At 67.3% G+C, this 57,671-nt stretch carries 49 protein-coding genes and 2 pseudogenes (1 of these 51 cut by a window edge); 38 read left to right on the top strand and 13 right to left on the bottom strand.

All coding sequences use genetic code 11. From position 1 onward, the window contains the following. On the bottom strand, positions 1 to 1,983 hold the 5' portion of the coding sequence (gene lptD, locus ACVWWW_RS13120) for an LPS assembly protein LptD (RefSeq protein WP_155914123.1). 459 nt of this gene lie to the left of the window's left edge; only the first 1,983 of its 2,442 coding nucleotides appear in the window; its start codon is at positions 1,981 to 1,983; its stop codon lies beyond the left edge, outside the window. A 109-nt stretch (positions 1,984 to 2,092) separates the two neighbouring features. On the opposite strand from lptD, the gene msrB reads away from it, so the two are divergent. Together msrB and crcB are read left to right on the top strand one after the other, a co-directional pair. Beyond that, entirely contained in the window at positions 2,093 to 2,518 is a 426-nt protein-coding gene (gene msrB, locus ACVWWW_RS13115; RefSeq protein ID WP_027082014.1) for a peptide-methionine (R)-S-oxide reductase MsrB, read from the top strand. A 1-nt stretch (position 2,519) separates the two neighbouring features. After that, complete coding sequence (gene crcB / locus ACVWWW_RS13110) at positions 2,520 to 2,900, top strand: fluoride efflux transporter CrcB (RefSeq protein WP_027082015.1); 381 nt, start codon at positions 2,520 to 2,522, stop codon at positions 2,898 to 2,900. Here crcB and pepQ read toward each other — a convergent pair whose 3' ends face one another. Further along, the gene (gene pepQ / locus ACVWWW_RS13105) at positions 2,901 to 4,226 is read right to left on the bottom strand and encodes a Xaa-Pro dipeptidase (protein ID WP_027082016.1); all 1,326 of its coding nucleotides are present in this window, start codon (positions 4,224 to 4,226) and stop codon (positions 2,901 to 2,903) included. A gap of 25 nt (positions 4,227 to 4,251) precedes the next feature. Between pepQ and ACVWWW_RS13100 the strand changes: the two genes are divergently transcribed. Then, positions 4,252 to 6,891, top strand: a complete 2,640-nt coding sequence (locus ACVWWW_RS13100) for a bifunctional diguanylate cyclase/phosphodiesterase (protein ID WP_456998711.1) — start codon at positions 4,252 to 4,254, stop codon at positions 6,889 to 6,891. Here the strand turns inward: ACVWWW_RS13100 and ACVWWW_RS13095 are convergent. The 6 genes from ACVWWW_RS13095 to rph all read right to left on the bottom strand — a co-directional run bounded on the left by ACVWWW_RS13095 (position 6,882) and on the right by rph (position 12,646). Then, a complete protein-coding gene (locus ACVWWW_RS13095) occupies positions 6,882 to 7,241 on the bottom strand; it encodes a PilZ domain-containing protein (RefSeq protein WP_027082018.1) in 360 nt (119 codons plus the stop codon). The genes ACVWWW_RS13100 and ACVWWW_RS13095 overlap by 10 nt on opposite strands. Beyond that, positions 7,238 to 9,478, bottom strand: coding sequence for a DUF1631 family protein (locus ACVWWW_RS13090; protein WP_456998710.1), 2,241 nt, complete (start codon positions 9,476 to 9,478; stop codon positions 7,238 to 7,240). The genes ACVWWW_RS13095 and ACVWWW_RS13090 overlap by 4 nt, the downstream gene beginning before the upstream one ends. A gap of 112 nt (positions 9,479 to 9,590) precedes the next feature. Next, positions 9,591 to 10,772 (bottom strand): radical SAM family heme chaperone HemW, encoded by a 1,182-nt coding sequence (gene hemW, locus ACVWWW_RS13085; RefSeq protein WP_027082020.1) that lies wholly within the window; start codon positions 10,770 to 10,772, stop codon positions 9,591 to 9,593. Further along, a complete protein-coding gene (locus tag ACVWWW_RS13080) occupies positions 10,769 to 11,272 on the bottom strand; it encodes a hypothetical protein (RefSeq protein WP_155914125.1) in 504 nt (167 codons plus the stop codon). Before ACVWWW_RS13080 ends, hemW begins: the two co-directional genes overlap by 4 nt. Beyond that, positions 11,269 to 11,868, bottom strand: a complete 600-nt coding sequence (gene rdgB, locus ACVWWW_RS13075) for an RdgB/HAM1 family non-canonical purine NTP pyrophosphatase (RefSeq protein WP_027082022.1) — start codon at positions 11,866 to 11,868, stop codon at positions 11,269 to 11,271. The genes ACVWWW_RS13080 and rdgB overlap by 4 nt, the downstream gene beginning before the upstream one ends. 40 nt (positions 11,869 to 11,908) lie before the next feature. After that, positions 11,909 to 12,646: a ribonuclease PH gene (gene rph / locus ACVWWW_RS13070; RefSeq protein WP_027082023.1), complete on the bottom strand. Its 738-nt coding sequence runs from the start codon at positions 12,644 to 12,646 to the stop codon at positions 11,909 to 11,911. An 84-nt stretch (positions 12,647 to 12,730) separates the two neighbouring features. On the opposite strand from rph, the gene ACVWWW_RS13065 reads away from it, so the two are divergent. The 11 genes from ACVWWW_RS13065 to ACVWWW_RS13015 all read left to right on the top strand — a co-directional run bounded on the left by ACVWWW_RS13065 (position 12,731) and on the right by ACVWWW_RS13015 (position 23,013). Further along, the gene (locus tag ACVWWW_RS13065; protein WP_027082024.1) at positions 12,731 to 13,579 is read left to right on the top strand and encodes a YicC/YloC family endoribonuclease; all 849 of its coding nucleotides are present in this window, start codon (positions 12,731 to 12,733) and stop codon (positions 13,577 to 13,579) included. A gap of 86 nt (positions 13,580 to 13,665) precedes the next feature. Beyond that, on the top strand, positions 13,666 to 14,289 hold the full coding sequence (gene gmk / locus ACVWWW_RS13060; RefSeq protein ID WP_027082025.1) for a guanylate kinase: 624 nt from the start codon (positions 13,666 to 13,668) through the stop codon (positions 14,287 to 14,289). A gap of 122 nt (positions 14,290 to 14,411) precedes the next feature. Next, the gene (gene rpoZ / locus ACVWWW_RS13055; RefSeq protein ID WP_027082026.1) at positions 14,412 to 14,708 is read left to right on the top strand and encodes a DNA-directed RNA polymerase subunit omega; all 297 of its coding nucleotides are present in this window, start codon (positions 14,412 to 14,414) and stop codon (positions 14,706 to 14,708) included. Between the two features lie 153 nt (positions 14,709 to 14,861). Next, positions 14,862 to 17,051, top strand: a complete 2,190-nt coding sequence (locus ACVWWW_RS13050) for a RelA/SpoT family protein (RefSeq protein ID WP_036141032.1) — start codon at positions 14,862 to 14,864, stop codon at positions 17,049 to 17,051. 1 nt (position 17,052) lies between these two features. Next, positions 17,053 to 17,316, top strand: coding sequence for a hypothetical protein (locus tag ACVWWW_RS13045; RefSeq protein WP_027082028.1), 264 nt, complete (start codon positions 17,053 to 17,055; stop codon positions 17,314 to 17,316). Positions 17,317 to 17,368: 52 nt separating this feature from the next. Further along, complete coding sequence (locus tag ACVWWW_RS13040; protein WP_027082029.1) at positions 17,369 to 17,572, top strand: hypothetical protein; 204 nt, start codon at positions 17,369 to 17,371, stop codon at positions 17,570 to 17,572. 103 nt (positions 17,573 to 17,675) lie between these two features. Beyond that, on the top strand, positions 17,676 to 18,056 hold the full coding sequence (locus ACVWWW_RS13035) for a RidA family protein (protein ID WP_027082030.1): 381 nt from the start codon (positions 17,676 to 17,678) through the stop codon (positions 18,054 to 18,056). Between the two features lie 3 nt (positions 18,057 to 18,059). Further along, a complete protein-coding gene (gene recG, locus ACVWWW_RS13030) occupies positions 18,060 to 20,165 on the top strand; it encodes an ATP-dependent DNA helicase RecG (RefSeq protein WP_027082031.1) in 2,106 nt (701 codons plus the stop codon). Positions 20,166 to 20,195: 30 nt separating this feature from the next. After that, positions 20,196 to 21,128 carry a nucleoside hydrolase gene (locus ACVWWW_RS13025; protein WP_027082032.1) on the top strand — a complete coding sequence of 311 codons (933 nt, stop codon included), beginning with the start codon at positions 20,196 to 20,198 and terminating at the stop codon, positions 21,126 to 21,128. A 93-nt stretch (positions 21,129 to 21,221) separates the two neighbouring features. Further along, the gene (locus ACVWWW_RS13020) at positions 21,222 to 21,467 is read left to right on the top strand and encodes a type B 50S ribosomal protein L31 (RefSeq protein WP_027082033.1); all 246 of its coding nucleotides are present in this window, start codon (positions 21,222 to 21,224) and stop codon (positions 21,465 to 21,467) included. A 244-nt stretch (positions 21,468 to 21,711) separates the two neighbouring features. Beyond that, complete coding sequence (locus tag ACVWWW_RS13015) at positions 21,712 to 23,013, top strand: citrate synthase (RefSeq protein WP_027082034.1); 1,302 nt, start codon at positions 21,712 to 21,714, stop codon at positions 23,011 to 23,013. A gap of 89 nt (positions 23,014 to 23,102) precedes the next feature. On the opposite strand, the gene ACVWWW_RS13010 is transcribed toward ACVWWW_RS13015, so the two are convergent. Together ACVWWW_RS13010 and ACVWWW_RS13005 are read right to left on the bottom strand one after the other, a co-directional pair. Then, complete coding sequence (locus ACVWWW_RS13010; RefSeq protein WP_027082035.1) at positions 23,103 to 23,762, bottom strand: hypothetical protein; 660 nt, start codon at positions 23,760 to 23,762, stop codon at positions 23,103 to 23,105. A 116-nt stretch (positions 23,763 to 23,878) separates the two neighbouring features. Beyond that, positions 23,879 to 26,402, bottom strand: a pseudogene (locus ACVWWW_RS13005) (penicillin-binding protein 1A). Between the two features lie 241 nt (positions 26,403 to 26,643). Between ACVWWW_RS13005 and ACVWWW_RS13000 the strand changes: the two are divergent. The 14 genes and pseudogenes from ACVWWW_RS13000 (at position 26,644) to tkt (ending at position 42,023) form a co-directional block, all read left to right on the top strand. Continuing rightward, positions 26,644 to 27,702, top strand: coding sequence for a pilus assembly protein PilM (locus ACVWWW_RS13000; protein ID WP_027082037.1), 1,059 nt, complete (start codon positions 26,644 to 26,646; stop codon positions 27,700 to 27,702). Continuing rightward, positions 27,702 to 28,430 carry a PilN domain-containing protein gene (locus tag ACVWWW_RS12995; protein ID WP_027082038.1) on the top strand — a complete coding sequence of 243 codons (729 nt, stop codon included), beginning with the start codon at positions 27,702 to 27,704 and terminating at the stop codon, positions 28,428 to 28,430. Before ACVWWW_RS13000 ends, ACVWWW_RS12995 begins: the two co-directional genes overlap by 1 nt. Then, positions 28,427 to 29,122 (top strand): type 4a pilus biogenesis protein PilO, encoded by a 696-nt coding sequence (locus ACVWWW_RS12990; RefSeq protein WP_027082039.1) that lies wholly within the window; start codon positions 28,427 to 28,429, stop codon positions 29,120 to 29,122. Before ACVWWW_RS12995 ends, ACVWWW_RS12990 begins: the two co-directional genes overlap by 4 nt. Before the next feature lie 10 nt (positions 29,123 to 29,132). Next, a complete protein-coding gene (locus tag ACVWWW_RS12985; RefSeq protein ID WP_036141297.1) occupies positions 29,133 to 29,660 on the top strand; it encodes a pilus assembly protein PilP in 528 nt (175 codons plus the stop codon). Positions 29,661 to 29,757: 97 nt separating this feature from the next. Continuing rightward, a complete protein-coding gene (locus ACVWWW_RS12980) occupies positions 29,758 to 31,623 on the top strand; it encodes a type IV pilus secretin PilQ family protein (RefSeq protein ID WP_155914144.1) in 1,866 nt (621 codons plus the stop codon). A gap of 121 nt (positions 31,624 to 31,744) precedes the next feature. Beyond that, complete coding sequence (locus ACVWWW_RS12975) at positions 31,745 to 32,767, top strand: AAA family ATPase (RefSeq protein WP_027082042.1); 1,023 nt, start codon at positions 31,745 to 31,747, stop codon at positions 32,765 to 32,767. 10 nt (positions 32,768 to 32,777) lie between these two features. Beyond that, a complete protein-coding gene (locus ACVWWW_RS12970) occupies positions 32,778 to 33,698 on the top strand; it encodes a DUF58 domain-containing protein (RefSeq protein WP_027082043.1) in 921 nt (306 codons plus the stop codon). After that, positions 33,698 to 34,147 carry a DUF4381 family protein gene (locus tag ACVWWW_RS12965; RefSeq protein ID WP_036141036.1) on the top strand — a complete coding sequence of 150 codons (450 nt, stop codon included), beginning with the start codon at positions 33,698 to 33,700 and terminating at the stop codon, positions 34,145 to 34,147. Before ACVWWW_RS12970 ends, ACVWWW_RS12965 begins: the two co-directional genes overlap by 1 nt. Continuing rightward, positions 34,144 to 35,145, top strand: coding sequence for a vWA domain-containing protein (locus tag ACVWWW_RS12960; protein WP_036141038.1), 1,002 nt, complete (start codon positions 34,144 to 34,146; stop codon positions 35,143 to 35,145). Before ACVWWW_RS12965 ends, ACVWWW_RS12960 begins: the two co-directional genes overlap by 4 nt. After that, positions 35,142 to 36,842, top strand: coding sequence for a VWA domain-containing protein (locus tag ACVWWW_RS12955; RefSeq protein ID WP_027082046.1), 1,701 nt, complete (start codon positions 35,142 to 35,144; stop codon positions 36,840 to 36,842). Before ACVWWW_RS12960 ends, ACVWWW_RS12955 begins: the two co-directional genes overlap by 4 nt. Then, positions 36,842 to 37,123, top strand: a pseudogene (locus tag ACVWWW_RS12950) (BatD family protein); the annotation flags it as partial. The gene ACVWWW_RS12955 and the pseudogene ACVWWW_RS12950, both read left to right, overlap by 1 nt. Positions 37,124 to 37,592: 469 nt before the next feature. Continuing rightward, complete coding sequence (locus tag ACVWWW_RS12945; RefSeq protein ID WP_456998762.1) at positions 37,593 to 38,567, top strand: hypothetical protein; 975 nt, start codon at positions 37,593 to 37,595, stop codon at positions 38,565 to 38,567. Between the two features lie 65 nt (positions 38,568 to 38,632). Continuing rightward, positions 38,633 to 39,961 (top strand): dicarboxylate/amino acid:cation symporter, encoded by a 1,329-nt coding sequence (locus ACVWWW_RS12940; protein ID WP_036141043.1) that lies wholly within the window; start codon positions 38,633 to 38,635, stop codon positions 39,959 to 39,961. A gap of 70 nt (positions 39,962 to 40,031) precedes the next feature. Beyond that, positions 40,032 to 42,023 (top strand): transketolase, encoded by a 1,992-nt coding sequence (tkt, locus tag ACVWWW_RS12935; RefSeq protein ID WP_027082047.1) that lies wholly within the window; start codon positions 40,032 to 40,034, stop codon positions 42,021 to 42,023. Positions 42,024 to 42,094: 71 nt separating this feature from the next. On the opposite strand, the gene ACVWWW_RS12930 is transcribed toward tkt, so the two are convergent. The 3 genes from ACVWWW_RS12930 to ACVWWW_RS12920 all read right to left on the bottom strand — a co-directional run bounded on the left by ACVWWW_RS12930 (position 42,095) and on the right by ACVWWW_RS12920 (position 45,536). Further along, positions 42,095 to 43,321, bottom strand: coding sequence for a bifunctional diguanylate cyclase/phosphodiesterase (locus ACVWWW_RS12930; RefSeq protein WP_027082048.1), 1,227 nt, complete (start codon positions 43,319 to 43,321; stop codon positions 42,095 to 42,097). Continuing rightward, complete coding sequence (locus ACVWWW_RS12925) at positions 43,318 to 44,574, bottom strand: HD-GYP domain-containing protein (RefSeq protein ID WP_027082049.1); 1,257 nt, start codon at positions 44,572 to 44,574, stop codon at positions 43,318 to 43,320. The genes ACVWWW_RS12930 and ACVWWW_RS12925 overlap by 4 nt, the downstream gene beginning before the upstream one ends. 146 nt (positions 44,575 to 44,720) lie before the next feature. Beyond that, positions 44,721 to 45,536 (bottom strand): S1/P1 nuclease, encoded by an 816-nt coding sequence (locus tag ACVWWW_RS12920; protein WP_027082050.1) that lies wholly within the window; start codon positions 45,534 to 45,536, stop codon positions 44,721 to 44,723. Between the two features lie 114 nt (positions 45,537 to 45,650). On the opposite strand from ACVWWW_RS12920, the gene gap reads away from it, so the two are divergent. The 10 genes from gap to ACVWWW_RS12870 all read left to right on the top strand — a co-directional run bounded on the left by gap (position 45,651) and on the right by ACVWWW_RS12870 (position 57,517). After that, the gene (gap, locus tag ACVWWW_RS12915) at positions 45,651 to 46,655 is read left to right on the top strand and encodes a type I glyceraldehyde-3-phosphate dehydrogenase (RefSeq protein WP_027082051.1); all 1,005 of its coding nucleotides are present in this window, start codon (positions 45,651 to 45,653) and stop codon (positions 46,653 to 46,655) included. Positions 46,656 to 46,816: 161 nt separating this feature from the next. Further along, positions 46,817 to 47,245, top strand: a complete 429-nt coding sequence (locus ACVWWW_RS12910) for a hypothetical protein (RefSeq protein WP_027082052.1) — start codon at positions 46,817 to 46,819, stop codon at positions 47,243 to 47,245. A gap of 310 nt (positions 47,246 to 47,555) precedes the next feature. Continuing rightward, a complete protein-coding gene (locus tag ACVWWW_RS12905) occupies positions 47,556 to 50,261 on the top strand; it encodes a DUF2339 domain-containing protein (protein ID WP_027082053.1) in 2,706 nt (901 codons plus the stop codon). After that, on the top strand, positions 50,258 to 51,553 hold the full coding sequence (locus tag ACVWWW_RS12900; protein WP_027082054.1) for a DUF3999 family protein: 1,296 nt from the start codon (positions 50,258 to 50,260) through the stop codon (positions 51,551 to 51,553). Before ACVWWW_RS12905 ends, ACVWWW_RS12900 begins: the two co-directional genes overlap by 4 nt. Positions 51,554 to 51,646: 93 nt before the next feature. Beyond that, on the top strand, positions 51,647 to 52,822 hold the full coding sequence (locus ACVWWW_RS12895) for a phosphoglycerate kinase (protein ID WP_027082055.1): 1,176 nt from the start codon (positions 51,647 to 51,649) through the stop codon (positions 52,820 to 52,822). Beyond that, positions 52,822 to 53,457: an HAD hydrolase-like protein gene (locus ACVWWW_RS12890; protein ID WP_036141046.1), complete on the top strand. Its 636-nt coding sequence runs from the start codon at positions 52,822 to 52,824 to the stop codon at positions 53,455 to 53,457. Before ACVWWW_RS12895 ends, ACVWWW_RS12890 begins: the two co-directional genes overlap by 1 nt. Before the next feature lie 69 nt (positions 53,458 to 53,526). Then, positions 53,527 to 54,993 (top strand): pyruvate kinase, encoded by a 1,467-nt coding sequence (gene pyk, locus ACVWWW_RS12885; protein ID WP_027082057.1) that lies wholly within the window; start codon positions 53,527 to 53,529, stop codon positions 54,991 to 54,993. 72 nt (positions 54,994 to 55,065) lie between these two features. Further along, positions 55,066 to 55,707 carry an energy transducer TonB gene (locus ACVWWW_RS12880; protein WP_027082058.1) on the top strand — a complete coding sequence of 214 codons (642 nt, stop codon included), beginning with the start codon at positions 55,066 to 55,068 and terminating at the stop codon, positions 55,705 to 55,707. Further along, positions 55,647 to 56,393, top strand: coding sequence for an energy transducer TonB (locus tag ACVWWW_RS12875; protein WP_155914127.1), 747 nt, complete (start codon positions 55,647 to 55,649; stop codon positions 56,391 to 56,393). Before ACVWWW_RS12880 ends, ACVWWW_RS12875 begins: the two co-directional genes overlap by 61 nt. Positions 56,394 to 56,506: 113 nt before the next feature. Next, complete coding sequence (locus ACVWWW_RS12870; RefSeq protein ID WP_027082060.1) at positions 56,507 to 57,517, top strand: class I fructose-bisphosphate aldolase; 1,011 nt, start codon at positions 56,507 to 56,509, stop codon at positions 57,515 to 57,517. The last annotated feature ends 154 nt before the right edge of the window (positions 57,518 to 57,671 follow it).

Below are 57,671 nucleotides of genomic sequence, written 5' to 3'. Positions count from 1 at the left end.
CAAGTAGCGTGCGCGCAAGCTCGCGAGGTCCTGACCGCGGATTTTCGGATCCCACTGGTACGCGCCGTTGATCAGCCAGCGATCGCTCGGCGCGAAGCTGGACTCGACCACCCACGCGGACTTGCCCTGTGACACCGGCGTCTCGGCGCCATCGATGAACACCTGGCTGTCTTCGAAGTAGCGGATCTGGCCGAGGCTGACCGAAAGACGCTCGCGGCCGTCGTTCTCGCTGATGAAGCGAGTCGTCGCTGCGATCGTGAGCTGGTTCGCGTCGGTCTGGCGGTCAGGACCGGTGTAGCGGTTGTCGCGGAACAGCTGGCCCCAGCTGAACGTCATCGGCGCGGTGTCGAACAGCGGGATGCCGTTCTGGTCGCGGTACGGGACGTTCAGATAGAACAGGCGCGGCTCGAAGGTCTGCAGATAGCGCGTGCCGAACACCGTGGTGTCACGGTCGAAGTACATGCCGGCGTCGACCGACGAGATCGGCAGGCTGCGCGACGGCGACAGGTCCGTCAGGTGCGCCGGCGAGCGCGTCTGCCACTCGTTGTCGAGCTGCCAGTCGGTGTACCGCCATGCCAGCTTCGGATGGATGAACCAGCTCGCGCCGTCGAAGTTCGCGGCGACATATGGTTTGACGTCCAGGCGCGAGCCGTCGAACTGACCGAGCTGGTTGTCGTAGGTCGCGTGCTGGAAGCGCACGAGCTCAGCGTCGACGCCCGTTTCCAGCCAGCGCCCGAACGGCTGCGCCCAGTGGCCGTACATGCGCGGTAGGCGGTCGTACGGAAGGTTAGCGTCGCTCAGCGTGTAGTCGGCGAGCTGGTAGTGGTCGGCGGTGATGCCGGCATTCCAGTAACGGCCGCGACCGGACACACCGGTCTCGCTGCGCACGAAGTAGCTTGAGACGCCGTACAGGCTGTTGCTGAAATCTTCTAGGTAATGCGTGTCACTGACCCAGCCGAGGTTGGCACTGGCGTACCAGTTTCCGCCGAGGTTATGGATCGCGCCGAGGCCGAACTGGCCGCGGTTGCGATCAGGCAGCGTCGCGCCCGGAATCGGATTGCCGTTGAGGTCTTCCAGGTAGCGCTCAGGGCGACGATCGGGCAGGTCGTCCTTTGGCATCCACGAACCGAACACGGTGCCGCTGCCCTGTTCGTACAGCCAGCGGAACTCCGCGCCGAGGTTGACGCCGCGCTTGCTCATGTACCGCGGGTACAACGTGGCGTCGTAGTTCGGCGCGAGGTTCAGGTAGATCGGCTGACGCCAGTCGAAGCCATTGCGGTTCGAGCTCGAGATCGACGGATACAGCAGGCCGGTCTGGCGACGATCGTCGGTCGGGAACTGGAACCACGGCACGTACAGGATCGGCACCTTGCCGACGCGCAGCGTGGCGTTGTGCGCGACGCCCCGACCCTTGGCGAGGTCGATGTCGATCTCGCGCGCGCGCAGTTCCCACGCGCGCTGGCCGGGATCGCAGGTGGAGTAGGTGCCGCCGAACAGTGCGCCGTCCTGGTCCTTCAGCGTGATCTTCTCCGCGGAGCCGTTGCCGCGGCGGCGCATCAGCTGGTACTGCAGATCGTTGATCGTGTGCGTGTCGGATTCCTGATTGCCTTCGGCGCTCTTGGCGACGATGCGCATGCCCGAATCCTGGTACCGCACGCTGCCGTCGGCGCGGTAGTCGCCGGACGTCTGGTTGTAGGTGAGGCGGTCGGTGCCGAGGAACTGGTCACCACGACGCAGCTGCACGTTGCCCTGCACCAGCGTGTCGGCCGACTCCGAGCCCTGAAGCGTGTCGCCCTCGATGTCGGTGGGCTGCTTCAGGCGCGTGCTGGTGTCGCCGGAGGTCGGCGTTCCCACGCCCTCGAACGCAGGGACCGCGTCACGCAGCGGGCACAGGCTCCAATCGTCCTGCTCCTCCGCTGCCATCGCGGGTAGGGCGATGGCGATGCACAGCGATAACGGGAGCAGGCGGAGAGTCGGTCGCACGCGGGGCATCCGTGGATATGAATGGCGTTCCGGCCATCGGGCGGGTAGCTTGCCGTATCCCCGACGGGGCGGCAACGCGGCAGGATCGGGCCAGCAAAGTGGAGGCGGCATGAGTTCAGACGACACGCGGAACGACATCGCGCAGACGCCGACGGACGACGAATGGCGCGCGAAGCTCACTCCGGAGCAGTACGCGGTGTGCCGGTGCTCGGCCACCGAGCGCGCATTCACCGGCAAGTACTGGAACCATAAGGTCGCGGGCACCTACACCTGCGTCGCCTGCGGTTCCCGGCTGTTCCTTTCGGTCGATAAATACGACTCGGGCAGCGGATGGCCGAGCTTCGTGCGGCCGGCCACGCCGGAAGCGGTGGTCGAGCATGCGGACGAAAGCCACGGCATGCGGCGCGTCGAGGTCAAATGCGCGCACTGCGATTCGCATCTGGGCCACGTGTTCCCGGATGGCCCGCCGCCGACCGGCCTGCGCTACTGCATCAATTCCGCTGCGCTCGACTTCGAATCCGAGCCCACGGGCTGACATGCGCGACGTGTTGCTGGTGGGCGCCGGCGGCGCGCTCGGTGCGATGGCGCGTCACCTGGTCGGTACCGCGATGCTCGCCACGTCGACCGCGTGGCGTTTTCCGATCGGCACGCTCGCCGTCAACGTCTCGGGCTGCCTGCTGATCGGCGCGTACGCGGCACTGGCCGAGCAGATGCCGGGGCTCAACGGCCCGGCGCGCCTGTTGCTGGTGACCGGCGTGCTCGGCGGCTACACCACGTTCTCGGCGTTCGGCCTGGAGACGATGCTGATGCTTCGTCGCGGCGATGCGTTGCTCGCGACGGGCTACGTCGTCGCGAGCGTGCTGTTCGGCCTTGCGGCGGTGTGGATCGGCATGAAGGCCGTGGCGTTCGCGCGCTGATCAGGTCGCGGCGAACGCGTCGCGTGTGAGGTTGATCGGATCGCCGTCCGTGCAGACCACGTCATCCTCGATGCGGATGCCGCCGTACGGACGGAACGCATCGACGCGCGACCAGTCGACGCTGTCGGCATGCGGCCCGGCGCGCAGGTCTTCGAGCAACATATCGATGAAGTACAGGCCCGGCTCGATCGTCACCGCCATGCCCGGTGCCAGCGTGCGCGTCAGGCGCAGGTAGGGATGGCCTTCGGGTTTCGGCAGCGACGGCCCACCGGCGTCGTCCGACGCGAAGCCCGCGACGTCATGCACCTGCAGGCCGATGCCGTGGCCGAGACCGTGCGGAAAAAATGTCGCGCTGACGCCCGTCGCCACCGCGGCTTCCGGCGACACGCGCAGCACGCCGTGATCGCGCAGCACGCCCGCGAGTGCGAGGTGCGCGTCGAGATGCAGCTGACGGTAGTCGACGCCCGAACGCACCTGCGCGCACATGCGCTGCTGCGCGGCGTCGACGGCGTTGATCAGCGACTGGAATTCGCTGTCCGCATCGCGCGCATAGGTGCGCGTGATGTCGCAGGCGTAGCCGCCGTACGACGCGCCGGCGTCGATCAGGAAGCTGCGGATGTCGGCGGGCGCGTCGCGGTCCAGTTCCGTGTAATGCAGCACCGCGCCGTGCTCGTTGAGCGCGACGATGTTGCCGTAAGGCAGGTCGTTGGCGTCCTGCCGCGCGGCCGCGCAGTATGCGAGGTGGATGTCGAATTCGGAACGGCCGTCGCGGAACGCGGCCTCGGCGGCACGATGCGCACGCGTACCGATGCGTGAGGCCTCGCGCATCATCGCGATCTCGTACGGCGTCTTGAAAGCGCGGTGGTATTCAAGGTATGCGATGACCGCGGCCGGGTTGTTCGGCGCATAATCGCCAAGCGCGCTCTGCGGTTCGCCGACGATCGCGCACCTGCCAGGAGGGGGCAGGTGGCTGGCGGCTTCTTCGATCGTGCGGATCACCGCGACGTCGAAGTGCTCGACCCACCAACCACGCGGCGCCTCGGGGACCACGTGCCAGTAATCACGCGGCTGCAGGTAAATCAATTTGGGACGCTGACCCGGCGTGGCGACGAGCCAGCTTCCCGGGTTTCGCACGAGCGGAAGCCACGCCTTGAATTGCGGGTTCACCGCATACGGATAGTCACGATCGTCGAACGCCTGGTAGTGCAGGGTGCCGCTGGGAACGACGAGGTGGTCGAAACCGCCGCGCTCCAGCGCGATGGCGGTGCGGGCCTGCAGCACTTCGATGTGGCGGGCGTACAGGGACGAAAGCGAAGGATCGGTCATGTCGACAGCATCGGAGGGCGACGACGTGGATTCTGACCGATCCGCAGCCGCGTCGCCGGGCGTGCGCCGGCAGCCGCGACGCGCATGGGCGGCGAGCCTCGTCGCGCTCGGCGTGGGACTGCTGCTGACGGCGGCGCTGGTCGGCGAGCAGCTGCATCGCGCGCGCCTGGAGCGGGCGCAGCATCTGCGGGCGCTGGCCGACGGCGAGATCGGCGCGCTGCAGGAACAGCTGCGGGACTACGACCTGGCGCTGCGTGCATTGCAGACTGGCTTCCTCAGCCACGACGTCGATTTCGAAAGCTTCGATCGCCTGTATCGCGCGCTCGACCTGCATCGACGCCTGCCCGGCCTGCAGGCAGTCGTCTATTCGGTGCCGCAGACGCGCGCGGACGGGTTGCACTATCCGACGCTGTACGTCGCGCCCCGCGTGGGCAACGAACGCGTGCTGGGTCTGGACGTGCGCACACAGCCGGCGAACCTCGTCGCGCTGCAGCAGTCGCGCGACAGCAACCGGCCGGTGCTGTCGGCGCCGTTCCGCCTGATCCAGGACCCGGCCGACCACGCGCCCGACGGCTTGCTGCTGCGGCTGCCCGTCTACAGCCCCGGCGAGCCGCCGGTGACGCTGGACGATCGCCGCGCGCGTTTCGTCGGGTCCGTGGCGATGTCGTTCCGCATCTCGCGGCTCGCGGCGGATGCGTTTCGTCCCGAATGGCGTCACTCGCTGCACCTCCGCGTGGTCGACGTCGATGCGCCGTCGGGTGCGGTCGTATTCGATTCCAGTCCCGGCCACGCGGCCAGCGCGAGCGGCTGGAAGGCCACGCACATCATCGCGTTCGCAGGCCGCCACTGGCGCGTCGACATGCACGACGCGCTCGATGGCCGCATCGACATGCGCCAGAGCCTGCCGCTCGTGGTCGCAGGCATCGCCGGCAGCGTTTTGTTCGCGCTGTGGATCGCGGCGCTTGCCGGTGCGCGGCGTCGTGCGCTGGCGGTCGGCGAGGCGATGAGCCGTCGCTATCGCGAAAGCGAAGAGCGCTTCCGCGTCGTCAACGAATTGCTGCCCGCGCTGGTGCTGCTGGCGCGCGAGGACGACGGACGCGTGATGTACGCGAACGAAGCCGCACGCATCCGCTTGGGCGAGAACGTCGACGGCACGCCGCTCGATGCGTTATTCGAAGACGCGCATCGCCGTGCCGAAGTGATGCAGGCCGAGGATCCGGGCTGGGAAAGCGTGGAGGCGATGTTGCGCAGCACTAACGGCGACCGCTTCTGGGCGAGCGTGTCGATGTCGCGCGTGCGCATCAATGGGCTGTGGAAGCGGCTTGTCGTCGCATCGGACATCTCACAGCAGCGCCAGCTCACCGAGTTGCTGAGCTACCAGGCGTCACACGACGCGTTGACGGAGCTCTACAACCGTCGCGAGTTCGAGCGCCACGTCGAACGCACGCTCGCGCATTCGGCGCAGAGCCTCACGCATTACGCACTGCTCTACGTCGACCTCGACCAGTTCAAGCTGATCAACGACACCTCCGGCCACGCGGCCGGCGACCAGTTGCTGTCGCAGCTCGCACAGGTGATGCGCGAGCAGCTGCGATCGGGTGACGTGCTCGCGCGCCTCGGCGGCGACGAGTTCGGCGTGCTCGCCTGCGACGTGCAGGACGAAGCCGCCGCGCGTCTCGTGGCCGAACGCCTGCGGCAGCACATCGACGGCTACACGTTCGTGTGGGACCAGTCGAGCTACGGCATCACCGCGAGCATCGGCGGTGTACTGCTCGATCCGACGAGTTCGTTGAAGGAGCTTTTCGCGCAGGCCGACAGCGCCTGTTACATGGCGAAGGAAGCGGGCCGCAACCGCGTGCACTTCTTCTCCGTCGGCGACAACGCGATGGCGCAGCGTCGCACCGAGATGGAATGGGCGCACCGCCTGCGATGGGCGCTGGAAGCCGACCGTTTCCGCCTGTATTTCCAGGAAGTGCATCCGCTGAAGAGCCTCGCCGGCGGCACACGTCTCGAGTTGCTGCTGCGGCTTCTCGACGAGGACGACCGAATCGTGCCGCCTGGCGCGTTCATTCCGGCGGCCGAACGCTATGGCCTGATGCCCGCGATCGATCGCTGGGTGGTCGAGACCGCGCTCGCGAACATCGACAACCTGCATCCGGAAGGGCGCGGCCTGTCGATGGTGGCGATCAATCTTTCAGGCGCGACGATCGAGGACGAATCGTTCGTCGCGCGCATCCTCGAACTCATCTCGCAGCACGACATCGATCCGCGGCGGCTGTGCTTCGAAATCACTGAAACGCTCGCGGTGCGCAATCTCGCGCAGGTGTCGCGTTTCATGAACCAGCTGCGCAAGGCCGGCTGCCGTATTTCGCTGGACGACTTCGGCGTCGGCATGTCGTCGTTCGGTTATCTCAAGAACCTGCCCGTCGACATGATCAAGATCGACGGCAGCTTCGTGCAGGACCTGATCAGTGATCCGATGAGCCACGCCATCGTGCGTGCGGTCACCGACATCGGCCATCAGCGCGGCATGCAAGTGGTGGCGGAGTGGGTGGACAGCGAAGCGATCATCCGCTCGCTCACCGAAATCGGTGTCGACCATGCTCAGGGTTTCGCGTTGCACCGGCCCGAGCCGGCGCAGATCCATCGTCGCGATCAGACGTAGGTCGCGCCCGGCGCGTCGATCCAGTCGCGCAGGCGGTCGATCTGGCCGTCGTCGAGCGAGAGGAAGCGAAAGCCCGTCCATGCCTGGCCCGGCGCCGCCGCGGCGTTCTGCCAGAGCAGATGCGCGCCGACTTCGAATGCATGGCGATTGCCGGCGCGGTCGGCGAGCATGAAACGCAACTGGTAGAGGCAGTCCTCGTGCAGCGGCCCGCTCGCGAGCAGGAGCATGCCGCTTTCGGAGATGTTGCCGAGCTGGCCGACGGCCTGGCCCGTCATCTCGTCGATGACTTCCACGCGATCATCGACACGGCGGCGCCGGCTACGACGCGCTTCGTCGGCGAGCGTGTTCATACGGCGCGCTCCGGTCGACGCGCCGATGTTGATCCGGCACCGAGCGATTGCAGCGCGGCGCGCCATGCGCGATCGACGATGCGACCTTCGCCTGCGGTGACGACCTGCGCGCGTCCCGCCGCGAGATCCCGCGCGAGTCCGTCGACGGTGCCGTCAGCGACGCGCTGCCCGCGCGGATTCACGAACAGCGTCTGACCGGTCACGGTGCTGAACCACGACAGGCGGCGACGCGTGGTCGCGCCGCCTTCGTCGCGCAGGTCGAACCATGTGCCGGGCGGCAGTTCGCGGATGCGATTGGCCTGCAGCTGTGCTTCCGCGTCCAGCCGCTCGCCGCCATCGCTGTCGGCATCGGTGTCTTCACCAAGGCGTGCACGCGACTTCAGGCGCATGGCGAGTTCGGTACGCGTCGATGCGTCATCGCCGCTGTCATCTTCGGTACCGGTGAGGATGCGCGCGATGCGCGACGCGTCGTCCGCGTGGTAGCCCACGGTCGACAGCCACTGGTCGACGAGTAGCACGAGATCCGGGCCTGCATTCGCCTGACCCGCTGCGGCGCACACCAGCTCGTCGGTCGCCTCGACGAGTCCCGCCCATTCCGTGCTGTCCTCGCCGTGGCGCAGATGCGCGAGCGTCAGCACGTCGGCCCAAGCGTGGCGCAGCATGCCGCGGTGGAAGGCCGGTAGCTTGATCGATTGCAGCGCCGCGTCGATGACGTCGGCAGCGCGGCGACGTGCGACGGCGAGCTTGTCCTTGCCGCGCGCGGCTTCGACGTTGCGGCGCTCGGACACTTCGGAGCGTCGCGCGACGGCCTGCAGTTGCTGGTCGAGCGCGGTCACGCCGCTGCGGAACGCCGCGGCCGGGTCGTCCGGCGCGCACGCAATCGCATCGACGATGCGCTCGAGGTGCAGCAGGAGCTGTGGATCAATGTCGTCGGCCGCATACCAGCGCGCGCCGGATTCGGCGACCGCGTTGAGCACTTCGCGCGCGGGGTGCGCCGCGCGCAGGAAGAAGCCGGGATCGGCGAGCGCGAGACGCAGCAGCGGCAGGCGCAGGCGATCGAGCATGCTCTTCGCCGGCGCGTCGCCGCGAATCTCACGGTCGAGATGCGCATACATCAGCGACAGCAACTCGAAGATGTCGGCGTCTTCTCGCGACAGCGCGACCGCTTCGCCCTGGCGTTGCCGCGCATGGAGCAAAAGCCACTGACGGATGCCGTCGATGTCGAGACCGTTGACGTCATCGCCCGCGGACGCGAGCAACTGCAGCGCGACGGCGGTCGGAAGTTCGGGACGTGCGGTCGCAGCCGCGAGCGCACTCGTGCTGATGGAGCCCGTGCTGCGGCCTGCGTCGGCATTGTTTTGCCCGCTGCCGAGGCCGGAATTTCCGCCGAAGCTTGCACCCGCATTCGCACCGCCGAAGCTGCCGCGGAAGCGGTCGGCCATCGAACGTTTAGAGGCGAGCAATTCCTGCAGCAGCTCGAACGTCGGGGTGTCGCCTTCGCTGGGCGCGGCGCCGGCCCAGCCTGTATGCGGGCGCTCGCGTTCGGCGACCGCGCTTCCCTCGACCGTCGCGCTCGCCACGCGTGCGCGCGGACGCAACGGTACGAACGACAGCCCGGGCATGATGCGATGGCGCACCAGCGCTTCGTTGATCGCTTCGGCGACGACCGGATAGTCCACCAGCACCGACCGGTCGAATTCGCGAAGGAGCATCACACGCATCGGCAAGTGCAAGCCGCACGACTCCGCGGCGGCCACCACCATTTCGCACAGGCGACGGGGCCCGACGGGCAGCGTCAGCGGCTCGAATGCCGGGCGTTCGGCGAGTACACCGAAGCGCTGGCACAACAGGTGGATCGGCAACGGCGCGCGCGCTTCGACGCGAAGCGTGACCGTCTTCAATTCGGTTTCGATGTCCTGCTCATCGTCATCGACCAGCCGAAGCTCGTCGAACGAGGGCATCGCGAATGCAGCGGCAGAACTCGCGCGCGACGGCTGCGGCGTGGCGCGCAGCGTCGCCAGCTCGGTGTCGAGCGCACGCGCGAACCTGTCGATAAGGTCGCGCTGGCGCCGCAGCAGGAGTTGCGACTGCTCGGCCTGGACGCTGCCGAGCGCGAAGATGGTGCCGGTGTCGCGCGGGTTGGTCAGGCGGCCCGCGATCTGCGTGAGCGCGCGGTCGAACGGGTCGACGACAAGCTCGTACGCCGTGGTGTACACGGCGTCCACTGCGTCCCGCACCCGGCGCGGCAACGCCGCGGACGCAATCGCGTCCGCGGACGGAATCCGCCTATGGGGTGGAAATGGGACAGACACCTTGTTCTCCCCGCCAACTGAGACGATCTAAACACGGTCAAGCGCCGATGTCAGCTTCGACTGGCGCATCGAGGAATAATTCCAGCACGTCGTTGGTGAACCGCCGGCCCACCTCGGTGGGCCATACGCGCTCCGCGTCCTGCGCCAGCCAGCCCCGTTCAAGGGCTTCCGCGATGGGGCCGTCGATCGCGTCCCGAGGCAGGCCGGTGCGCGATTCGAACTGCGACCACGCGAAGCCTTCGTGCAGGCGCAGCGCATTGAGCATGAATTCGAAGGGCCGACGCGCCGGCTCGATGCGCTCGTCGCCGCCGATCGCCGCGCCCGTGCCGGCCGTCTCGAGATACTTGGTCGGGTGCTTGTGCTTCCAGCGACGCAGGATCGTCTGCTCGGCGCCCATCGTGATCTTGCCGTGCGCGCCGGCGCCGATGCCGAGGTAGTCGCCGAATCGCCAATAGTTGAGGTTGTGCGCGGATCGGTGGCCCGGCCGGGCGTAGGCGCTCGTCTCGTAGTGCTCGTAGCCGGCCCGCGCGAGCAGCGCCTGGCAATGCTCCTGCATGTCCCAGGCGAGATCGTCGTCGGGGATGTTCTTCGGCGGGCGCGCGGCGAAGACCGTGTTGGGCTCGAGCGTGAGCTGGTAGTGCGAGATATGCGTCGGCGCGAGTTCGATCGCGCGTTCGACGTCGCGCTCCGCCATCGCGAGGCTCTGGCCGGGCAACGCGTACATCAGGTCGAGATTGAGCTCGTCGAAGCCTGCGTCCTGCGCCTGGCGGATCGCGTTCGCCGCCTGCGCGGAATCGTGGATGCGACCGAGGCGTTCAAGACAGCCGTCGTCGAAGCTCTGCACGCCGAAGCTCAGGCGATTGACGCCGGCGGCGCGGTAATCGGCGAGCTTGCCGAACTCCGATGTGCCGGGGTTGGTCTCGAGCGTGATCTCGCAGTCCGGCGCGAAGCGCAGGCGCGAACTCGCCGCCTGCAGGAAGCGGTCAATGAGATCGGCCGGCATCAGGCTCGGCGTGCCGCCGCCGAAGAACACGGTACGGATGGTCCGGCCCCAGACCAGCGGAAGATCGAAGTCGAGGTCGGCGATCAACGCATCGACGTACTGCGTCAGCGGAAGCTCGCCGCGGCCCTGGTGTGAATTGAAATCGCAGTACGGGCACTTCTTCACACACCACGGCACATGCACGTAGAGCGAGAGCGGCGGGGTGGTGAGGCTCATGCGGGTGAGGCGTCGTGCGGCTGGCGGGCGGGCCCATGTTCGGGCATGCCGGCCAGCGCGTCGAGCAACGGCGCGTCAATGCGCGTGCGACGACGGCCGTGCACGATCAGCCACATCGTGATCGCGCGCGCGGTCGCATGCGACGACGACGGTGCGCTCAGCACCAGCACCACGCCGAAGCGATCGGCCTCGACGCGAAGCCGGCACCACGGCAGCCGCGTGCGCCGATAGCGCAGACACGCGACCTGTCGCGCCGGCAGGAGCCGGTACGCATAACCGGTGGTGGCATCGCGTAACTGCAGAGCGGGGCCGTCGACTGCCGCCCACTGCACGCGCGACATCACGGCCAGGGTCATCGCCAGCACGACGACGACCGCGACCATCGGCCCCAGCACGACGCCCGCCACGATCGACGCGACAACCGTCGCCACGCCTGCCGACACGGCCACGGCGATGCGCGACTGCCAACCGACATCGAGGTCTTCCCGAAGCATGCTCATGTCGACCTCCACTCCGCGAGTCGCGACCGCAATACATCGACGGCGCGTCCGCGGTGGCTGATGCGCGCCTTGGTGTCCGCATCAAGCTCGGCCGCGGACACGCCGCGCTCGACGTCGAGGAACACCGGGTCGTAGCCGAATCCGCCGGCGCCGCGCGGTGCATCGAGAATGCGCCCGTGCCAGCTGCCTTCGGCGACCACCGGTCGTGGATCGGTCGCGTGTCGCAGCAGCACGATGGCTGCATGGAAATACGCGCCGCGTTCCGCGTCGCCGCGTCCGCGCAACTCACCGAGCAGCTTGTCGATGTTCGCGGCCGGGTTCGCCGGCTCGCCGGCATAGCGCGCGGAATACAGTCCGGGCGCACCGCCGAGCACGTCGACGCAAAGGCCCGAGTCGTCCGCCAGCGCGGGAAGGCCGGTGACGCGCGCCGCATTGCGCGCCTTGAGCAGCGCGTTTTCGACGAACGTCAGGCCGGTCTCTTCGACGTCCTCGACGCCGAGCTCGCCCTGCGCGATGCAATCGAAACCCAGCGGCGCGAGCAGGCGCTCGAACTCGGCAAGCTTGCCCGGGTTGCCACTGGCGACCACGACTTTCATGCGCGTCATCCTGACGCCCGGCGGGTGTACGCCGGGTGGATCAGCGACCCAGCGCCTCGCGCTGGAATGCGACGAGCTGCGCGATTCCGCGTTCGGCCAGATCGGTCAGCGCATTCAATTCCTCGCGCCGGAACGCATGGCCCTCGGCCGTGCCCTGCAGCTCGATGAAACCGCCGCCGTCGTTCATGACGACGTTCATGTCGGTGTCGCAGTCGCTGTCTTCGGCGTAGTCGAGATCGAGCACCGGCACGCCGCGATACACGCCGACCGACACCGCCGCCACCGCGCCCAGCACGAAGTCGCGCTTGATCTCGCCGCGACCGAGCAGCCATTGCGCCGCATCGACCAGCGCGACGTACGCGCCAGTGATCGCCGCGGTGCGCGTGCCGCCGTCGGCCTGCAATACATCGCAGTCGAGCGTGATCGTGCGTTCGCCGAGCGCGCGACGGTCGACGCAGGCGCGCAGCGAACGGCCGATCAGGCGCTGGATTTCGAGCGTGCGTCCGCCCTGCTTGCCGCGCGAGGCTTCGCGGTCGTTACGGGTATTGGTCGAGCGCGGAAGCATTCCGTACTCGGCCGTGACCCAGCCTTCGCCCTTGCCGCGCAGGAAGCCGGGCACCTTGGATTCGACGGTCGCCGTGCAGAGCACGCGCGTCTCGCCGAACTCGATCAGCACCGAGCCTTCGGCATGTTTGGTGAAGCCGCGGGTGATGCGCACGGGGCGTAATGCATCGGGCGCGCGCCCGGAGGGACGGGCGAAACTGGCGGTCGCGCTCATGGGCGGCGATATCCGGGCGACGGCGCGTGAGCGTACCATCCACGCCCCGCAGCACCGGCAGCGAACCGCATGTCCATCCGCAGCATGACCGCCTTCGCGAGCGGCGAATCCATCACGCCGTGGGGCACGCTCGCCTGCGAACTGCGCTCGGTGAACCACCGCTTCCTCGAGATCGCCACGCGCCTGCCCGACGAGCTGCGTGCGCTCGAACCCGCCCTTCGTGAGCGCATCGGCGCGCGCATCAGCCGCGGCAAGGTGGACGTCAGCTTCCGCCTGCGTGCGGCCGACGGCGGCGGCGCGCTGCAGGTCAATCGCGAACGCCTCGCCGAGCTCGCCCGCCTGTCGCGCGAACTCGAAACCGACTTCCCCGGCCTGCGCACCGATTTCTCCCAGCTGCTGCAGATCCCCGGCGTCGTGAAAGGCGAGGGCATCGATCCCGCCGCGCTGCATGCCGACGCGCTGGCGCTGCTCGATCGCGTGCTCGAGGAGTTCGTCGCCTCGCGCGAACGCGAAGGCTCCAAGCTCGCGCAGGCGATCACCGAACGGCTCGACGGCATCTCCGCGATCCGCGACGTGGTGCGCGAATGCATCCCGGCGATCCGCGAAGGCCAGCGCACGCGACTGGAGACGCGCTTGGCCGACCTGCCGACGCCGGTCGACCCCGGCCGCATCGAGCAGGAACTCGTTCTCGCGCTGCAGAAGCTCGACGTCGACGAAGAGCTCGATCGTTTGGACGCGCATCTCGCCGAAGCACGGCGCGTGCTCAAGCTGCGCGAGGCGGTCGGTCGTCGCCTCGACTTCCTGCTGCAGGAGTTCAACCGCGAGGCGAATACGCTGGGCAGCAAGTCGGTCGACAGCCGCACCTCGTCGGCGGCGATCGACCTCAAGGTGCTGATCGACCAGATCCGCGAGCAGGTCCAGAACATCGAGTGACGGCCGCCCGGCCGGAACGCCGCGCCGCCGGAGCGGTTAGGATTCGGCAGCCCGGCCCCGCCGACACCCGCAGACCCGAACGGCCCATGCGCGGAACCCTCTTCATCGTCGCGGCGCCCTCGGGCGCGGGCAAATCGAGCATCGTCAACGCGGTGCTCGCCCGCGATCCGAATATCTCGCTGTCGATCTCGTTCACCTCGCGCGCGCCGCGCCCGGGTGAGCGGCACGCCGAGCACTACCACTTCGTCACCGCGGACGACTTCCAGGCCATGGTCGCCGCCGGCGACTTCTTCGAGCACGCCCGCGTACACGGCGACTGGAAGGGCACGGCGCGGCAGTCGGTCGAGCCGCAGTTGAATTCCGGCCGCGACGTGCTGCTGGAGATCGACTGGCAGGGCGCCCGCCAGGTTCGCGCCAAGGTGCCGGACGCAATCAGCGTATTCATCCTACCGCCGTCGCGTGCGGCGCTCGACGAGCGCATGCGCAAGCGCGGGCAGGACAGCGAGGACGTGATCGCGCAGCGCCTGGCCGCCGCCCGCGACGAGATGAGCCACTACGGCGAGTTCGACTACCTGGTGGTCAACGAAGACTTCCAGACCGCGGTGTCCGAGATGTGCGCGATCTTCACCGCCAGCCGCCTGCGCCGCGACCCGCAGGTCGCGCGGCACTCGCGGCTCATCACGGCGTTGCTGGTCGACGACCCGTCGTAAGCGGTCGGTTGCGGTCTAACTGACTGATTCCAAAGGAAAGGCTTGCCTCGATGCCGGGGCGGCCCTACACTGCCAGCCCCTTTCGAATCACGTGGCGCGCCGTCCGGCCGCCGGGAGCCCGCATGGCCCGCATCACCGTAGAAGACTGCCTGCAGGTCGTCGACAACCGCTTCGAGCTCGTCATGATGGCGTCCAAGCGCGCCCGTCAGCTCGCCGCCGGCGTCGACGCCCAGCTCGAGAACGAAGCCAACGACAAGCCGACGGTGCTGGCGCTGCGCGAGATCGCCGCGCGCCGCATCGACAACGAATACATCGACGCGGTCGAGAAGGCCGAGCGCGAGCGCAAGGAGCGCGAGGCGCTGGAGTGGGCCGCGGCGGAAGTCGTCGCCGACGACGACCTCTCGAAGGGCGACGACTGATCCTCGCGATCGTCCCGCTGCGAACAGGCCCCGCTCCGGCGGGGCTTGTCGTTTCTGAGGTTCGTCACGCTTCGTTGCTCGCGGTGAACCGGCGGCCGAATGCAGCCGCTTAAAACGTTGCGTGGTCGGGACGCGGACGTATAGTCGGTCGTAATGAGTTCGTTCGATCGCGTCGCCAGCCCGAAGCCCGTCGCGCCTCCGCCGGTGTCCACCGACGAGGCGCCGGAGTACGTTCTCGAACTCGAGAAGGCGGCGTCTTACCTGGGCGACGACCAGCGCGCGCTGCTCCGCAAGGCATGGCGCCTCGGCGCGGCCGCCCATGCGGGCCAGACCCGCAAGTCGGGCGAGCCCTACATCACCCATCCGGTCGCCGTTGCCAAGGTGCTGGCCGAGCAGGGGCTGGACGCCGAAACGCTGATCGCGGCGATCCTGCACGACACGCTGGAAGACACCGAGCTGAGCCACGAGCAGCTCACCAGCGAGTTCGGGCCGACGGTCGCCGAGCTGGTAGACGGTGTCACCAAGCTCGACAAGCTGCAGTTCCGCGACCGGCAGGAAGCGGCGGCCGAGAGCTTCCGCAAGATGCTGCTGGCGATGTCGCGCGATCTGCGCGTCATCCTGATCAAGCTCGCCGACCGCCTGCACAACATGCGCACGCTCGGTGCGCAGAGCCCGGAGTCGAGCAAGCGCATCGCCCGCGAGACGATCGAGATCTACGCGCCGATCGCGCAGCGCCTGGGCATGAACCTGTTCAAGGCCGAGCTGCAGGATCATGGCTTCCGCGCGTTGCATCCGTGGCGGCATGCGGTCATCGCCAAGCGCATACGCACGCAGCCGGTGATGCGCCGCGAACTGCTCGCGCAGATTGAAGCGAATCTCGCGCAGAAGTTGGCGAAAGACAAAGTCATCCACCGCCTCGTGAGCCGGGTGAAGTCGCCGTGGAGCATCTACACCAAGATGCGCACGGAACATAAGAGCTTCCGGCAGGTGATGGACGTCTTCGGCTTCCGCGTCGTGGTGCGCAACGTCGGCGACTGCTATCGCGCGCTCGGTGTGTCGCACAGCGTGTACAAGCCGCTGGATTCGCGCTTCCGTGACTTCATCGCGATTCCCAAGGCGAACGGTTACCAGTCGCTGCACACGGTGCTGTTCGGGCCGTACGGCTCACCGGTCGAAGTGCAGATCCGCACCGAGGAAATGGACCTCGTCGCCGAGCGCGGCATCGCGGCGCACTGGTCGTACAAGTTCGGCGGCGACGGCTACAACAGCGCGCAGAACCGTGCACATCACTGGATCACGAACCTTGTTGAAAGCCAGCGATCCGCCGGCTCGTCGCTCGAGTTCCTCGAGAACGTCAAGGTCGACCTGTTCCCGGACGAGGTCTACGTGTTCACGCCGAAGGGCGACATCCTCTCGCTGCCGCGCAATTCCACCGCACTCGACTTCGCGTTCGCCGTGCACACCGATATCGGCAAGACGGCCGTTGCCGCACGCGTCGATGGCAAGCTCGTTCCACTGCGCACCAAGCTCGCCAGCGGCCAGCGCATCGACATCATCACCGCGCGCTCGGCGACGCCGAAGCCGCAGTGGTTGGAGTTCGTGGTCACCGGCAAGGCGCGCACCGCGATCCGCCAGCAGCTGAAGCAGCTCGAGCACGAGGACGCGGTGCAGATCGGCCATCGCATGCTCGATCGCGCGCTCGAATCGCTCGAGACATCGCTCGAACGCGTGCCACCCGTCAGGCTGGAGGCCTACCTCGCGGAGAACCGCTATCCGCGACTGGAAGCGTTGCTGGCGGACATCGCACTCGGCAACCGCATGCCGTCGCAGGTCGCCTTAGCGCTCGTGCGCGAACGCGGCGCGAACCTGAAGCCGCGCGCCGAAGACCTCATCGACGGCGTGCAGGACCGCATCCTCATCACCGGTCACGAGAAGGGGGTCATCTCGTTCGCGAGTTGCTGCCTTCCGGTGCCGGGCGACGAAATCATGGGCTATCACACGGCCGGGCGCGGCATCGTCGTGCATCGACTGGACTGCCCGAACGTTGCCGAATACCGGAAGTCGCCCGATCGCTGGGTGCCGATCGGCTGGGATCGCGAAGTGCGCGGCGATTTCCATGCCGCGCTCAAGATCGAGGTCGACAATCGTCCCGGCGCACTCGCGCAGATCGCCGCGGCGATCGCCGATGCGAAGGCGAACATCGACCGTGTCGAATACATCGAGCGCGATGCGAATGTCGCGGTGCTGCGCTTTGGCATCGAAGTGACGGACCGGAAGCATCTGGCCGATGTGATGCGCAAGGTGCGCAAGCTCACCGTCGCGCTTGGCGTGCAGCGCATCTGACGTGTCGAGCATTCCGCAACTGCTGGCCGCCGCCGCGCTCGAAGTGCGGCAACGGGCGACGAGTGCGTCGCTTATCGGCCTGGAAACAGATGAGCTGGAGCAACTGGCGGATCGCCTGATGCAGGCCGCGCAATTGCCGCCCGAAACCGCGATCGCGTCGTTGAAGCTGCTCGCGCGCCTGTTCGGCGACGACCGTGCGGCATGGGCGTCGGTGTCGCCAGCATTCGTCGCACTGATGGATGCCGTGCGGACCCAGGGCACATGAGCGCCGCGCGACGTTCGACGCATCGACACAGCCGGCTGCGAAACGGCGAACGATGAGCACATCGATCCTCCTGCTGGGCGTGCTGCTGAGCTCCATCGGTGTCGGCTATGCGATGTACGGACGCAAACAGCGCGCCGGCATTCCGCTGATATGCGGCATCGCGCTGATGGTCGTGCCGTACTTCATTTCGAGCGCGCTTGTGCTCACGCTGGTCGGTGCGGTGCTCGCGGTGATTCCATGGGTGGTGCGCGTCTAGCGCGACGAACCCGGCGCCGTCGCGTGCAGTGCGACGCCGCCGACGACAATCGACGCCGCGCCACCGCGTACCATTCGGCGCACGTTCCCCGGACCTCATCGCCATGCGCCAGCCGATCCATACCGACCGTGCCCCCGCCGCCATCGGCCCGTACTCGCAGGCCGTGCGCGCCGGCGACACCGTGTTCCTGTCCGGCCAGATCCCGCTCGATCCTGCTACCGGCGAGCTCGTCACAGGCGACATCGCGACGCAGGCGCGCCGCGCGTTCGACAACCTGCGGGCGGTCTGCGAGGCCGCGGGCGGTTCGCTCGATGGCGTGGTGCGGCTCGGGCTCTACCTCACCGATCTCGGCGACTTCGCCGCGGTGAACGCGGTGATGGCCGACTACTTCCAGGCGCCGTATCCGGCGCGCTCCACGATCCAGGTGTCGGGCCTTCCGAAGGGCGCGCACTTCGAGGTCGACGCGATCCTCGTCCTCGGCTGATCGATGCCCCGCGCGGCGCGACCGACGCCAGCCCTCGCGCCGGCCGGCGATGCGCCGCTGACGTCGCTGCGTGGCTGCGGTCCCGCGCTTGCGGAAAAGCTCGCGTCGCGCGGTCTCGCCACGCTGCAGGACCTCTGGCTGCAACTGCCGCGCGGCTACGAGGACCGCACGAAGATCGTGCCGATCCGCGACCTGCAGGCCGGTGCCGCAGCGCAGGTCGAAGGCGTGGTCGAAGCGGTGGAGAAGGGCTTCCGTTATCGACCGATGTTGCGCGTCGCGATCTCCGATGAATCGCATGCAACGCTGGTGTTGCGGTTCTTCCACTTCCGCGCCGCGCAGGTCGCGCAGTTCCAGCCCGGTACGCGGCTGCGGTGCTACGGCACGCCGAGGCTCGGTCCGCAGGGGCTGGAGATCGTGCATCCCAGCTATCGCGTGGTCGAACCGGACGAAGTGCTCGGCAGCGCGCTGGATCCCGTGTATCCGCAGATCGAAGGCGTCGCGCCGGCGACGTTGCGTCGCCTGATCGGGCTCGCGATCGAACGTCTGCCGTCGGACGATGCGCTCGAACTGTTGCCGACGTCGTGGTGGGCGGATCTCGGGTTTCCGTCGCTGCGGCAGGCGCTGGTGACCGTGCATCGACCGTCCGCTGACGACGACATCGCCGCGCTGCTATCGGGCCGGCATCCTGCGCAGCGTCGACTCGCGCTGGAAGAACTGCTCGCGCATCACCTGAGCCTGCGAGGCCAGCGGCGTGCTCACCGTGCACATCGCGCGCCCGCACTCTCCGACGCACGCTTCGCCAGCCGCCTGCGCGACGCATTGCCATTCGCGCTCACCAATGCACAGTCGCGCGTGTTCGCCGAAGTCGCGGTCGACCTTGCGGAACCGGTCCCGATGTTGCGCCTCGTGCAGGGCGATGTCGGTTCCGGCAAGACCGTCGTCGCGGCGATGGCCGCGCTGCTCGCCGTCGGCAGTCGCAGGCAGGCCGCGTTGATGGCGCCAACGGAACTTCTCGCCGAGCAGCACCTGACCAATCTGCGCGGCTGGCTGGAGCCGCTCGGCTTGCGTGTGACATGGCTGGCCGGCAAGGTCACCGGCAAGGCGCGCGCTAAGGTGCTGGCGGATGTCGCATCGGGCGAAGCGCAGGTCGTCGTCGGCACGCATGCGCTGATGCAGGAAGGCGTCGCGTTCCACGACCTTGCGCTCGCGATCGTCGACGAACAACACCGCTTCGGCGTGCACCAGCGACTCGCACTCGTCGACAAGGGCTCGCTCGCGCACGGCACCGTGCCGCATCAGCTGGTGATGACGGCCACGCCCATCCCGCGAACGCTGGCGATGGCTGCATATGCGGATCTCGATGTTTCCACCATCGACGAACTGCCGCCCGGTCGTACGCCTGTCACGACCGTCGTGCTCGGATCGGATCGACGCCCGGAACTGGTCGAACGCATCCGTCGTGCATGCGCGGAAGGCCGTCAGGCGTACTGGGTCTGCACGCTGATCGACGAGAGCGATGAGGTTGTCGCCAAGGCCGCACAGACCACGTTCGAGGAGCTCACCGCACAGCTGCCCGAGTTGCGCCTCGGCATCGTGCACGGCCGCATGCGCCCGGCGGAAAAGCAGGCCGCGATGCTCGCGTTCAAGAATGGTGAGACCGATCTGCTGGTTGCGACGACGGTGATCGAAGTCGGCGTCGACGTGCCGAACGCGTCGCTGATGATCATCGAGAACGCCGAGCGTCTCGGCCTATCGCAGCTGCACCAGTTACGTGGGCGGGTAGGGCGCGGCAGCGCGGCGTCGAGCTGCGTGCTGCTGTACCAGCCACCGCTGTCGCAGATGGCGCGCGAGCGGCTGTCGACGATGCGAGAAACCAACGACGGCTTCGTCATCGCCGAGCGCGATCTCGAACTGCGCGGCCCCGGCGAACTGCTCGGTACGCGACAGACCGGCCTAGCCGAATTCCGCGTTGCAGATCTCACGCGTGACGCCGACCTGCTGCCGCGCGTGCACGAACTCGGCGAACGCATCGCCGAACGCGCGCCGGAACTCGCCGCGCGGGTCGTCGCACGCTGGGTCGGCGGGGCTGTGCGCTACGCGTCGGCGTGACGTCCCGCGCGCTTCGCGCATAATCGGTCGATGAACGAACGCATCCCGCTCCTCATCGATACCGACCCCGGCGTGGACGACGCGCTGGCCCTGCTGATGGCCTTCAACGACACGCGCCACGACGTCGTCGGCCTGACGATCGCCGCCGGCAATGTCGGCCTCGAACACACGGTCGCCAACGCGCTCAAGCTGTGCGAAGTCGCGAACGTCGACGTGCCGGTGTTTTCCGGTTGCGCGTCACCGCTGCTGCATCCCGCGCGCGACGCGGCCTACGTGCACGGCCGCGACGGCTTCGGCGACACCGGTTACACGAAGGCCGCAAAACAGGCCGAAGCCGAGCACGCGGCGCTCGCGATCCTTCGCCTGTCACACGAATATTCGGGACGGTTGCTGGTCGTCGCGCTTGGCCCACTGACCAACATCGCGCTCGCGCTGAGGCTCGATCCGACGCTGCCGTCGCGCGTCGGACGTTTCGTTGTGATGGGCGGTGCGGTCACCGCGCACGGCAACATCACGCCGGCGGCCGAGTTCAACATCGCCTTCGACCCGGAAGCCGCGAAGATCGTGTTCGACGCGTTCCCGCACATCGACCTCGCCGACTGGGAGGCGACCGTCGCCCACGGCTTCGCGCACGACGAGGTCGAGCGCTGGCTCAAGGCCGACCACCCGAAGGCGCGGTTCTACGACTCGATCTCGAAGCAGACCCGCACGTGGTCCAGCGACCGCCGCGGCGATCACTGGCACGCCGCCGATGCGCTGGCGATGGCGTATGCGCTTGAACCCGACGGCGCGAGGGAGTTGGTGGACCGCCCGGTCGCGATTGAACTCGAAGGCCGCCACACGCGCGGCGCGACTATCGTGGACTGGCGCCGCGAGGGCGGGGCGACCGACAACTGCCGCATCCTGATGCGCTACGACCAGACGCGTTTCGAGCGCCTCATGCGCGAAGCGCTGGGCGCCTGACGACGTTCAGCCGCCCGGCCCATCACATGGCTTGCACGACTCCGGGGCGGCCCGTATACTGCCGGGCTCCCCGAATCTAGATTGGTGAATGCCATGAAAGCCGGCATCCATCCCGAGTACCGCGACGTCATCTTCCAGGACGTCACCACCGATTTCTCGTTCCTGACCCGTTCGACGATTCCCTCCAAGGAATCGATCAAGTGGGAAGACGGCAACGAGTACCCGCTTGTGAAAGTCGATATCTCCTCGGCCTCGCACCCGTTCTATACGGGCAAGCACAAGATCGTGGACACCAGCGGTCGCGTGGACAAGTTCCGCAAGCGTTACGCCCAGAAGTAATTCGGTCGCGGGTTCGCCCGCACCGATGTCGTACGACGGCCGCCTCAGGGCGGCCGTTTGCGTTTGGGCGGCCGCAACGCGCGTCCACACGTCGCCCGCAGCCCTTCTCCGGTGTCTGCCATTGGACATTCGGCACAGCCAGCCGACGCAGGCGTATGTGCGATAATCCGCGGCTTGCAAAGCGACCGCTAACGACCTTTCTCCTTCGCGCGGCGACACCGCGCATGCCCCACAGGAGCGCTCCGTGTCCGACACCAAATCCGGCCTGCAGCAGGTCACCCTGACCGCCGGCGATGCCACCGTGACCCTGCCCGTGCAGCACCCGACCCTGGGCGCGCCGTGCATCGACATCGCCAAGCTGCCGAAGGAAACCGGCTGCTTCACGTACGACCCCGGCTTCACTGCGACCGCGAGTTGCAAGTCGGCGATCACCTACATCGACGGCGATGCCGGCGTGCTGCTCTATCGCGGCTACCCGATCGAGCAACTGGCCGAGAAGTCGAGCTTCCTCGAAGTCGCCTACCTGCTCATGAACGGCGAACTGCCGAACAAGCAGGAGTTCGACAGCTTCGAGCACGAGGTCACGCATCACACGATGATGCATGAGGCCTTCCGCACGTTCCTCTACGGCTTCCGCCACGACGCGCATCCGATGGCGATGCTGGTCGGCATGCTCGGCTCGATGGCGAGCTTCTATCACAACGAACTCGATCTCGAGGACCCGGCGCAGCGCCGCCTCGCGGCGATCCGTCTGATCGCGAAGGTGCCGACGATCGCTGCCGCCTGCCATCGTTATTCGATCGGCTGGCCGATTCGCTACCCGAAGAATTCGCTCGACTACACCACGCGCTTCCTGCACATGATGAAGGAAGTGCCGGCCGAGCCGCTGGAACTCAATCCGGTCGCCGCGAAGGCGCTGGACCTGCTCTTCATCCTGCACGCCGACCACGAGCAGAACGCGTCGACGTCGACCGTGCGACTGATCGGTTCCACCGGCGCGAACCCCTACGCGTGCATCGCGGGCGGCGTCGCGGCGCTGTGGGGCCCGGCGCATGGCGGTGCGAACGAAGCAGTGCTCAAGATGCTCGCCGAGATCGGTCGTCCGGAAAACGTGGGCAGCGCGGTCGAGAAGGCGAAGGACAAGAACTCGGGCTTCCGCCTGATGGGCTTCGGCCATCGCGTCTACAAGAATTACGACCCGCGCGCGGCGCTGGTGCGCAAGATGACGCACGACGTGCTCGGCGAACTCGGCGTCAACGATCCGCTGCTCGAAGTCGCGCTGAAGCTGGAAGAAGCCGCGCTGAAGGACGAGTACTTCGTACAGCGCAAGCTGTATCCGAACGTCGACTTCTACTCGGGGCTGATCTACAAGGCGCTGGGCATTCCGGTCGAGATGTTCACCGTGATGTTCGCGATCGCGCGCACCGCGGGCTGGGTCAGCCACTGGCTGGAACAGCAGGAAGATCCGGAGAACAAGATCGGTCGTCCGCGCCAGATCTACACCGGCGCCGTGCAGCGCGACTACGTGGATGCGTCTAAGCGCTGATTCGCCTCGATCACGCTGCACACGAAGGAAGCCGCGGCATGTCCGCGGCTTCTTCGTTTCCGGCATCCGTGTTTTCGATAACGCAGTCGTCAGCCAAGTCCGCGCTCGAAATCGTCGATTTCCGTTTCGGCGATGACCTGCTGCAACAGCGCGACGTTCGCACGGCGCATCGGCTTTTCGTCCACCGGTGAGAGCGGCGCCTGACGCAGCACGTCGTGCGGCAGCACCGTGAGGTCGAAGGGCAGGCCGTCGGCGCTGAACACCCAGACGGGAAATTCTTCGTCGCGGTGACGGTCGAGGCGCACGCGACGGCTGCGCGATTGCGCCGGGACGTGGTGATCGTCGAGGAAGCGGTGCACCGCGTCCGGGTCGTCGACATGAAGATGCAGCGTCACTGGCGATCGCGCGTCGGCAGTTCCTTCCAGCACGGGGCCTACTAGGCGCGGATCGAACACACGGAAGAATCGAAGCGCTTCCAGTGCGGCATCGCGACGTCGCCGCAGTTCACCCGCGTTGTCACGTCCGAACAGACGCTGATACTGGCGCAGCGCGGCTTCGATTTCGGTATTGCGCGGCAGCGATGCGTCGTCGTGGATGCCGAGGCGTTCGGCCGCCTTGAGCTTGGCCTGGTGATAGTCGGCGATGCCGCTTTCGGCCATCAATCGCGCCGCTTCGCCGGCGAGTTGTTCGCGACGCTCGCGAAGTCGCGACTGCGCGTGCAGGTGGGCGTGCTGACGGGCAGGGCGCATGGCGAGGCTCCGTGGCAGGCTGAGGCGATGAACCGCCGCCGGCACGCGCCGGCACCTTCACGCTAGCACGCAGTTGTCGACGCCCGGTGTGGTGGCGTCGACATCCGTTCAGCCGATCAGAAGATGTCGAACGACTCTTCCGAACCCGAGTCCTGCTGCTGCGACGACGGGCCGTAGTCGATGTCGCTCTGCATGCGCTCGAGGTCTTCCTGCTTCACCCATTCGGTGATGCCGCCGGTGCCGCCCGGAATCAATCGACCGCCCGCACCGACGGTGACCTTGACCATGCCGTCCGGTGGATCGTTCGGCTGGATCGGCTGATCCTTGAGCGCGACGCGCATGTAGTCGATCCAGATCGGCAGTGCCGCCTTGCCGCCGTACTCGCGGTAGCCCAGCGACTTGAAGTCGTCGCGGCCCACCCAGACGGTGGTGATGTACGGGCCGCCGAAGCCGGAGAACCAGGCGTCGCGGTGGTCGTTCGTCGAACCGGTCTTGCCGCCGACGTCCTCACGGCCGAGCACCTTCGCTGCAGTGCCGGTGCCGCGCTGCACGACGTCGCGCAGGATCGAGACGATCTGGTAGCCGATGCGTTCGTCGATCGCGCGCGGCGCGAGCGCCATGCCGGTCATGTCGATCTTCTTCGACTTGGACGCATCGGCGGTCGCGTTCGCGCCCGGCTTCGCGCTGCTGTCGGTCGCGCCTGCGGCAGGTGCGGGGCCGAGGTTAAAGCCGTCGACTACAGCGGTCTGCGTCTGCACCGCGCCGCCGGTGGAGTTGGCGACGACCGCGCAGCCGTGGCAGCCCACGAGCGGCTTTTCCTTGAAGATCACCGCGCCGTTGCGGTCCTTCACCGTGTCGATGAACCACGGCGTGATGCGGTAGCCGCCGTTGTAGAACGCGGCGTAGCCACGTGCGACCGACAGCGGCGTCAGCGACGCCGTACCGAGCGACATCGACAGGTTCGGCGGCAGTTCTTTTTCGTCGAAGCCGAAGTGGCTTATGTACTTGCGCGCGTAGTCGACGCCGATCGCGTCGAGCAGTCGCACCGACACCAGGTTGCGCGACTGCACCATCGCTTCGCGAAGGCGCATCGGGCCCGCGAAGTCGCCGGTGTCGTTCTGCGGACGCCACAGATGGCCGACGCGATCCTTGAACACGACGGGCGCGTCGAGAACGATCGAGGCGGGGTTGAACCCGCGTTCGAACGCCGACGAATACACGAACGGCTTGAAGCTCGAACCCGGCTGGCGCTTGGCCTGCACGGCGCGGTTGAACTTGTTGCCGGCGAAGCTGTAGCCGCCGGTAAGCGCACGCAGCGCGCCGTTCATGGCGTCGATCGATACCAGCGCGGCCTGCGCCTTCGGCAACTGATCGAGGCGGTAGCTCGTCGCCCCGTCAGCTGGAGGCGGCGTCTTCGCGTCGGTGGCGGGCACGATGCGATGCACGCGCACCATGTCGCCGCGGTGCAGCGTCGCCAAGCTCATGCCCGGCCATGCATGTGCGCCGTCGATCGTGAGCGTGCGGCCGTCGACCAGCGCGACTTCCGCCTCACCCGCACGCGCCGACATCACCACTGCCGGAATCAGCTCGCCCTGCGCCGGATACGGCACGAGGCGACGCCCGGCCGCGCGCGCATCGTCGGCGTCGCTCAGGTCGAAATGACGTTCCGCACCGCGCCAGCCGTGGCGTACGTCGTACACATGCAGGCCTTCGCGCACCGCGGCGTCGGCCGCGACCTGCAGCGTCGGATCGATCGTCGTATAGACGTGGTAGCCCTTGGTCAGCGCCTCGGGGCCGTAGCGGTTGAGCATTTCCTGCCGGACCATTTCCGACACGTACGGCGCATACACCTCGACCGGGCGCTCGTGCGGCGTGGCGTGCATCGGCACGGCCTTCGACTCGGCCGCCTGCGCCGCGCTGATGAACTTCAGCTGCGCCATACGATCGAGGATGTAGTCGCGGCGCAGCTTCGCGCGCTCGGGGTTGCTGATCGGGTTGGCGCTGGACGGGAACTTCGGAATGCCCGCGAGCGAAGCCATTTCGTCGAGCGAAAGCTGCGCGAGCGGCTTGCCGTAGTAGTACTCGGCCGCAGCGGCGATGCCGTAGGCGCGGTTACCGAAGAAGCTGACGTTGAGGTAGAGCTCGAAGATCTCGTCCTTGCTGAGTTCGCGCTCCATGCGCATCGCCAGCATCATCTCGGCGAGCTTGCGCGTGTAGCTGTACTCGTTGCTCAGGAAGAACTGGCGCGCCACCTGCTGGGTGATGGTCGAGCCGCCCGGAACGCGCTTGTCGTTGGTGGTTGCCAACAGCCAGAACCGCGCGCGCGACGCCGGTGAAGTCGACGCCGTGGTGCTGGTAGAAGCGCGAGTCCTCGATGGCGATGAACGCCTTCTTCTGGAGGTCGGGGACCTTCTCGATGTCCACCGGGTAGCGACGGGTCTCGCCGAACAGCGCCATCAAGCGGCCGTCCTTGGCGTAGACGTACATGGGTTCCTGGAGCTGGACGTCGCGGAGGGTCTCGACGTCGGGGAGCTTGGGGGCGATGACCGCGTAGAGCGCACCGGCCGCAATCAGGCCGAGGACCAGCAGGCCGGCGCTCGCGAACAGCGCCCAGCGGAGAAGACGACGGAAACGGGGCATCGAGGACGGTCGCGTAAAGAATTCGATAAGAGTGAGTATAGAGGACGGTCCGAGGGGCAAAGTCGGCGTCTACGTCGGAATTCCGGCGATCGGGCAGCTCAACCGTTCATCCTTTTGGTGACGGGTTTTTGTCGGAGGCATCACGAATCGTGATGGCCCGGTTGCCACGGGGTGAAAAGTCCGTTATCTAGGCAGTGCCGCAAGAAGTGCGTCCCAACGCCTGCGGCAGGGGAGATTCGAAGTGGGCGTGATCACGAAGAGCCAGCCGGTCCTGGTTGGCGTGGATATCAGTTCGACCGCGGTCAAGCTGTTGCAGCTCACCCGAGCCGGCAACCGCTACCGCGTCGAGCATTACGCGGTGGAACCGCTGCCGCCCAATGCCGTGGTGGAAAAGAACATCGTCGAGGTCGAGGCGGTGGGCGAAGCCATCAAGCGCGCCGTGGCCCGGTCGGGCACTCGCGCCAAGGGGGCCGCTGCCGCGGTCGCCGGGTCGGCGGTCATCACGAAAGTCATTCCGATGCCGTCGGATCTCGACGGTGACGAGCTCGAGGCGCAGGTCGAACTGGAAGCGGCGAACTACGTGCCGTACCCGATCGACGAAGTGAACCTCGACTTCGAAGTCCTGGGCCCGATGCCGAACACGCCGGACACCGTGCAGGTGCTGCTGGCGGCGTCGCGCTCGGAGAACGTCGAGATCCGCGCCTCCGCGCTCGAGCTCGGTGGCCTCACGGCCCGGGTGATGGACGTCGAGAGCTTCGCGATCGAGAACGCCTTCGCGCTCCTGTCCGAGCAGCTGAAGACGCCGCGCGACGGGCTCGTCGCGATGGTCGACTCCGGCGCGACGATGACGACGCTCTACGTCCTCCGCAACGGCCGCACCATCTACAGCCGCGAGCAGGTCTTCGGCGGCAAGCAGCTCACCGATGAAGTGATGCGCCGCTACGGCCTGTCCTACGAGGAAGCCGGCCAGGCCAAGCGCCAGGGCGGCCTGCCCGAGGGCTACCAGACCGAAGTGCTGGAGCCGTTCAAGGAGGCGATGGTCCAGCAGATCAGCCGCCTGCTGCAGTTCTTCTACGCCGGCAGCGAATTCAACCGCGTCGACCAGCTCGTCATCGCCGGTGGCGGTGCCTCGATCACCGGCATCGACCGGATGCTCGAGGACCAGCTCGGCGTGCCGACGATGGTCGCCAACCCGCTCGCGAACATGACGCTGGGGCCGCGCGTGCAGCCGCACGCCCTCGCGCAGGACGCGCCCTCGCTCATGATCGCCTGCGGGCTCGCGCTGAGGAGCTTCGACTGATGGCACGCATCAATCTCCTCCCGTGGCGTGCCGAGCGCCGAAAGCAGCGCCAGAAGGAGTTCGGCTGGATGCTCGGCGCGACCGCCATTGGCGCGCTCGTGCTCGCGATGGGCATCAACATGTATTACGGCGCGCAGATCGACGGCCAGACGGAGCGCAACGCGTTCGTGCAGACGCAGATCGACGACGTCGACAAGCAGATCGCCGAGATCGCTGAACTTAACAAGACGAAGGCACGCCTGCTGGCGCGTAAGGAAGTCATCGAGAAGCTGCAGGCCAGCCGCTCGCAGATGGTCCATCTGTTCGACTCGCTGGTCCGCACGATTCCCGACGGCGTGGTGCTGACGTCGATCAAGCAGGACGACCAGTCGCTCACGCTGGAGGGGCGTTCGCAGTCGAACGCACGCGTCAGTACCTACATGCGCAACCTGGAAAGCTCGGGTTGGATGAGCGATCCGCAGCTCTCGGTCATCGAGGCGAAGGGCGAGGACAAGGGTTTGCCGTACCAGTTCACGCTCAGCGTCAAGCTCGCGGATCCGAACGCGCCGCGTGACACGGACGGCGACGGCATTCCGGATGCAACGCCAGCCACCCCGGCGGTGACGCCCGCTGCGACGACGGCGGCGCCTGCGGCAACACCAGCTCCGGCAGCCCCAACGCCGGCCGCCACCCCCGCTGCGCCCGCCTCGGCACCCGCCACGTCGACCACTCCGGGAGCCAAGTCGTGAGCCGCAATTTCGACCTCAAAAGCTTGGATTTCAACAACATCGGCTCGTGGCCGCGCGAAGCCAAGGCCGTGTTCTGCGCGATCATCGGGCTGCTCATCATCGGCCTGTTCTGGTACCTGTTCATCGGTGACAAGCGCGACGAGCTGAGTGGCCTTGAGCACACCGAATCCGATCTGCGCCAGACCTACGAAAAGAAGCAGGGCGAAGCGGCGAACCTCGGCGCGCTCAAGCAACAGCTCGTGCAGATGGAGGCACAGCTGCAGCAGATGCTTCGTCAGCTGCCGAGCAAGAACGAGATGCCAGACCTGATCGTCGACATTTCGCAGACGGCACTCGCGACCGGCATCACCAATGAACTGTTCCAGCCGGGCGACGAGCAGCCGAAGGACTTCTACGCCGAGAAGCCGATTGCGCTGCGCATGGTCGGCACGTACCACCAGTTTGGTGCCTTCATGAGCGGCGTGGCGTCGTTGCCGCGCGTGGTCATCATGACCATGCACGACATCTCGCTGAAGCCGAAGAACGCACCCGCCGCCAACGGCGTTGGGGCGAACGACGGACTGCTGGAGCTGTCGGGTACGGTCAAGACGTACCGCTACCTCGACGAAGAAGAAGTCGCGAAGCAGGCGACGCCGGCCAATGGCCAGGCGCCTGCAAACGGTCAGCCGGCCAACGGCGCGAAGGGAGGCTGACATGCAGACGATGCGATCCACGATCGTCCGGAGCTTCGTGCTCGCCGCCGCCCTCGCGGGTTGCGCGCGGGGCATCACGAGCCGGCCCGGCGACGCACCGAACCTTGAGAAGTGGGTGGACGGCGTCAAGGCGCGTCCGGCGCCGCCGCTCGATCCGCTTCCGGTGATGCAGCAGTTCGAGACATTCGAGTATTCCGCGCAGTCGCTGCGCGATCCGTTCAGCCGCGCCTTCACCGATGACGGCGGCGGCAATGGGCCGCGTCCGGACTCGGCGCGTCGCAAGCAACCGCTCGAAGCCTTCCCGCTCGATAGCCTCGACATGGTCGGCACGTTGGGCAAGGGCGCAGGCGTTACCGCACTCGTGATGGCGCCCGACAAGGTGACCTATCGCGTGCGGGCAGGGGACTACATGGGGCAGTCCGACGGCCGCGTAACCGCGGTGTTCGAGGACCGCATCGAGCTGGTGGAACTGGTGCCCGACGGGGCCGGTGGCTGGCTTGAACGGCCAGCCACGCTGGCACTCGACGACAACAAGTGATGCTGAGGGGATGAGGATCATGATTTCGAATACTGCCCAATCCGCAAGGACGGCCCGTCCCCTGATCGGGGCCCGGTTGGCGGGACTCGCCCTCGGCATGCTGGCGGCACTCGGCAGCGTCCAGGCCGCACCACCTGCACCACCTGCACCCGCGGCATCGGTCGCTCCGGCACCGAGCCTGGATCCGGCCAAGCAATTGCCGGGCACCGTCTCGGTCGCGGACATCGACTTCAAGCGTGGCGAAGACGGCGCAGGCCGACTCGTCGTGCACTTCAGCGGTGACGGCGCCATGCCTGACCTGCGGAAGAGCGCGTCGAACGTCATTGTCGATATCGGCAACGCGCAGCTGCCGGCCAACCTGCGCAAAACGCTGGACGTGAGCGACTTCGCCACGCCGGTCACGCGCATCGATCCGCGCAGCAGCGGCGCCGGGACGCAACTCGTGCTCGACACCAGCGGCTCGTTCGATTCGATGGCGTACCAGACCGGCCGCGACTACATCGTCGAGATCTCGCCGAAGTCGGCCACCAGCTCGCGCGCCGTGGGCGGTACGTCCGATGTCCGCGCTGCCGCTGCGCAGCTGACCGCGGCGAATGCGAGCTCGCGTTACGCGGGCAAGCCGGTGACGTTCAACTTCCAGGACGTGCCTGTGCGCACCGTCCTGCAGCTGATCGCGGAAGAGTCGGGCCTGAACCTCGTCGCTTCGGACACGGTCCAAGGCAACGTGACCCTTCGCCTTATCAATGTGCCGTGGGATCAGGCACTCGACATCGTCCTGCAGGCCAAGGGCCTCGACAAGCGCCGCAACGGCAACGTCGTGTGGGTCGCCCCGCAGGCTGAGATCGCGAAGTACGAGCAGGACAAGGAAGACGCGCGTATCGCGATCGACAATCGCACGGACCTGGTGACAGAGTACGTGCAGATCAACTATCACAATGCGGATGCGATCTTCAAGGCGTTGACGGAAGCGAAGGGAATTGGCGGAGCTGGCTCCGGCGGCGGTGCGGGAAGCAGTCAGACCGGTGACACCGGGTTCCTGTCGGCACGCGGCCGGCTTGTGTCGGATGAACGTACCAACACTTTGATGATCAGCGACATTCCGAAGAAAGTCGCGGCTATGAAGGAGTTGATCCGCGTGATCGACCGCCCGGTCGACCAGGTGGTGATCGAGGCGCGCGTCGTCATCGCAACGGACACATTCTCGCGCGAACTTGGTGCGAAGTTCGGCATCAGCGGTGCTTCGGGCAAGGCGGGTGATCGTAGTTCGCTTGGCTTCGGTGGCTCCGCCGAAGCGTCTGCCGCCAATGCCGCGTCTCGCGGAAGTGCTGTCTCGACGGGAACTGCTGCTGCCATCACCCGGTCGCTGATGACCAATCTCCCTGTCACCAATCCCGCAGGCTCGATCGGCCTTTCGATCCTCAACGCTGGGTATCTGCTCGACGCCGAACTCTCGGCGCTCCAAACGGAAGGTCGCGGCGAAGTGATCTCGAACCCGCGCGTGGTTACGAGCAACCAGCGCGAAGCGGTCATCACCCAGGGTAAGGAAGTCGGCTACGTCACCATTACTCCGGCTGTCGCCGGTAGCGTTGCCACGCCGAACGTCCAGTTCAAGGACGTCGTCCTGCAGATGCGCGTGACCCCGACGATCACGAACGATGGCCGTGTGTTCCTCAACATGTCCGTCAAGAAGGACGAAGTCGAAGGCTTCATTGACACCTCGATCGGCCAGGTTCCGCAGATCAGCAAGCGCGAAGTGAACACCGCGGTGCTGGTCGAGGACGGGCAGACGGTGGTGATCGGCGGCGTCTACGAGTTCACCGATCGCAAGGACATCACCAAGGTGCCGTTCCTCGCCGACATTCCGTGGCTGGGCAACCTGTTCAAGAAGAACGGCCGCACCAAGGACAAGGCGGAGCTGCTGATCTTCGTGACGCCGAAGGTGCTGCACGTCGCGCAGCGCTGAGCGGTCGCGAGCAATGTTTACGGACGGGGCCTTCGGGCCCCGTTTCCGTTTGTGGGAGCGCTTGGCCGCTTGTGAAGGCACTGTCGGAACTCCGGGCCGACGATCCGGTCAGAATGCGCGAATGAATGCGCAGGACGACACCATGGATGCGGCCCCCGACGCCGACCGGCTCCACCGCCTTTTCAACGACCTGCGCGATGCCTTGCAGGCGGAGATCGTCGGGCAGGCGACGCTGGTCGAGCGTCTGCTCGTCGCGCTGCTCGCCGATGGGCATCTTCTCGTCGAAGGTGCGCCCGGCTTGGCGAAGACCAGCGCGATCCGCGCGGTCGCGTCGCGATTGCACGCGGAATTCGCCCGCGTGCAGTTCACGCCTGACCTGTTGCCCGCCGACCTGACCGGCACCGAGGTGTGGCGTCCGCAGGACGGGCGTTTCGAATTCCAGCCCGGGCCGATCTTCCATCACCTGCTGCTCGCGGACGAGATCAACCGCGCGCCCGCGAAGGTGCAGTCGGCATTGCTCGAAGCCATGGGCGAGCGACAGGTCACCGTCGGACGCGCTACGTATCCGCTGCCGCCGCTGTTCCTCGTCATGGCGACGCAGAACCCGATCGAGCAGGAAGGCACGTTCCCGCTCCCGGAAGCGCAGCTCGACCGCTTCTTGATGCACGTCCGCATCGGCTATCCCGATGCACAGGTCGAAACCGAAATCCTTCGGCTCGCACGAGAACGCGCGCGCGATGTGCTCGACGGCAATACGACAACCTCCACCGCGACCGTCGAACGTCTTTCGATCGACGACGTCTTCGCCGCGCGCCGCGATGTGCTGTCGCTGCATGTCGCACCTGCCGTCGAGCGCTATCTGGTCGAGATCGTGCTCGCCTCCCGCGATGCACAGCGCTACGACGCCGCACTCGCGCGACGCATCGCCTGGGGCGCGAGCCCGCGCGGATCGATTGCGCTGGAACGTTGTGCGCGCGCGCATGCATGGCTCGCCGGCCGCGACTACGTCACCCCCGACGACGTGCGCAGCGTCGCGCCCGATGTGCTGCGACATCGCGTGCTGCCGAGCTTCGAGGCGACCGCCGAAGGCTGGGACGGCGGACGCCTCGTCGCCGAGCTGCTCGCGCGGGTGCCGCTGCCCTGAGCGCACCGCCATGCGCAACGACACGACCACGACCATCCCCGACGGCGTAACGCCGACGATCGCCGAGCTCGTCGCCTTGCGCGGCGTCGCGGCGAGCCCGCGCCACATGCGTCGCGTCCGCACCGCGCGCGCGGGCCTCGCAAACTCGCCGATGCGCGGACGCGGCATGGAGTACGCCGAGTCGCGCGAATACACGGTCGGCGACGACGCGCGTCATGTCGACTGGCGACTCACGGCACGCACCGGACGCGCGCACACCAAGGTTTTCCACGCCGAGCGCGAGCGCCTGACGCTGCTCGTCGTCGACACCGATCCTGCGCTGTATTTCGGAACACGCGTGAGATTCAAGTCAGTGCAAGCTGCACGCGCCGGCGCGGTGATCGCCTGGCACGCCGTGGGTGAGGGTGATCGGGTCGCGGTATTGCGTGCGAGTCCGCGCGAGGCGCCCGTGTCGCCGGCCGGCGGTCCGCGCGGCGCATTGCGTGTCATCGATGCCTTGTCACGCTGGTATACGCAGCGGCCCGACGACGACCTCGGGCTATCGATCGCACTCGAACGCGCGCAGCGTCTGATGCGTCCCGGCGCGCGCATCGTCGTGCTGGCCGATCCCTCGAGTCTCGAAGCCGTGCCGTTGCAGCGATGGAGTGCGCTGGCGAGGCACCACGACGCGGCCATCGTGCTGCTCAACGATCCCATCGAAACCGCACCGCCGTCGCTGCGCGTGCCCTTCGCGACGAACGACGGCCGCGTCGAAGTCGCGCTCGACGACCGTGAAACGCGCGACCGCTGGCTCGCACGTTTCGCTGCGCCACTGCAGCGCGCGACCGAAGCGCTGCCCGGTCGCGGCGTCCGCGTCATGGGGCTGTCGACCACCGATGCGTCGGAAAGCTGCCTCGCGCTTCTGCGCGGCCGCGTCGCACAGGTGGCCTGATGGCGGACGGCCTGCTGCTGCGCGACGTGCATCGCCCGCCGGCTCCGCCGTTATGGCCGCCCGCACCCGGCTGGTGGTTGCTGCTGCTTGCGGTGATCGCCATCGTCGCGATCGTCATGTTCGTTCGCGGACATCTCGCGCGCCGGCGTGCGCTCATCACGGCGTTGTTCGACGACGACATCGCGACCGCCGACACAACGACCGCACGCCTCGCACGCAGTTCCGAACTTCTTCGTCGCGCCGCACGTCGCGTGCGTGGCGACGCCGATCGGCTCGATGGCGACGACTGGCTGCGCTTCCTTGAAACGCGCGACCTGCATTTCGTCGACGGCCCGGGCCGCCTGCTGCTCGATGGCGCATTTCGCCCGAAGGTCGACGAACGCGCGGCCGACGAAGCCGTCCGCCTCGCGCGCGAACGCTTCGTACAACTGATGGGTCGCCGCGCATGATCGGCCTGCGCGAAGCCTACGACCTGCTGCAGTGGCCCGCATGGCTGCTGGCGATCCCGTTGCCGTGGATCGCATCGCGACTGTTGCCCGCGCCTCGAAGCGATGGCGCGGCGCTCCGAATGCCGCTGTCGGAACGCCTACGCGAGATTGTCGGTACGTCGATGACGCAGCGGTCGCGACGTGGCGTCGGCGTGCTCGCCGGAATCGCATGGATCCTCTTGTGCATCGCTGCGGCGCGACCACAGGAACTCGGCCCGCCGACGCAGCCGCCCGCGAAAGGCCGCGACCTCATGCTCGCGCTCGACCTGTCGGGCAGCATGAACGAGCCGGACATGGAACTCGGCGGAAGTCCGGTCGATCGACTCACCGCGGCGAAAGCCGTGCTGTCGGACTTCATCGACCGTCGCGCAGGCGATCGCCTCAGCCTGCTCGTGTTCGGCCGACAGGCGCACGTGCTCACGCCATTCACGCTCGACCGCGACACCGTGCGCGACCAGCTTGCCGACAGTGTGGTTGGACTCGCGGGCCAGGAAACCGCGATCGGCGATGCGATCGGCCTCGCGGTGCGACGGCTGCGCGACCAACCGACGGGCGAGCGCGTGCTCGTCGTATTGACCGATGGCGTCAACACCGCGGGCGTGCTCGATCCGCGCAAGGCCGCGCGCATCGCCGCCGATACAGGCGTTCGTATCCACACCGTCGCGTTCGGCGGCGAAGGCGGCATGTCGCTGTTCGGTTTCCGCATTCCGTCGCCGGGTGGCGACGATGAAATCGACGAGGCAACGCTGCGCGACATCGCCGGCACCACCGGCGGACGCTTCTTCCGCGCACGCGACACCAGCGAGCTCGCCGGCATCTATTCGGAGATCGATCGCCTCGAGCCAATCGCGCGCCCGGGCCGCGCCGTGCGTCCGCACATCGAACGCTACCTGTGGCCGCTCTCTGGGGCGTTCGTGTTCGCGCTGCTCGCGGCACTGCAGTGGAGGCACGCGACGTGATCTCGCTCGGCCCGCTCAATTTCCTGCGACCCGAATGGCTCTTCGCGCTGCTCGCACTGCCGGTGCTGTGGTGGTGGCTGCGTCGACGCGGGTCGAGCGATGCCGCATGGCAGCGTGCCGTCGATCCGCACCTGCTGCCGCATCTGCTCGCGCCGGGCCGTGCGGCGACGCATCGGTTCGCCGCATGGACCGCGATGCTCGCGTATGCACTGACGGTCGTCGCTCTGGCCGGCCCCGCATGGCGTCAGCTCGACGTGCCCGCATGGGAAACGCGCGAGCCGCTTGTCATCGCCGTGGACCTGTCGAGCGCGACGCTCGCCAACGATCTGCCGCCAACGCGCCTCGCGCAATTGCGTGCCCGCCTCACGCGACTGCTGCAGTCGCCGCGCAGCGGACCCGTCGCGCTGGTCGCATTCGCTGACGACGCATTCACCGTAGCGCCGCTGACGGATGACGCGGCCAATGTCGCGCTATTCGTCGATGCGCTCGAACCCGCCGTGATGCCAGTCGATGGCCAGTCGCCCGCGCGTGCGATCGCGCAGGCGCGGCAGTTGATCGAACGCGCCGGCTTCCCGCGCGGCCGCATCGTGCTCGTCACCGACCACGCGGACGGCACGTCACAGCGTGCTGCACGCGACGCCCAAAACGCCGGGATCACCGTGTCGGCGCTCGGCCTCGGTACGCCCGACGGCAGCACGATCCGCACGCCGGGTGGATCGACGGTGCGGGTGAGCCTGGACGAAGGATCGATGCGTGCGCTCGCCAGCAACGGCGGCGGTCGTTATTCACGGCTCACGCTCGACGGTAACGACGATGTGGTATTCGCCACAGGAACCGGCACAGGTGCGAAACGTGGCGAAGGCGGCCGCGCATGGGCCGACGAAGGCTTCCGTCTCGTGCCGTTCGTGATGCTGCTGGCGCTCATCGTGCTGGTGCGACGTCCGCGTGCCGCAGTGTTGCTGCTCGCAGTCGCGCTGATGCCGCGTCCAACGTTCGCAGCGGACCTGTTCCATCGTCCCGATCAACGTGCGTGGCGCGAAATCGACCGGGGCATCGACGCGTATCGTCGCGGCGACTTCGACAAGGCAGCGGCGCAGTTCGAGAAGTCCGACAGCGCCGATGCGAATTACAACCGCGGCAATGCGCTCGCCAAAGCCGGACGCTTGCAGGATGCGGTCGCCGCGTACGACGAAGCATTGCGTCGCAAGCCCGGCATGGCCGATGCGATCGCGAACCGCAACGCGGTGCTGCAGGCGATGAAGCGCCCGCCCCAGCAGCAGAAGGGTAGGCAGCAGCAGTCGGGCAAGCAGGGCGGCACGTCGCAGCAGTCGCAACAGCCGCGTAACTGCAAGCCGGGTGATGCGGCGTGCAACGGCAAGTCCTCGTCTTCGCAGCCGTCGACCGGGCAGACGCCGCCGCCGAAGCAGAACGGCTCGTCGCCGCCGAAACCTGCGGACGCGACACGCCAATCGCAGGCCGACGCCGCGCAACGCGAAAGCATGCAGCGCGCATTGCAGCAGGTGCAGGCGAAGGCCGCATCGGAAAAAGCGAAGGCGCAGCCGATGACGCCCGAACAGCGCGAACGTCGGCTATCGGACGAAGCCGCACTGATGCGCGTGCCCGACGAGCCGGGCAACCTGCTGCGCGAGAAGTTCCGGCTCGAGTACGAACGGCGGCAACTCGGAGGACAACGCTGATGCGCGTCGCGCGCTTGCTCGCGATGTTCGTCCTGCTCGCGTTCGCGACGGTCGCCGGTGCGCAGACGCGTGCATGGCTCGATCGCGACCGCATCGCCGTCGGCGAGACCACCACTCTCAACGTCGAGACCGACGCCAACGATGCGCCGGATTACGCGCCGCTGCTGCGCGACTTCGATCTGAGCGGGCAGGCGAGTCAGCAGCAACTGCAGTGGGTGAACGGACAGATCAGCCGTCGCAGCCTGTACGCGGTCGCGCTGCGGCCGCGACGCGACGGGCTGCTGAGCATTCCGTCGCTGCATGTCGGCGGCGCGAACACGCAACCGTTGACGCTGCTGGTGACCCCAGCACCGAGTGCGCCAGCGGTGTCGGGCAATGCGGACGTATTCGTCGAAAGCGAAGCGGATGCGCAGGATCCGTACGTGCAGCAGTCGGTGGGCTGGGTCGTGCGCCTGTATTCGGCAATTCCGCTGATCGCGGGGCAACTCGACCAGCCCGAGCCGACCGGTGCGAGCCTGCAGCGCGTCGGTGATGACGTGCAATACCGTCGGGTGGTTGGGGGCAGATCGTATGTGGTGACTGAGCGTCGTTTCATGCTTGTGCCCGAGCGCAGCGGTGAGCTGGTCGTTCCGCCGGCGAGTTTCGAAGGCCGCGGCACCGGCAATGCGTTCGATCAGTTGTTCGGCGACGGACAGTCCGCGCTGCATGCCGTCGCGCGGCCGCGCATCCTGCACGCTGCGCGCGATACCCGTGAACGCGCCGACGCCATGGCTGCCATTGCGCGGCCTGACGATGCGTTATCTCGAACAGCCGAACCAGGCGCGCGCCGGCAGTGCGTCGAACATCGTGGTCGAAGTCGAGGCCGATGGCGCAGGCGCTGCGCAGTTGCCCGATCTACAGATCACCGCACCCGACGGCACGCAGGTGTTCCCGGAGCGCCCGCAGTCGGACGAAACGATGGTCGACGGCCGCCCGCATGTTCGCGAGCAGCGACGTTTTTCGATCGTGCCGTCGCGCGCGGGCACATTGACTATTCCCGGCCCGCGTGTCGACTGGTGGGACAGCCGCGCAGGGGAGGCGCGTTCGACGCAGCTGCCGCCGATCACGCTGACGGTCGCGCCAGGCGCACCGGCCGAAAATGCCGCGGCGCGCGACGATGCGCCGTCGGGCGTGCCCTCTGCGCGTCGTCTAGATCGTCGCATGGTCGCGGGCGTGATCGCCGTGCTGGTCGCGTTGCTGCTCGTCGGCGCGGGACTGTGGCGCTCGCGCTCCGCGCAGCGCGAGACGCCGATCGTGTCGACATCGCCGCCCGTGACCGCCACGCGCACGTACACCCCGACCTCGACATCCTCGCCGCCGCCATTCCCGGCTCCCGGCAATGTTGCTCCGCCACCTCCGGTCCCGACGCGCACCGCAGAGGCGACGCCCTCGGCCACGACCCCAAGCCTCGCGCGCGCCCTCGAGCTCGGCGATCTCTCCGACATCGATGCCGCGCTACGAACGTTGGCCGGCGGCGACACCGTCGACCTCGAAGCCGTGGCCGCGCGTCTGGACGACGCAGCACAACGCGACGCGGTCGATCGCCTGCGTCGCGCACGTTGGGGAGGCGGCGATCCCGCTGACGCACGCGCCCGCCTGCGCGCCGCGTTCGCATCGGGCCCACGCTGGCGCACGGCGGCGACGTCAGCGCGCGAACCCCTGCCTCCTTTGTACCCGCCGACCTAAGGCTCGGGACGTCGGGCGGTCGCGCTGCTTTGTTAAGCTCGCATCGCCTCGACGGAGAACGCCCAATGCACGCAACGAATCCCGCCGTCCGCCGCGGCCTTCCGCTGCACGTGAAGGTCCTGCTCGGCTTCGTGCTCGGCGCCGTCATCGGCCTCATCGTGCACGCGACCACGCCGGACGCGCCGTGGGTCGCGCATGTGATCACCTACGTCGCCAAGCCCTTCGGCCAGGTCTTCCTCAATCTGCTCTTCATGCTGGTCGTGCCGCTGATGTTCTCGGCGCTGGTGCTCGGCGTCGCGGAGCTCGGCGACATCGCGAGTCTCGGCCGACTCGGCTGGCGCACGTTGATCTACACGGGCGCGGTGACCGCCGCAGCGGTGGCGATCGGCCTCATCGCTGTCAACGTGTTGCAGCCGGGCACGCACATGTCGCCCGACCTCATCCAGAAGGCGATGAGCAGCAACCTGGCGAAGGCGAGCGAAATCGCCACGCAGGGCAACCAGCTCAACTTCATCGACCTCCTGGTCAACATCGTGCCGCACAACATCGTGAGCGCGATGGGTAACGACAAGGAGAAGCTGGGCATCGTGTTCTTCGCGCTGATGTTCGGCATCGGCCTGGTGATGAAGCCGACCGCCGGCACCGAGGCCTTCAAGAACGCGCTGCACGGCCTGTTCGAGATCTGCATGCATCTGATCGGCATGTTCATCAAGCTCGCGCCGTACGCGGTGTTCTGCTTCATGTTCGTGCTGTGCGCGCAGCTGGGCCTCGACGTGCTGCTGAGCCTCGGCTGGTTTGTTCTGACGGTGCTCGTCGCGATCGCCATCCACGGTTTCGTAGTGCTGCCGCTGTGGGTGCGCTTCATGGGCGGCATGTCGCCGCTCGTGTTCTTCCGCGGTTCGCAGGAAGCGACGCTGACCGCGTTCGCCACGGCGTCCTCGACCGCGACGCTGCCCGTCACGCTGCGCGTCGCCGAAGAGAACCTTCGCCTGCCGCGCAAGGTTTCGCGTTTCGTGCTGACCGTCGGCGCATCGGCGAACCATCACGGCACCGCGCTGTTCGAAGGCATCACCGTGCTGTTCCTTGCACAGGTCTACGGCCTGCACCTCGGCTTGGGGCATCAGCTCATGGTGCTGCTGCTGTGCATCCTCGGCGGCATCGGTACGGCGGGAATCCCGTCCGGTTCGCTGCCGGTGATCGCGATGATCTGCGGCATCGTCGGCCTGCCGGCCGAAGGCATCGGCATCATTCTTGGCGTCAACACCTTCCTCGACATGTGCCGCACGGCGCTGAACGTGACGGGCGACCTCGCCACCGCAGTCGTCGTCTCGCATCGCAGCGGCGAAGCGGACGTGCCGGATACGCTGCCGACGCAGGGCGGCCTGGGGCACTGACGCCCAGCGGCCGGGCACGGCGCGGCGGGGGATGGGAGAATAGCGGGCTCCCGCCGCCGCCCGCTCCCCGATGACCACGCCGACCCGACGCGAACTCGCCAACGCCATCCGCTTCCTCGCCATCGACGCGGTGCAGGCCGCCAACTCCGGCCACCCGGGCATGCCGATGGGCATGGCGGACATCGCCGAGGTGCTCTGGAACGATTACCTGAGCCATAACCCGTCGAATCCGGGCTGGTTCAACCGCGACCGCTTCATCCTGTCGAACGGCCACGGTTCGATGCTGCAGTACGCGCTGCTGCACCTGACGGGCTACGACGTCTCGATCGACGACCTGCGCAACTTCCGCCAGCTCGAATCGAAGACGCCGGGTCACCCCGAGAACTTCATGACGCCGGGCGTCGAGACCACCACCGGCCCGCTCGGACAGGGTTTCGCGAACGCCGTCGGCCTCGCGCTTGCCGAGAAGCTGCTCGCGCAGCGCTTCAACCGCGACGGCCACGCGATCGTCGACCACCGCACCTGGGTGTTCATGGGCGACGGCTGCCTGATGGAAGGCATCTCGCACGAAGCCGCGTCGCTCGCGGGCACGTGGGGCCTGAACAAGCTCGTCGCGTTCTGGGACGACAACAAGATCTCGATCGACGGCAACACCGACGGCTGGTTCACCGATGACACGCCGAAGCGCTTCGAGGCGTACGGCTGGAACGTGGTGCGCGGCGTCGATGGTCAGGACGCGGCGTCGATCAAGGCGGCGATCGAGCAGGCGCTGAAGTCGAACGACAAGCCGACGCTGGTCTGCTGCCGCACGACCATCGGTTTCGGTTCCCCCGCGAAGGCCGGCAAGGAATCGAGCCACGGTGCGCCGCTGGGCAAGGACGAAATCATCGCGACGCGCGCGGCGCTCGGCTGGACTGCGGGTGAATTCGAAGTGCCGGCGCCGATCGCACAGGCCTGGCATGCGGCCGACGCCGGCGCGTTGCGCGAAGGCGAATGGGATCGCCGCTTCCAGGCGTATGCCGCCAGCTTCCCGACCGAAGCTGCAGAGCTGTCGCGTCGAATCACCGGCGAGCTGCCCGAAGGCTTCGTCGAAGCCGCCGATGCCTATATCGCGAAGCTGCAGGCCGAAGGCCCGGTGGTCGCGTCGCGCAAGGCATCGCAGATGGCGATCGAGGCGTTCGCGCCGCTGCTGCCCGAATTGGTCGGCGGTTCGGCCGACCTCGCGCATTCCAACCTCACGCTGTGGAAGGGCTCGAAGTCGGTCGCCACGGACGATCCGAACGCGAACTACATCTACTTCGGCGTGCGCGAATTCGCGATGGGCGCGATCTGCAACGGCCTGGAACTGCACAGCGGTTTCATTCCATACGACGCCACGTTCCTCGTCTTCAGCGACTACGCGCGCAACGCGGTGCGCATGTCGGCGCTGATGGGCGCGCACGTCATCCACGTCTATACGCATGACTCCATTGGCCTCGGCGAAGACGGCCCGACGCACCAGCCGATCGAGCATCTCGCGTCGCTTCGCTATATCCCGCACAACGACGTGTGGCGTCCGTGCGATGCGGTGGAATCGGCGGTGGCGTGGAAGCACGCGATCATCCGCAACGACGGCCCGAGCTGCCTTGTGTTCTCGCGCCAGAACCTGCCGCACCAGCAGCGCAGCACGCAGCAGGTCGCCGACATCGAGCGCGGCGGTTACGTGCTGAAGGATTCCGTCGGCACGCCGGAGATCATCCTGATCGCGACGGGTTCGGAAGTCGGCCTCGCAGTGCAGGCGGCCGAGCAGCTCGGCGACAAGGCGCGCGTCGTATCGATGCCGTGCACGGAAATCTTCGACCGCCAGACGCCGGAATATCGCGAGTCGGTGCTGCCGAGCGGCGTGCGTCGTCGCGTCGCGATCGAGGCGGCGACCGCGGACTACTGGCGCAAGTACGTCGGCCTCGACGGCGCGGTGATCGGCATGCACGGCTTCGGCGCGAGTGCGCCGATCGAGAAGCTGATGCCCCACTTCGGTTTCACCGTCGAGCGCGTGGTCGAGGCAGCACGTTCGCTGGGCTGATCGTCAGCGACGATGTTCGAACATGGCGTCCTTCGGGGCGCCGTGTTCGTTTCAGGACGGCACAAACGCAGTCAGGCGTTCGGCGCGCGGTCGAGCAGATACGACGCCGGCGTCGAGCGCCCGATGTGATAACCCTGCGCGCGGTCGCAACCGAGTGCGCGCAGCACCTCGAGCGTTTCCGCATCCTCGATGCCTTCCGCGACCACGTGCAGGTCGAGCTGATGGCCGAGGTCGATGATCGCGCGCACCACGCGTGCCGAGCGCAGGTCGTGCCGCATGTCGGCGACGAAGCTGCGGTCGATCTTCAGCTCGGTCGCGGGGAACTGCTTGAGATAGGCGAGCGACGAATAGCCCGCGCCGAAGTCGTCGATCGCGATGCCGAGACCCGCTTCGCGCAGCGTATGCAGCATCGCGATGCTGGTCATCGGATCTTCCATCAGCGCGCTTTCGGTGACTTCGAGCGTCACGGATTCGGCGGGCATGTCCCACACGGACAACGCGCCGGTGATCTGCTGCACGAGATCGCGCTGGCCGAACACGCGTGGCGACACGTTGACGGAAAAGCGCAGCTTCGGATCGCGCACTCGGATGGCCGCGGCATGGCGGAACGTCGCGTTGAGGCTCCACCGCGTGAGTTCAGCAATCAGGCCGGTGTCTTCGGCGAGACGAATGAATACGTCGGGACGGATCACGCCGCTGTCGGGATCATTCCAGCGCGCGAGTGATTCGTAACCACTGATTGCGTTGCGGCGCAGGTCGAGGATGGGTTCGAAATGCGCTTCCAGACGATTCGTGCGCAGCGCATCGTGCAGCCATTCGTACGGCACCATCATGCGTTCGGTGCCGGGGCTGTACAGCGCGCAGCGGTCGCTCATGCGCTTCGCGTCGCGCAATGCGATCTCGGCACGACGCAGCAGCGTGGTGGCGTCGCCGCCGTGCTCGGGGGACAGGGCGAGGCCGACCGCGACGGGCGTCATCATCGCGTGCTGCCCGAACACCAGAGGTCGCTCGAATGCGCGCACGACGCGGGTCCCGGCCAGCATCGCGTGGCCCGGATTCATCAGGCCGGGCAGCAGGGCGATGAATTCGTTCTCGGCCACCTGCTCGAGCACGTCCTGCGGGCGCAGCAACTCCTGGATGCGCTCGAATGCGGCGCGGCCGACCGCGTCGCTGGCCTCGTAGCCGTGCACCAGCCGGAACTCCTGCAGGCGCTGGATGCGGACCAGCAGGATGCCGAGGCAGTTTTCACCTGCTTCGATGCGCGCGTTGAGCCGGCGCGACAGCTCGGCGCGGTTCAAAGATAGAGCTCCGAGACGTCGATGCCTGCGTGGTGATTCGGAAGCGGTCGCACGATCTCGATCGAGCTGTCGGCCGATAGCAGGTCGAGGGTTCTGAAGCCCGACGTCAGCTGGCCGTCCGGATCGGTCAGCACCAGAACGCGCGGGCGCAGGCGACGCGCCGCGTTCTGCGACATGACCGCGACGATCTCGCCGGTGTTGAGTTCGGCCAGCGAGCCGGTGGGATACACGCCGAGGCAGCTGATGAACTGCTCGATGAGTTCGGCGTAATAGCGCGTCGTGCGATCGCGGTAGAGCTCTTGCAGCGCGACGTGCCGCGCCATCGCCGGCGCATGCGGCCGATCGCTGGTCATCGCGTCGAAGCTGTCGACGATCGCCGCGACGCGCGCATGCAGTGGAATATCGGAGCCGCGCCGACGCTGCGGATAACCGCTGCCGTCCGCGCGTTCATGGTGACCGTTGACCATCTCCAGCACGGTGTCGCTGAAGCGGTCGTCCTGCAGCATGTGTGCGCCGAGTTCGACATGCCGCCGCACGCGCGCCATCGACATCGCGTCGAGCGGACCATCGCGTTCCAGCAGCGGCTGCGGCACCTGCGTCTTGCCGATGTCCATCAGCATGGCGCCGGTCGACAGATCGATGAGGTAGTCCTCGGGAAGGCCGAGATGCCGGCCGAACGCGGCGGCGAGCATCGCGCAGTTGAGCGCGTGCGAATACGCGTAGCCGTCGCGACGGCGCAGTGCGTTGAGCCAGAACATGGCATCGGCGTTGCGCAGCACGCTGGCGACCACGGGCCGCGCCGCGGCATGCGCGACTTCCGGTGAAATCGGATCGCCACTGTGCGCCTGGTCCACCAAGCTGCTGATCGTTGCGGCAGTGACGTCCAGCGCTTCGCGCGCAGCGGGGATCTCGTGCTCGAAGTCGACCGTGTCGTGATAGCGGACGGTGCCGATGCGCGGGTCACGCACAGCGGGGGGCGCGCGCTGCGGCGTGGTCGTGCCTTCGCGCGCAGTCATCATCAGCGCGCCCGGTGCGATCAGGCCGGTGAGCCCGCGCGTCTGCGCCTGCTGGCTGAGCTCCACGTCGATCCACACGCTGCGGCACAGGTTCCGCAGCGTTTCGATCTGCGAAAGCTCGCTGACGTAGAAGCCCTGCAACGGAAAAGGCGTCTCGGTCCACGGGCGATCGAGGCGGCATACGAACATGCCGAGCCGCACCTGGTCCGCTTCGATCTGGCGTTCTTCGATCTGCATGCGCCCCCGCCGACGCTCCCCTGCGGACGCCGCGAACGGCAAGAGTAAACCGCCGGGGGGCGCTTACAAGTAGTCCATGGTCCGGTAGGTGGCTGGCCGCCCAACGGGTCGCATGGCGTTGCGGGCTAAACCCGCGTGCGCGAGCCCTAGTGACCCAGCACCGCGTTCAGCACCTGAGCCAGGTGCGTTCCGCCGCGCCGAAGCTGTTCGTCGACCAGCGGGGTGAACGTGGCGACGTAGGTCGCGTCGATCTCCGGGCCCGGCGGATAGACGCCCGGACGTGTCGCGATGCGGCACGATTGCTGCGCCCAGGCCGGCGAATCCGGCGGCAGAACGTGCTTCGGGATGTCGACGGCGAGAGGCAGCGCGCGCAGCTTCGCGAGGTATGCCGGCTCGTCGAGGCCGGTCTTCGAGATCAGGCCGCTGTCCCACAGCGAATGCAGGTTGCCGCCCTTCTCGCCGCCATCCGCGGTCGGAATGCGCACCTGCACCGTGTTGCCGCCCTTGTCGTGGGCGAACGCCGCATGCAGCGGCTGGTGCACGTCGCCGATGAAATGCACGACGAACTTCAACGCCTGACGACGCGCGTCCAGCGACTGCGAATGGTCGGCGAGGATTGCGGTCTGCGCGCGGATCGCTTCGATCACGCAGTCGCCGTTGGGGCAGTCACGCGGCGGCTCGTAGGTGCCGCAGCCGTTCTCGGCGATGTCGGCGTAATGCCACTTCGCGCTGCGCTTGCCGAGGTCCGGGTCGTTCGCGCGCAGCTCGTCGGCCCAGTTGGCGACGCCGGCGAGCGTCGGCTCGGTTTCGCCCTTCAGCAGCTCGTCGACTTCGCGACGCGCCTGCGGGGTGAGTTCGTCCTGCGCGAGGTCGGCGACGAGCCGATGCCCAAGTGCGCCCCACGCGAAAGCGGGCGAGGCGATGCAGAAAAGGAGTGCGGATGCGAGGAGTTTTCGGGTCATCGGCGAATGGTACGCGACGCTCCCGCCGAGGCCGAGTGACGCAGGAGCCGGTTCGGGTGCCCTGCTAGAATGCGCGACTGTTTCCGGCCGTCGCGGCCCCGCAGGAGCTCCCAAATGACGATCAAGGTAGGCATCAACGGCTTCGGCCGCATCGGCCGCAACGTGCTGCGCGCAGCCGTGCAGAACTTCGGCGACGACATCCAGATCGTCGGCATCAACGATCTTCTCGAGCCGGACTACCTGGCCTACATGCTGAGCTACGACTCGGTGCACGGCCGCTTCAAGGGCGACGTGTCGATCGAGGACGGCCAGCTGGTCGTCAACGGCAGGAAGATCCGCCTGACGCAGGAACGCGACCCGGCGAACCTGAAGTGGAACGAAGTCGGCGCCGACGTCGTCATCGAATCGACCGGCCTGTTCCTCGACAAGGCCACCGCGCAGAAGCATCTCGATGCGGGCGCGAAGAAGGTCATCCTGTCGGCGCCGTCGAAGGACGACACGCCGATGTTCGTGTACGGCGTGAACCACGCGTCGTACAAGGGCGAGCAAATCATCTCGAACGCGTCGTGCACGACCAACTGCCTCGCGCCACTCGCCAAGGTGCTGAACGACAAGTGGGGCATCAAGCGCGGCCTGATGACCACTGTGCACGCGGCGACTGCGACGCAGAAGACCGTCGACGGCCCGTCGAACAAGGACTGGCGCGGCGGCCGCGGCATCCTCGAGAACATCATCCCGTCGAGCACCGGCGCGGCGAAGGCTGTCGGCGTGGTCATCCCCGAACTCAACAAGAAGCTCACCGGCATGAGCTTCCGCGTGCCGACGTCCGACGTGTCGGTGGTCGACCTCACTGTCGAGTTGAACGGCCCGGCGTCGTATGCCGAGATCTGCGCGGAGATGAAGGCGCAGAGCGAAGGCGCGCTGAAGGGCGTGCTCGGCTACACGGAAGACAAGGTCGTCGCGACCGATTTCCGCGGCGACGCGCGTACGTCGATTTTCGACGCCGAAGCCGGCATCGCGCTCGACCCGACCTTCGTCAAGCTCGTCGCCTGGTACGACAACGAGTGGGGTTATTCGAACAAGTGCCTCGAGATGGTGCGCGTGGTCGCGCGCGGCTGAGGCGACGTCTGAACTGCTCCACCGAACCCCGCCGATTGGCGGGGTTCTTCGTTATGGGTTCGGAATTTTCAGACGTCGCGGCGGGTAAGCACCGTCTTGTCCGCGCACCGCAAGCTGCACATACTTCGCGCCGCGCAGACGCGCAATCACAAGGAGATGTCATGTCACGCAAGACGCTCGCCGCCTGCATGGTGGCGTTGGTGGCCCTGTCCACCGCCGCGACGGCGCAGGCCGGCAAGAAGGATTCCGACGAACCGCCGAGCCGCGAGGTCACCGGGCTTCACGACGTCGAAGGCGAGATCGTCGGCGCCGAGATTCCCGGCAGCCCGTTCGCCAAGCTCGAGATCGGCATGTCGTTCAAGCAGGTCGGTGACATCCTCGGCGACAAAGCCACGCACGAGGCCGACTGCGGCCAGTACATGACGGGCAAGTCGTTCATTCCGTTCCACTTCGGCGGCGACAAGGTGCGTACCGAGTGCGCGATGAAGCATCTCGGTCGTCTGGTCTTCACCAACCAGTCCGACTTCGACGGTCAGAAGGTACTGATCAAGATCGAGTACGACGCGACCGAAGACGGTTATCGCGACTGATTCGAGTGGTTCGACGGAAGCGTCCCGCTGCTATCGGGGGACGCTTCCGGTTCCGTAGCTTGTCGAGCGGTCGACGGTGGTGAGCTACCAGGTACGACCGCATCCTGTACGACCGCATCCTGATCGCCAGTCATCGCGCAGGGCTGTCGAGCGATGCGCGATGCGTTTGTTGCGTCTATTCGACTGGCGCAGCGCCGACTGCGTTGATCGCAGGCGCGTGCATTTGGCGGCGCGGTCGACACGTCTTTAGGCAGGCCGCGAAAGGTCGCGTGCTACCGTTCCCACACGGCCGGGGAAGCCGGAGGGGACGATGGAAGGCGTGGTGATGCTCGCGGTCGTTGCGGTTCTCGCGATACCCGTACTGCTGGTCCTGTTGCTCGCATGGACCGTCGGCCTGCGCCGTCGCATGGCTGTACTGGAGGCGGAGGTCTCGTGGCTGCGACAGAGCGCGGTCGACGCTGCCGCATCGCCGAGCGCGTCGCCGGCGACTAATGCCGCATCCGCACCGCCGCCTGAGCCGACGTTGTCCGAACTGTTGCGACAGTCGGGATCGGCGAACGAAGTGCTGCCGGCACCGACTTCAGTACCGGCGCCAGCTCCGTCGCCCACACGCGCGACCGCGCCGGCCATTCCGGAACCCACGAGCGCTGCGGTACCGCCACCGCTGCCGCCATTGCCGCCGTCGCGACCTGTTTCGCCGACGCCGTCGGCCGTGCCACGCCCGCAACCGGTTTACGCGCGCAGCTCGCGCACCGACGATCTGTTCGACACCGTCCGCCGCTGGTTCACCGAAGGCAACGTGCCGGTCAAGGTCGGCGTACTCGTGCTGTTCGCCGGCGTGGCGGCGCTGCTCAAGTACGCGGTCGACCAGGGCAAGTTGCATGTTCCGATCGAGCTTCGCCTCGCCGGCGTTGCGATGGCGGCGATCGCAGGACTCGTGTTCGGCTGGCGCCAGCGTGAAGCTCGGCGTCCGTTCGGCCTTGCGCTGCAGGGTGGCGCGATCGGTGTGCTGCTGCTGGTCACGTTCGCTGCGTTCAAGCTGTATCACTTCATTCCCGCAGGTGCGGCATTCGCCATCAGCGTCGCGCTGGTCGCGGGGCTGGGCGTACTCGCGGTGCGTCAGGAATCACTGGCGCTGGCGGTGCTGGGCGTGTTGGCCGGTTTCCTCGCGCCGATCTGGTTGTCGACGGGGCAGGGCAACCATGTCGCGTTGTTTGGTTACTACGCCGTGCTCAACGCCGGCATCGTCGCGATCGCATGGCGACGCCCTTGGCGTCTGCTCAATCTGCTCGGGTTCGCGTTTACGTTCGGCATCGGCAGCCTGTGGGGCGCCTTGCAGTACCGCCCCGAGGACTTCCGTACGACGGAGCCGTTCCTGTTGCTGTTCTTCGCGATGTATGTCGCGATCCCGATCCTGTACGCGGCAGCCAAAGCCCCGCCACAGCGGCGCATCTTCGACGGCAGCCTGATCTTCGGAACGCCGCTGGTCGCGTTCGTCCTGCAGGCGGCCATGCTTCGCGGGGATCGCATGGAGCTCGCGTTCTGCGCACTCGGGCTAGGCGCGATGTATGCGGCGCTTGCGTCGCTGCTGCGTCGGCAGAAGGCCTTCGCCGAACTCGTCGCGCCCTATGCGGTGCTCGCGATCGGCTTCTCGACGCTCGCCGTGCCACTCGCGTTGTCGGCACGTGCAACGGCAGCGATCTTCGCGCTTGAAGGTGCCGGGCTCGTGTGGCTCGGCCTGCGACAGTCGCGGTCGCTTCCGCAGCTCGCCGGCCTTGCATTGCAGCTCGCAGCCTTGGGCGCATTCGGCACTGCGTTCCATGTCGACGTGGTCGGGCCGCCAGTGTTCAACGGCACGTTCATGACGGCGCTTCTCATCGCGATCGGCGGCTTCGCGACGGCGGCCGCCGCGCGTCGTCACGAACAGGACGGCATGGCCGTCGGCGCCTATCTCTGGGGCCTTGCGTGGTGGTTGGGTGCGGCGCTGTGGGAGGTCGACCGCAGTGTCGATCCGAAGCACGCAGTGGACGCCGTGATGCTGGTCATCCTCGGTACCGGACTGCTCGCGGCCGAAGTCGCGCGCCGTCGCGCCGCTGGTGCGCTGCATCTCACAGCGTCTGCGTCGTTGCTGCTACCAATCGCGTTCGCATGCTGGCAGGTCAGCGAACGCGGCCAGCCGCTCACGGGGCTCGGCGCGATTGCATGGGCGGCGGATATCGTCGTTGCCTGGCGCGTACTGACCTGTGTGCGTGACGTCGGCTCGCGGGTCCGAGGGTGGACGCATATCGGCTGGCTCGCGTCGATCGCTTTGCTCTCGTCGCTCGCGTTGTTCCAGATCGCGCAACAGGCCGACATCGGCGATGCATGGCGCTTCGCTGCGACCGCGCTGCCGTGGCTCGCGCTCGCCGCAGTCGCGCTGCTTCGCCCCGATCGCATCGCGGTGCCGTTCCGCGACGGCTTCGAAGAGTGGCGCGGCAACCTGCAGGCCATGCTCGCGCTCGTCTTGGGCGGCTTCTTCGTGGTCGGCGTGGTGCACGAAGGCTTGATGTCGCCGCTGCCGTACGTGCCGTTATTCGACGCCGTCGAGCTCGTGCAGCTCGCAGCGTTGCTGCTCGCGTGGCGGACGCTCCGTGACGAGCAGTTGTTGCGGCCGTGGCTCGCGGGCGCGGCGTTCGTGTTCGCGACGTCCGTCGTGTTGCGCGCGACCCATCAATGGGGCAGCGTGCCATGGTCGACATCGATGTTCTCGACGGGCCTGGTGCAGACCTCACTCACCGTGCTCTGGAGCGTGATCGGCATGGCCGCATGGGTCGCGGGTTCGCGCCGACAGCGTCGCGGATTGTGGAAAGTGGGCGCCGTGCTGATGGCCGTGGTCCTCGCCAAGCTCGTGCTGGTCGACCGCCAGTACCTTGGCAACCTGCTCGGCATCGGCTCGTTCATCGCGTTCGGTCTTCTGTGCACCGCGGTGGGTTATCTCGCGCCGGTTCCGCCCGGCGAAACGGAGGCGACGGCATGAAGCGCGCGATCGTTGCACTGCTGGCATGTGTCACGACGTTCGCCATCGCCGCGCCCGTCGACTACGCACGCCAGTGGCCCGTGGTCACGACGACGTCGGCCGGCGCCTACACGTTCGAGCTGACGCCCGAGGCCTACACGGTCGTTCAACGCGCTGACCTCGGCGATCTCGACGTGCTCGACGCGTCCGGTCATCCGGTGCCCGCCGAGGTCATCGCGCCAGCGGCGCAGCCGACCGAGCAGCGCCGCGCGCTGCCGTGGTATCGCATGCCCGCACCGGGCACGACGTCCGGCAGCGACTGGCGCGTGATCGCCGAGGTCGATGCGGACGGGCGGCTGCGTGGCCTGCGCTCGTCGACGGTGAACAACGAACGCCCGGCGACGACCGTGCTGATCGATGCCGCAGTGCTGCCCGAGCGGCCGATCGCGCTCGACGTCACATGGCGTCCCGCGGCGGACTTCGACACGGGCTATCGCGTCGAAGGCAGTACCGATTTCGATCACTGGTTCGAGCTTGGCCGCGGTCGGCTGGTCGACCTGCGCGAAGGAGCGCACGGCCTGCAGATGCGACGGCTCGCGATCGAAGCAGGCGTCGAACACCCGCGCTTCCTGCGCCTGGTGCCCGAGGATGTGAGCCGTCCGCTGCCGGACATCACCGGTATCGACGCGATCTGGACCTCGAGCCCGCAGCGCGCGCCCCTCTGGCGCACGCTCGCGCCGCACGCGAACGCCGATGGGTCGCTGGAATTCCAAGCCGACGGCCGCTATCCGGTGCGCTGGGTCGACCTCGACGGCTCCGGCAACGACGTGCGCACATGGCGACTGCAGAGCCGCGATACGCCGCAGGCGCGGTGGGTCGATCGCGTGCCGTACTGGATGGTCTATCGCGTGGGTAACGGCCGTTCGCCGGCGCGGGTGTTCGACAGCCCGGTGCGGGACCGCTACTGGCGCCTGGTGCCGCAGGGCACGGGTGATGCGCCGTCGCTGAAACTCGGCTACCTGCCCGAGCGCGTGGTGTTCGTCGCGGGCGGGCGTGCGCCGTACGCGCTGGTCGCCGGCAGTCTGCGTAATCGCCGCGAGGCGCGGCCGGTGCAGGCCGTACTGCGCGATACCACCGATGCGCCTGCGGTTGCCCGTCTCGGTGCGTCGACCGAGCGCGCCGGAAATGCGGCATTCGCGCCGGTTCGCGACTGGAAGACCTGGGGCCTGTGGGCCGTGCTGGGGCTCGGCGTCATCGCCGTCGGAACGTTCGCGCTACGGGTCCTGCGCGAGCCGCCACGCACCGCCGACTGACGCGACACGTCGCAACGACGACAATAGGCGGCTTCGCCGACCGGCGACGGCCCGCCGTCCCGTGCGCGACCCGTTCCCTTCAAGAGACCGCCCATGTCCATCCTTCGCATGTCCGACCTCGACCTCGCCGGCAAGCGCGTGCTGATCCGCGAGGATCTGAACGTGCCGATCGCCGACGGCCGCATCACGTCCGAGCAGCGCATCACCGCCGCGCTGCCGACGCTGCGCATGGCGCTGGAGAAGGGCGCCGCGGTGATGGTGACGTCGCACCTCGGGCGGCCGAAGGAAGGCGTTTTCAGTGACGCCGATTCGCTGGCGCCGGTGGCGAAGCGCGTGTCGGAACTGCTCGGCGTCGACGTACCGCTGGTGCGCGACTGGGTCGCCGGCGTCGACGTGCAACCGGGCCAGATCGTCATGCTCGAGAACTGCCGCATGAACGTCGGTGAGGGTAATGACGACGAGACCTTGTCGAAGGCGTACGCGGACCTCTGCGACGTGTTCGTCATGGACGCATTCGGCACCGCGCACCGTGCGCAGGCGTCGACGCACGGCGTGATCCGTCAGGCGAAGGTCGCCTGCGGCGGCCCGCTGCTGATGGCGGAACTCGACGCGCTGGCGAAAGCGCTCGAACATCCGGCGCGCCCGCTGCTCGCGATCGTCGCCGGGTCCAAGGTGTCGACCAAGCTCGAACTGCTCGGCAACCTCGTCCCACGCGTTGATCAATTGATCGTCGGTGGGGGTATCGCGAACACGTTCATCGCGGCGATGGGGCATGGCGTGGGCAAGTCGCTGGTCGAACGCGACCTCGTCGACACCGCGACGTCGATCATCGAACAGGCGAAGGCGCGAGGCGCGGAAATCCCGCTGCCGGTCGACGTCGTCGTCGCACCCGAATTCAATGCGAACGCGCCGGCGACGGTGAAGCCCGTCGACGCGGTGGGCGAGGGCGACATGATCCTCGACATCGGCCCGCAGACCGCCGCGCACTACGCGGAACTCATCCGCAGCGCCGGCACGGTGGTGTGGAACGGGCCGGTTGGCGTGTTCGAATTCGATGCGTTCGGCAAGGGCACCGAAGCGCTGGCGCGCGCGATCGCGAGCAGCAATGCGTTCTCGATCGCGGGCGGTGGCGACACGCTCGCGGCCGTCGACAAGTACGGCATCGCGCACGACGTCTCGTACATCTCCACTGGCGGCGGCGCATTCCTCGAATTCCTCGAGGGCAAGACGTTGCCGGCGGTCGCTGCACTCGCGGCGCGTGGCGCGTGATGGCAACGCTCTTCTTCGACCTCGACGGCACGCTGATCGACTCGGCCGTCGGCATCATGCGCTGCGCGACCTATGCGTTCGAGAAGGTCGGCGAGCCTGTGCCCGACGAGGCGACGCTGCGCACCTGGATCGGCCCGCCGCTGCGCGACAGCTTCGCGCCGTACCTTCACAACGACGAACGCACCGAGCAGGCGCTCGTGTACTACCGCGAGCGCTACGAAACGCACGGATGGGCCGAGCGCACCGTCTACGACGGCATTCCCGAAGCAATCGAAGCGTTGCACGCCGCGGGCCATGGGCTCGCCGTCGTCACTGCCAAGAACGAACCGCACGCACGCAAGATCATCGCGAGCCTGCCATTCGGCCACCGTTTCGTCGACGTGATCGGCGCCACGCTTGACGGTCGCCTCAGCCACAAGCCCGAGCTCATCGCCGAAGCGCTGGAGCGCCTCGGCGTTGCAGCGCGCGACTGCACCATGATCGGCGACCGCCGCATGGACATGGAGGGCGCCGCGCATCACGACATGCGCAGCGTCGGTGTGTTGTGGGGCTTTGGAAGCGAGGACGAGCTGCGCACTGCCGGCGCTCGCGACCTCGTCCGGCAACCGGCCGACCTCGTACCGCTGCTGGGCTGAAATCGATTGCCGCTGGTGCAGTCGCACAGCCGTGCTAGGTTTCGGTGATCACCCGAAACCCGTTGCCGCATGAGCCACAAGACGCGCCGTACCAAGATCCTCGTCACCCTTGGCCCGGCCACCGATGCGCCGGGCATGCTCGACCGCCTGCTCGAAGCAGGCGTCGATTGCGTCCGCCTCAACTTCTCGCACGGCGATCCGTCGGCGCAGGTCGCGCGGGCGCAGGCGGTGCGCGAAGCGGCGGCGCGCGTGGGGCGCGAGGTCGGCATCCTCGCCGACCTTCCGGGCCCGAAGATCCGCATCGAAAAGTTCGAGAACGATCGCGTCGAATTGAAGGTCGGTGATCGCTTCGACCTCGTGGCACGCGACGATGCGCCCCTCGGCAACGCGAGCGAAGTCGGCGTCAGCTATCTAGGTTTGCCGGGTGACGTCGTTCCCGGCGACGTGCTGCTGCTCGACGACGGCATGATGCAGTTGCAGGTCGATCGCGTCGAAGGCGAACGCATCATCTCGACGGTGCTGAACGACGGTGTGCTGTCCAACCGCAAAGGCCTCAACAAGCAGGGCGGCGGCTTGTCTTTGGGCGCGTTGACGCCGAAGGACGAAGAACTCATCAAGATCGCCGCGCAGATCGGCGTCGACTTCATCGCGGTGTCGTTCTGCCGCAATGCGCAGGACATGCACGATGCGCGTCGCATCGCACAGGCGGCCGGCAGCAATGCCGCGCTGGTGTCCAAGATCGAGCGCACGGAAGCGATCGAGAACCTGGCCGAAATCGTCGAAGCGAGCGACGTGGTGATGGTCGCGCGCGGCGACCTCGGCGTGGAGATCGGCGACGCCGAGCTGCCCGGCCTGCAGAAGAAGATCATTCGTGAATCGCTGTCGCGCGGCCGCGTGGTGATCACCGCGACGCAGATGTTGCAGTCGATGGTCGACAGCCCGATCCCGACGCGCGCCGAAGTACTGGACGTCGCCAACTCGGTAATCGACGGCACCGACGCGGTAATGCTTTCGCAGGAGACGGCGGCCGGCAAATATCCGTTGAAGGCGGTCGAGGCGATGGCCCGCGTCTGCCTCGGCGCCGAACGCCAGTTTTCGCACGACACCGATTTCGAGAAGGCACCGCGCGGTCTCGACCGCGCCGACCAGGCGATCGCGATGGCCGCGATGTTCCTGTCCGAACACATCGGCGTGCGATCGATCGTGGCGATCACCGAATCGGGCGGCACGCCGCGCTTCCTGTCGCGCTTCCGCTCGCCCGCGCAGATCATCGCGCTGTCCGGCGACGAGGCCGCACGGCGCCGGATGTCCTTGATGCGCGACGTCACCGCGCTGCCGTTCGAGAGTGCCGGCATGACCGCCGGCGTGGCGGCCCGCGCCTCGGCGAAAGTGCTGTTCGAGCGCGGCCTGCTCGAAGAGGGCGACCGCATTATTTTCACCAGCGGCGAGATCATGCAGCAGCACGGCGCGACCAACACGTTGCGGCTGCTGCAGATCGGGCCGAACGGCAAGGCGGAAGGGCTGGGCGACCTGTAGGCCGCCGATGAATGGGGCGCAATCGGAGCGGGTCTCGCGCTAATTTCGGTTGGTCTAAGACCGGAGGCGAACATGAAACGGACCCTCATGCTGCTCGGACTTTCGATGGCCGGGCCGATGGCCCTCGCTGCCGACAACGGACCTGATGGACTTCGCGTCATAGGCCCCGACGCCATTGCCAGCGCCTGGACGCCGGAAGCGTCCGTCGCGCCTGTGTATCCGTCTCAGCTGGCGGACCGGGGCGTAACCGGATGTGTGACGCTGACCTACATGATCGGTTCGGATGGCCGAGTGTCGCGAATCAACGTGCTGGACGGCCGCGCAAGCGCACGGTCGCCGCTGGCAGCCCAGTTGGCGGTCGAGCGCTTTGCAGGCGCTGGCGCGACCGCGCTTTCGGTCACCCGCTTCGTGCCAAGCGGTGACGCGCAGCCGACGCTGACGGCTAGAACTCTCCATTTCGGCGAGACGCCCTCGGCCGAGTCGACCAGTTGCGAAGGCACCCGCACTGCGCGCCTGCTGGACGGCGGTAGCGAGTGGGCCGCACTGATTGGCGCGGCATACGAGCGCGACCACGCCGTCGATCGCATGGATCGACTGGCATCCACGAATTCTCGCGGTCGCAGCGGGGAGGTCGTGCGCGCAACGGACTCGCCTTGGGACGGCACGACTGGCGTAATTCTGAGCCCGCCGACGGTGATCACGGGCGGGCGCTGATCGCGACGCTGCCGCGTGTTGCGGCCTTTACGGATATCACCAGGCGAAGGCCGCGAGCAGCGCGTACTAGGCCTCTGCGCCTCGGGGACATCCTGCGAATCGAACATGGACCTAGAAAAATGATGTGGAAAAGGCTCGTTCCGATTGCTCTTGCGGTCGTGTCTGCGTCGACCGCGTCAGCCGAGCAGCCGGTATCGGGGCCGACGCCGATAGTCGTTGCGCCTGAGCAACTCACGAACTATTGGTCTCCGGCTTCGGGACTCACGCCGGTCACCTATCCGCCCGATCTCGCCTCCCGTGGGACCACCGGTTGCGTGACGCTCGCCTACACGATCGGGTCGGACGGCCGCACATCCGACTTCCACACGTTGGATGCCGACGCCAGCGTCCGTTCGCCGCTCGCGAAGCGCCAAGTCATCGAGCGGTTCGCACAGGCTGCGGCCGGCGCGGTTGCGCAATGGCAATTCGCGCCGGTCGGTGAACGCATGCCGACGATTACCGCCACCACGGTCCAGTTCGATGGCAAGGCCGCGAACTCCCCCGATGCGTGCAAGGACGGCGACATTGCACTCGCGCTTCGAGATGGAGAGCGCTTCGAGGACGTGCTTCGAAACCTCTACGAGGCGAAAGCGCGCTTTTGGACGCAAGGCCAGCGCGCGCAGCAGCCGAGCCAGTTCATCCGCTGACGCATCTCGCACCTGCTCCTACGCCGGCCGTCTAGCGCCCGGCCAGCCGCTGAAATCGTAGTCACCGCGGCCGGTATAATGCCGGCCCCCGATTCCAGCGCGCCAAGGACCCCATGAGCATCGAACAGCTTGCCGAGACCGCCCAGGCGATGGTCGCCCCGGGCAAGGGCATCATCGCGATCGACGAGTCCAACGCGACCTGCGCCAAGCGCTTCGCGGGCGTCGGCATCGAGAACACCGAAGAGAACCGTCGCGCGTACCGCGAGCTGCTGCTCACGGCGCCGAACATCGGCCAGTACCTCTCGGGCGCGATCCTGTTCGACGAAACGATCCGCCAGTCGACCAAGGACGGCACGCCGTTCACCCAGGTCATGATGGCCAACGGGATCATTCCGGGCATCAAGGTCGACAAGGGTCCCGTGCCGCTGGCCGGCTTCCCGGGTGAGGTCGTGACCGAAGGCCTCGACGGCCTGCGCGCGCGCCTCGAGGAGTACTACCGCCTCGGCGCGCGCTTCGCGAAGTGGCGTGCGGTCATCAACATCGGCGACGACATCCCGACCGGCACCGCGATCGAGGCCAACAGCCATGCGCTGGCCCGTTACGCCGCGCTGTGCCAGGAGCAGGGCCTGGTGCCGATGGTCGAACCCGAAGTGATCATGGACGGCAGCCACGACATCGACACCTGCTACGAGGTCACCGAAGTCGTGCTGCGTTCGCTGTTCGGCGCGCTGTACGAGCAGAACGTGATGCTCGAGGGCACGATCCTGAAGGCGTCGATGGTCATCCACGGCACCGAGTCGGCCGAAAAGGCATCGGTCGAGGAAGTCGCCGCGGCCACGCTGCGCTGCCTGAAGTCGACCGTGCCGGCCACGCTGCCGGGCATCGTCTTCCTGTCCGGCGGCCAGTCGGACAATGACGCGACCGCACACCTGAACGCGATGAACGCGGCCGGCCCGCACCCGTGGCCGCTGTCGTTCTCGTACGGCCGCGCCATGCAGCAGGCCGCGCTCAAGCTGTGGAGCCAGGACATGCAGGGCAACTACGGCAAGGCCCAGGAAACCGTGTTCGCCCGCGCCCGCGACAACGGTCTGGCCGCGCTCGGCCAGTGGCAGTCGGCCGCGTAAGCGATCGCTTCCACGTTGTCTGGAGACGCCGGCCACGTGCCGGCGTCTTCCGTTTCAGGCGGCCGTAGCGCGTCCGTTGACGTCGCCCACGCAACGCCGACGTTCCAACCGCGTCACGCCACCCAGTACCGATGACACGGGTCGTAACACATGG

It is taken from the genome of Lysobacter sp. HA18, assembly GCF_054057595.1.
The sequence above is the reverse complement of the archived record's forward strand: the minus strand, read 5'-3'. Positions and strand labels throughout refer to the sequence as shown.

Coding starts and splice junctions, on each gene's coding strand:
- ACVWWW_RS12925 (WP_027082049.1), bottom strand. CDS start 44,574: ATGCAGATCGAAGAACGCCAGATCGAAGCGGACCAGGTGCGGCTCGGC.
- rpoZ (WP_027082026.1), top strand. CDS start 14,412: ATGGCCCGCATCACCGTAGAAGACTGCCTGCAGGTCGTCGACAACCGC.
- ACVWWW_RS12995 (WP_027082038.1), top strand. CDS start 27,702: ATGGCACGCATCAATCTCCTCCCGTGGCGTGCCGAGCGCCGAAAGCAG.
- crcB (WP_027082015.1), top strand. CDS start 2,520: ATGCGCGACGTGTTGCTGGTGGGCGCCGGCGGCGCGCTCGGTGCGATG.
- tkt (WP_027082047.1), top strand. CDS start 40,032: ATGACCACGCCGACCCGACGCGAACTCGCCAACGCCATCCGCTTCCTC.
- ACVWWW_RS12960 (WP_036141038.1), top strand. CDS start 34,144: ATGATCGGCCTGCGCGAAGCCTACGACCTGCTGCAGTGGCCCGCATGG.
- ACVWWW_RS12895 (WP_027082055.1), top strand. CDS start 51,647: ATGTCCATCCTTCGCATGTCCGACCTCGACCTCGCCGGCAAGCGCGTG.
- ACVWWW_RS12975 (WP_027082042.1), top strand. CDS start 31,745: ATGAATGCGCAGGACGACACCATGGATGCGGCCCCCGACGCCGACCGG.
- ACVWWW_RS12920 (WP_027082050.1), bottom strand. CDS start 45,536: ATGACCCGAAAACTCCTCGCATCCGCACTCCTTTTCTGCATCGCCTCG.
- recG (WP_027082031.1), top strand. CDS start 18,060: ATGCCCCGCGCGGCGCGACCGACGCCAGCCCTCGCGCCGGCCGGCGAT.
- ACVWWW_RS12900 (WP_027082054.1), top strand. CDS start 50,258: ATGAAGCGCGCGATCGTTGCACTGCTGGCATGTGTCACGACGTTCGCC.
- gap (WP_027082051.1), top strand. CDS start 45,651: ATGACGATCAAGGTAGGCATCAACGGCTTCGGCCGCATCGGCCGCAAC.
- rph (WP_027082023.1), bottom strand. CDS start 12,646: ATGAGCGCGACCGCCAGTTTCGCCCGTCCCTCCGGGCGCGCGCCCGAT.
- ACVWWW_RS13040 (WP_027082029.1), top strand. CDS start 17,369: ATGAGCACATCGATCCTCCTGCTGGGCGTGCTGCTGAGCTCCATCGGT.
- ACVWWW_RS12910 (WP_027082052.1), top strand. CDS start 46,817: ATGTCACGCAAGACGCTCGCCGCCTGCATGGTGGCGTTGGTGGCCCTG.
- rdgB (WP_027082022.1), bottom strand. CDS start 11,868: ATGAAAGTCGTGGTCGCCAGTGGCAACCCGGGCAAGCTTGCCGAGTTC.
- ACVWWW_RS12890 (WP_036141046.1), top strand. CDS start 52,822: ATGGCAACGCTCTTCTTCGACCTCGACGGCACGCTGATCGACTCGGCC.
- ACVWWW_RS13010 (WP_027082035.1), bottom strand. CDS start 23,762: ATGCGCCCTGCCCGTCAGCACGCCCACCTGCACGCGCAGTCGCGACTT.
- ACVWWW_RS13050 (WP_036141032.1), top strand. CDS start 14,862: ATGAGTTCGTTCGATCGCGTCGCCAGCCCGAAGCCCGTCGCGCCTCCG.
- gmk (WP_027082025.1), top strand. CDS start 13,666: ATGCGCGGAACCCTCTTCATCGTCGCGGCGCCCTCGGGCGCGGGCAAA.
- ACVWWW_RS12870 (WP_027082060.1), top strand. CDS start 56,507: ATGAGCATCGAACAGCTTGCCGAGACCGCCCAGGCGATGGTCGCCCCG.
- ACVWWW_RS12970 (WP_027082043.1), top strand. CDS start 32,778: ATGCGCAACGACACGACCACGACCATCCCCGACGGCGTAACGCCGACG.
- ACVWWW_RS12965 (WP_036141036.1), top strand. CDS start 33,698: ATGGCGGACGGCCTGCTGCTGCGCGACGTGCATCGCCCGCCGGCTCCG.
- ACVWWW_RS12980 (WP_155914144.1), top strand. CDS start 29,758: ATGCTGGCGGCACTCGGCAGCGTCCAGGCCGCACCACCTGCACCACCT.
- ACVWWW_RS13025 (WP_027082032.1), top strand. CDS start 20,196: ATGAACGAACGCATCCCGCTCCTCATCGATACCGACCCCGGCGTGGAC.
- pepQ (WP_027082016.1), bottom strand. CDS start 4,226: ATGACCGATCCTTCGCTTTCGTCCCTGTACGCCCGCCACATCGAAGTG.
- ACVWWW_RS13095 (WP_027082018.1), bottom strand. CDS start 7,241: ATGAACACGCTCGCCGACGAAGCGCGTCGTAGCCGGCGCCGCCGTGTC.
- ACVWWW_RS12880 (WP_027082058.1), top strand. CDS start 55,066: ATGAAACGGACCCTCATGCTGCTCGGACTTTCGATGGCCGGGCCGATG.
- ACVWWW_RS13065 (WP_027082024.1), top strand. CDS start 12,731: ATGACCGCCTTCGCGAGCGGCGAATCCATCACGCCGTGGGGCACGCTC.
- hemW (WP_027082020.1), bottom strand. CDS start 10,772: ATGAGCCTCACCACCCCGCCGCTCTCGCTCTACGTGCATGTGCCGTGG.
- ACVWWW_RS13035 (WP_027082030.1), top strand. CDS start 17,676: ATGCGCCAGCCGATCCATACCGACCGTGCCCCCGCCGCCATCGGCCCG.
- ACVWWW_RS13080 (WP_155914125.1), bottom strand. CDS start 11,272: ATGAGCATGCTTCGGGAAGACCTCGATGTCGGTTGGCAGTCGCGCATC.
- ACVWWW_RS12905 (WP_027082053.1), top strand. CDS start 47,556: ATGGAAGGCGTGGTGATGCTCGCGGTCGTTGCGGTTCTCGCGATACCC.
- ACVWWW_RS13020 (WP_027082033.1), top strand. CDS start 21,222: ATGAAAGCCGGCATCCATCCCGAGTACCGCGACGTCATCTTCCAGGAC.
- msrB (WP_027082014.1), top strand. CDS start 2,093: ATGAGTTCAGACGACACGCGGAACGACATCGCGCAGACGCCGACGGAC.
- ACVWWW_RS12940 (WP_036141043.1), top strand. CDS start 38,633: ATGCACGCAACGAATCCCGCCGTCCGCCGCGGCCTTCCGCTGCACGTG.
- ACVWWW_RS12985 (WP_036141297.1), top strand. CDS start 29,133: ATGCGATCCACGATCGTCCGGAGCTTCGTGCTCGCCGCCGCCCTCGCG.
- pyk (WP_027082057.1), top strand. CDS start 53,527: ATGAGCCACAAGACGCGCCGTACCAAGATCCTCGTCACCCTTGGCCCG.